Source organism: Pseudomonas saudiphocaensis, assembly GCF_000756775.1.
Lineage (GTDB): Bacteria > Pseudomonadota > Gammaproteobacteria > Pseudomonadales > Pseudomonadaceae > Stutzerimonas > Stutzerimonas saudiphocaensis.
Genome location: NZ_CCSF01000001.1, coordinates 2,273,557 through 2,327,353, shown reverse-complemented (window position 1 = coordinate 2,327,353; position 53,797 = coordinate 2,273,557). Strand labels below are relative to the sequence as shown.

The following is a 53,797-nucleotide window of genomic DNA, read 5'->3' as shown; positions in this document are numbered from 1 at the left end:
TTCGCGCAGCTGATCGGTATACGTGGCGATGCCGACCAGCGGACGGCCAATGACCCCCTGATCGAGCTTCTGCAGCCGCTGCGCGCCAGTGCGGGCAGCCTGTCGCGCTATTGCGGCTACTACTTCGAATACGCCAACTGCTTGTCGGTGCCGGGCTACGTTTTGCAATCGCTGGTGCACCTGCGTGAGGAGCGCGGCAACTTTCTGTTCGAGCGTCAGGAACGCCAGGAAGTCTCTCGAGCCGACAGCGGTCCGGCCGCAGAAGCGGGCGTGCGCTGCCGTTACCTGGGCGCGGCCTTCTATCTGCAGGATCGGCTGTTCCTCACCGACTACGAGTCGCTGACCGGCAACGAGATGAGCCAGACGATCCTGATCCCCAGTTTCAAGAGCCGCATCACTCGGCTCAACGGCATGAAGGCAGGGGTTTCCAGCGGCGATCGGCGCACCCCGGCCTGCACGCGGGTGGTCTGGGAGTACCTGGGCACGGAGATCAACCGGGTCATGGCCTATCGGCAGGTGATGCTCTACGAGCGGGACGACCCGCGCATCGATGACGACATTCGCCAGCGGCTGGCGTCGGCGCGCGTTCGCGACGGCCTGTTCGAGATCGAGTAGCCCTAGGGTCTGTTGTCATTTCGTCCGCTCGCGACGAAACGTCAATAGGCCCTAGAGCAACTTTCGGTACTGGATAAAGCCGGAGCGCTCGGCGATGCGATCGTAGAGCATGCGGCCCGGGTAGTTGGTCTCCTGCGTCAGCCAGTGCACGCGCGCCGCGCCGGCCGCTTCGGCCTGGGCGTAGACGTGCTCGATCAGCGCCCGGCCGATACCGCCGCCGCGAATGCCTTCTGCGACGAAGAGATCCTGCAGGTAGCAGTAATCACCGCTGGTCCAGCAGCTGCGGTGGAAAATCCAGTGCACGAGCCCCACGGCCTGACCATCACGCCAGGCCAGCGCGGCGTGCATCGGTTCGGCGGGATCGAGAAAGCGCTGCCAGGTCAGGGCACTGGTGGCCTCCGGAATCCGGCTGTTATAGAAACTCTGGTAACCCTGCCAGAGCGGTAGCCAGGCGGCGTGGTCGTCAGCGCTCACTGGGCGGATATCGGCCATCTAAGTCATCCCTCTTGGAGTATCTGGGTGGCCACGGCCTGTTCGTGTGGATGGGTCGTGGCAGATAAACCATAGCGTACGAGGGCCTGGTTGGCGGCCGAGCGAATCTGGCTCAGCCTCCATTTGCCGTCTGGGCTGCGGGCCGGCAGTGCAAAGCCGACGATGGCCTTTGTACCGTGTGGCTAGCCCTGCAGCGGCACCAGACGCGGCGCGATCATGTTCTCCGGGCGCAGGATGTCGTCCAGGGTGGCATCGTCCAGCAGCCGTTCCTCGCGCACCAGCTCCAACACGCCGCGACCGCTGAGGAGTGCTTGCCCGGCGATGCGGGTGGCGTTTTCGTAGCCGATATAGGGATTCAAGGCGGTGATCAGGCCGATGGAGCTTTCCATCAGCTGCCGGCAGCGATCCTCGTTCGCCGTGATGCCGGACACGCAATGCTCGCGCAGCATGTCCATCGCCCGTTGCAACAGGCGTATCGAGTCGAACAGCTTGTAGGCGATCAACGGCTCCATGACGTTGAGTTGCAGTTGACCCGCCTCGGCGGCGATGGTCAGCGAGAGGTCGTTGCCGATCACCTCAAAGGCGACCTGGTTTACCGCTTCGGGGATCACCGGGTTGACCTTGCCCGGCATGATCGAGCTGCCCGGCTGGCGCGGCGGCAGGTTGATCTCGTTGATGCCGGTGCGTGGGCCGCTGGAGAGCAGACGCAGGTCGTTGCAGATCTTCGACAGCTTCACCGCCAGGCGCTTGAGCATGCTGGAGAAGGTGACGAAGGCGCCCATGTCCGACGTGGCTTCGATCAGGTCGGCGGCGGGTTTGAGCGGGTGCCCGCTGATGGTCGCCAGGCGTTGCACGGCCAGGGCCTGGTAGCTGGGGTCGGCGTTGATGCCGGTGCCGATGGCCGTGCCGCCGAGGTTCACTTCCACCAGCAGCTGCGGCGCGATCAGGCGCAGGTGTTCGAGGTCTTCGCCCAGGGTGGTGGCGAAGGCGTGAAACTCCTGCCCGAGGGTCATGGGCACGGCGTCCTGCAACTGGGTACGCCCCATCTTCAGTACATGGGCAAACTCGGCACCCTTGTCGGCGAATGCGGCCACCAGGCTTTCGAGGCTGGCCAGCAGCGTGTCGTGACCGAGCAGCAGGCCCAGGCGGATCGCCGTAGGGTAGGCATCGTTGGTGGACTGCGCCATGTTCACGTCGTTGTTGGGGTGCAGGTGGTGATACTCGCCCTTGGCGTGGCCCATGGATTCCAGCGCCAGGTTGGCGATCACCTCGTTGGCGTTCATGTTGGTCGAGGTGCCGGCGCCGCCCTGGATCATGTCCACCACGAACTGGTCGTGGTAATCGCCACGGATCAGCTGCGCGCAGGCCTGGCTGATCGCCCGGTGCTTGGCGTCGCTCAGGTGGCCCAGCTCGCGGTTGGCGTCGGCCGCAGCCTGCTTGACCATGGCCAGTGCGACCACCAGCTTGGGGTAATGCGAGAGCGGCACGCCGGACAGGCGGAAGTTGTTCACCGCACGTAGGGTCTGGATGCCGTAGTAAGCGTCGGCGGGGACTTCAAGGGTGCCCAGCAGGTCTTTTTCGATGCGGAAGGATGCAGCAGAGGACATGATGCTCCATTATCTGGCGAAATGCGGTGATGACCGCGATGTCAGCTACCATAGGCCTTTCACTGCTCTCCAGGCCAATGCCGTTAATTGCAGGCCCATGCAGGATCGGCATAATGCCGCCAGACGCTGAAGCATGAGCGAGCGCTATCGCTGGAGCTGTGATGAACATCGAAACCAAATGGCTAGAAGATTTTGTCGCCCTGGCGGCCACGCGCAGCTTTTCCCAAGCGGCGGAGCGCCGCTTCGTCACCCAGCCAGCCTTCAGTCGGCGCATTCGCAGCCTGGAAAACTCCCTGGGGCTGACCCTGGTAAATCGCTCCCGCGCGCCGGTGGAACTGACCGAAGCGGGTCAGCTGTTCCTTATCACCGCGCGCAGCCTGGTGGAGCAACTGGGCGAGGTGTTGCGGCATCTGCATCATCTGGAAGGGCAGCAGGGCGAGGTGTTGCAGATCGCTGCCGCGCACTCACTGGCGCTAGGCTTCTTCCCACCATGGATCGCAAGCCTGCGGGCGCTCGGCCTGAATCCCAGCACAAGGTTGATCGCCACCAACGTGGGTGACGCAGTGCATGCCCTGCGCGAAGGCGCCTGCGACCTGATGCTGGCCTACCATGACCCCGACGCCGCGCTGCAGCTGGATGCGGATATTTTCCCGTCGCTGCAGCTGGCCGACAGCGAGATGCTGCCGGTCTGTGCTGTGGATGATCAGGGGCGCGCGCTGTTCGACCTGGGCAGCGGGCAAAGCGTGCCGCTGCTGGCCTACAGTGCCGGGGCCTTCCTGGGGCGTTCGGTCAACGCCCTGCTGCGTCAGCGGCGGCTGCGCTATACCTCCGTCTACGAAACGGCCATGGCCGACAGCCTGAAAAGCATGGCCCTGGAGGGGCTCGGGGTGGCCTGGGTGCCGCGGCTGAGCGTCACCGCCGAGTTGCAACGCGGCGAGCTAGTGGAATGCGGTGACGAGACCTGGCGCCTGCCATTGGAGATCCGCCTGTACCGCTGTGCTCTGGTGCGCAAGGCGTCGGTGCGATTGCTATGGCGCAAGTTGGGTGAGAGCGAGGACTAGCAGGCTCACTCCAACGGCTACGGATTGCGTGGTGCCAACATGATGATCGCCATTCCGAACACGACGACGGCTGCGCCCAGCAGGTCCCAGTGCGTCGGGCGGATACCGTCCACCAGCCACAGCCAGAGAATCGCCATCGCTACGTACACCCCGCCATAAGCGGCATACACCCGCCCGGCAGCGGTTGGGTGCAGCGTCAGTAGCCAGGCGAAGATTGCCAGTGAGGCCGCGGCCGGTAACAGAAGCCAGATGCTCTTGCCCTGTTTCAACCACAGGTAGGGCAGGTAACAGCCGATGATTTCGGCCAGGGCTGTTGCCGCGAATAGCGCAAAGGTTTTCAGCATTCGAAATCAACCTGTTTAGGTGGTGGCGCGATAGGCCTGGAAAGCCAGGAAATACATATCAAGCTTCGTTTGCTCAGGCCCGCCACCACCAGCGCCGCTGTGGCGGCGACTCGGGCCAGACTACCGGCTTGTTTTCGCAACGCACGATGCCGCTGGTGCTGAGGCGCAATGTCCAGCGTTGGGCGATGGGAGCTTCTTCCCCTGGCTGTCGGCATACCACTAACAAGTTGTAGTCATGCTGTTTCTCAATGGCATGGGCTTGAACGAAGGGTGGCTGGCCCTCTTCTTCCTTCCATTCGAACAGTTGCTGATGGCTGGCCTGGATCAATGCGCATAGGGGTTCGAAGTCCAGGATCAGGCGTTCCTGGATTTCGTCCTGAGACAGGGCTGCCTTGTCCAACACCAACTTTGAGCGGTAACAGACGATCTGCCGTTCCTCGTTGGTCGCCCATTTGCCGGAATGCTCACGCACTGCTTTGCTCAGCTCGGACAGCTTGCGGTAGTCGAGCCAGACCAGCTGCTGGGCCATCAGCTTGTGGGTATAGGGCATCAGCAGGCGCAGTCGCCAGCGAGGCTTGCCCTTGCGCAGCCAGCGGGTGACGGTGTCGATCAGGTCATCGCGCAGCAGATCGCGTACCGCATAGATCAGCGCGATGCCTACCAGCAGCGCCAGGGACAGTTTCTGGCTGGCGTCGCGTACGTTGAAGAGGAAATAGGTGAACAGCGACATGATCAGCATGGTGGAGCCCGCCTTCACCAGCTTGCGAGTGCCGGCACCCAGCTCGATGATCTTCTGGCGCAACACCACCGGATACTCCAGTAGTCGTTGATACAGGCTCATGCGGTTCCATACGCGGGTTGGCGGGCCTTTGAAGTCGCCGAGGTAGTCGCGATCGGCGCGGTAGCGTCGCTCCTGCTGAAGAAACTCCTGCACGGCCAGCTTCAGTTCGTCATCCAGGTCGTCATAGCCTTCGAGCACCATGCTCTCCAGCAGAAACTGTTCGGCGAGCCAGGAGAAATAGATATCCAGCTGGCGGAAGTAGCGTGACTGATTGCTGCCTTTCGGTTCTGCCTTGCGCAGGCGCTGGGCGAAGTTCTGGCTGAGCCGCAGTGCACGCGCCAATGGCTCGGCGCTGGGCTTGCTCTGATACTGCTGACGCAGACGCTCCAGGGACGCCTGGTACTGGAAGAACCAGGCGCCGTGCAAGATTTCGTAGTGTGGCGAGAGCAGTGAAAAGGAGGTGTCCCGCTTGCTGGCCCGGTCCTGAGTCGGCAAGCCCAGCAGGCGAAAGCGATGAACCAGGGCGCTATGAAAGAACTGCTCTTCGGTCAGAGTGCGAGTGGAGAAGGTGGTCTCATGAGGCGTAAACAAGTACAGCTCGACCGGATGCCGGCCCGGAGTGGTCAGCGTGCGGGTCAATTGCAGGCGAAAATCGCCCTGGCGTTTCAATGAGAACACGGCACCTCCGATAACAGTACGCCGTGAGCATACCAAGCCTGAGTCTGGTTCGGCGCCAGCGCCAAAATCAGCGAAGCTGTCTAGCATCTATCTGCCAGGCTGTAGCGCGACTTTTGTGGCTTTCCGGTATAATGCCGCGCCTTCAAACCAGCGCGCTCGTTGGTTTGCCCTGAATGCGAGCCACGCCCTGGATGCGTGGCTTGTTGGTTTTGTAGCGCTGCGCTGCGCACAACGAAGAGGCACGACGATGACCGCACTGGTAGGCGTGATCATGGGCTCCAAGTCCGACTGGTCCACCCTCAGCCATACTGCCGAGATGCTGGAAAAGCTCGGTATTCCCCATGAAGTCACCGTGGTGTCTGCACACCGCACGCCCGATCTGCTGTTCCAGTACGCCGAGCAGGCGGAAGAACGCGGGCTGCGCGTGATCATCGCCGGAGCCGGCGGCGCAGCGCATCTTCCGGGCATGTGTGCAGCCAAGACCCACCTTCCGGTACTGGGCGTGCCGGTGCAGTCTTCGATGCTCTCGGGCGTGGATTCGCTGCTGTCCATCGTGCAGATGCCGGCCGGCGTGCCGGTGGCCACCCTGGCGATCGGCAAGGCGGGTGCGGTCAACGCCGCGCTGTTGGCGGCGAGCATCATCGGTCACGAATTCCCCGAATATCATGCGGCACTGAAGAAATTCCGCGATGAACAGACGCAAACCGTGCTCGACAACCCGGACCCGAGGAACGCGTAAATGAAGATCGGCGTAATCGGTGGCGGCCAGCTGGGTCGCATGCTGGCTCTGGCGGGTACGCCGCTGGGCATGACCTTCGCGTTTCTCGATCCGGCGCCGGATGCCTGTGCCGCTGCGCTGGGTGAACATCTGCGAGCCGATTACGGCGATCAGGATCACTTGCGCCAGCTGGCAGACGAAGTTGACCTGGTGACCTTCGAATTCGAGAGCGTGCCGGCGGAAACCGTGGCTTTCCTGTCGCAGTTCGTGCCGGTGTTTCCCAGCGCCGAGGCGCTGCGCATCGCCCGTGATCGCTGGTTCGAGAAGTCCATGCTCAAGGAGCTGGGTATACCCACACCCGAGTTCGCCGATGTCCTCTCGCAGGACGACCTGAACGCCGCCGTTGCCAGCATCGGTCTGCCGGCAGTATTGAAGACCCGCACTCTGGGTTACGACGGCAAGGGTCAAAAAGTATTGCGCAAGGCGGAGGACGTGACCGATGCCTTCGCTGAGCTGGGCAGTGTGCCATGCATCCTCGAAGGTTTCGTGCCCTTCACCGGCGAGGTTTCGCTGATTGCAGTGCGTGGTCGCGATGGACAGACCTGCTTCTATCCGCTGGTGCACAACACCCATGAAGCGGGCATCCTGCGGCTCTCGGTCGCCAGCAGCAATCATCCGCTGCAGGCACTGGCCGAAGACTACGCCAGCCGGGTGCTGAGCAAGCTGAACTATGTCGGCGTGCTGGCATTCGAGTTCTTCGAAATCGACGGCGGCCTCAAGGCCAACGAGATTGCGCCGCGGGTGCACAATTCCGGCCACTGGACCATCGAAGGCGCCGAGTGCAGCCAGTTCGAGAACCACCTGCGTGCGGTAACCGGCCTGCCGCTGGGCTCGACAGCCAAGTTGGGCGAGAGCGCCATGCTCAACTTCATTGGTGAAGTGCCGCCGGTAGAAAAGGTCATCGCCGTCCAGGACTGCCACCTGCACCACTACGGCAAGGCGTTCAAGGCCGGACGCAAGGTCGGCCACGCCACCTTGCGCTGCCCAGACCGTGCCACGCTGGACCGACAGATCACCGCCGTCGAGACCCTGATCCAGCGAGACTGAAAACCCCGGTCTTAAGCCGTCGCCGCCGAACTGGCCGGTCCGCTTCAGGTCTGACGAAGGGCGAAAACTTTCTTTGGACTTGAGGGGGACTGCCTATGGGCATCATCGGAACCATCTTCATCGGCCTTATCGTGGGGCTTGTCGCCCGTTTCCTGAAACCCGGCGACGACAGCATGGGCTGGATCATGACCATCCTGCTGGGTATCGGTGGCTCTCTGCTGGCAAGCTATGGCGGCCAGGCGCTGGGCCTCTACGAAGCGGGAGAGGGCGCGGGCTTTATCGGTGCGGTGATCGGCGCAATCATTCTGTTGGTGATCTACGGCATGGTGACCAGCCGCAAGGGCTAGTGCTGCCTGATCAGCCGGTCTTAGAGATTAAATTGGCTACAGCTGATTTCAGGGCGTTGCTTCAAGCCCCTTCTGTCAGCTGTTGCTGATCTGGGGTAACCGTCGACATAGCCTGTGAAGAGAACGTGTTCGGCCTGCCGGATCGAAGGCCGAATGATCCACCGCTACAGATATACTCCGCTCCACCTAATCGACTGGCCTGCCTCCATGCGTTCTTTCTGTCTTTCGCTACTTTTCGCGCTGCCGCTGATGGTTCAGGCCGCACCTGCGGAGCTGGACTGGCTTGAGCTGATGCCGGAAGAGGACCGCCTGGCCCTCGAAAATATGCCGGAGATCGAGCACAACTCGCCGGAGGCCGATGGGTTCAGCGATCAGGGCGGCCTCAAGCAGGGCGAGGGGCTTCCGGATGTGATGTATTCGAGCAAGACCGTCGCCGCGCTCGATGGCAGGAACATCCGCCTCGGCGGCTATCCGGTGCCGCTGGAAACCGACAACCGCGGGCGCAGCATCGAATTCTTCCTGGTGCCTTATCCCGGCGCCTGTATCCACGTGCCGCCGCCCCCGCCGAATCAGATTGTGCTGGTGCGCTATCCGCAGGGCATCGCCCTGGAAGATATCTACGCACCGCTGTGGGTTGATGGTCCGCTGCGTGTCGAGCCGGTCAGCAACGATCTGGCGGATGCCGCCTATGCATTGAACGCCGACAGCGTTCGGTTGGTCGAGGAAGACGAGTTCTAACCACGCCGGGAGCGACCGATGCCCCTCGACGAAGCACAAGCCAAGCTTTTCACCGACTCGCCGCGCAGCTGGATGGCATCGACCTAGAAGTGTACCAGTGCTTCGGCAAGGATCCGCTGGAGCCGATCATTGGGCTGGGTGATGCCGGGCTGCCGATTGCCTTCTTCGGGCGCGATCCGGGCCGCGAGGAGGTTCGTCACAGCGAGCCGTTTGTGGGTAGCGGCGGGCAGATCGTGCGCAAGGTGCTTTATCGCCAGCTTTACGGGGAGCCGATGCCGGATTTCGACGCCGGGCTTGAGGCCGGCAGGCGCTTCTTCTGGATCAACACCGTGCCGTACAAGCCCATCGGCAACAAGGCGTGGTCGATGAAGGTCAAGCGCCGCTTTCACCCGCTAGTGCGCCAGCTGCTGGTCGAGAACTGGCATGGCGAGACGATCATCACCCTGGGCCGCGAGGCCTTCCTCTGGTTCGGAATCGATCAGCCGGCTGCGGTACGGGCGCGGCTTGAGCGGTTCTGGCGACGCGAGGACCGCTTCAGTGCTTCCATTGAGGTGGAGTTGCAGGCCGGCGACGGACCTGCGCGACGCTTTACGCTCTATCCGCTACCTCACTCATCTCCGCTTAATCAGGTCTGGTTCAAGCGCTTTCCGGTATTGCTCGAAGAGCGGTTGCGGCAGCTGGGCGCTTAGGATGCCAGCCCTACGGGCTGTAGTAGTCACCCGAGAGGCAGCGCCCTCGCCGCGAAGCTTTTGGCTCTAAATGCGTTATCCGCAGTCATCAACCGCCACCGAGGGGCTTCGGTTACAGGCTTTCGCTCCCGATGGAGACGCCCAGGGTGTGAGTGGCGCCAGCTTCGAGAAGGATGCGGTCGTCCATGGCGTTGGCGGTTTCGATGCACAGCATGCGTTGCCAGGCATCATCGGCGAACTGTGACAGGCGCTGAGCCTTGTCGATCCAGGGATTCCACAAGATTGCCGAGTGGGAGCCGCTGGTTTCCAGGCTGATGCGGCGCTTCCAGGTCGGATCCAGCAGCTGCAGCACCGGCGGCAGCTCCAGGTAGATACGGTCGGTTTCACCGTTGATCTTCAGATCGCCCTGTTGCTGGCGTTGCTGCCAGTCCTCCAGCGTTTCGATATAGCGCCGCCCATCCAGACCTTGTACCGATACCTGCTGAATGTCGCCGACGGCAAAATAGCTGTGTAGCGCCTGGCTGATGGCTACCGGCCGGTCGCTCAGGTTGTGGCTGGTCAGGCTGATATGCAAACGCTCGTTGAGGCAGACCTGCAGGCTCAACTCCACCCGCTGTGGCCATCCGGGCAGCTCGCCCAGCGCTTGCGGGCAGGTGAACTCCAGCATGCCGCTGTCGCCCTCGCAGCTCTGCTGTGTCAGCTGCCAGTTCAGGTTGCGTACCAGACCGTGGAACGGCGCTTCGGCTTCGCCTTGGTACATCGCCCGCACCTCATCGGGGTTGCGCGACAGGTCGCCGAACCAGGGCCAGCAGATCGGCACGCCGCCGCGTACCGGCTGACCTTGGATGAAGGCCGCTTCTTCGCTGAGCCAGATCACCGGGATTTCGCCCTGGCGATAGCTGAGCACCTGTGCGCCCTGTTCGGCGATCAGCACCTCAGCGTCACCGCGGCGGATGCGCCAGCAGGCAAGCTGGTCCATTACGATGCGTTGGATATCAGCGGGCATTGGGTGATCTCGTCTTGACGTGGAGTATGTCTGACAGCGCTCGCGCCGCAGGATTTCACGTTCGCGCCGTAGGGTGGATGTCGCCTTTTACATCCACCGTGGCTCCGTTCGGTGGCGCAACCCCGTGGTTCGCCACCCGGTGGATCGATAAAGCGTGATCCACCCTACGGTCGGTTTAGCGGCCCTGACAGGCGTCCACCCGCAACCAGCGCTCCAGCAGCTTGAAGCCCTGCATCAGGATAAAGGCGATGACCAGGTAGATCACACCGGCGGTAAGGAACATTTCCTCGTGCAGGTAGGTGCGTGCGGCGATCTTGCGCGCCATGCCGGTCAGCTCCAGCAGGGTGATGGTGCTGGCCAGAGCGCTGGCCTTGAGCATCAGGATCACTTCGTTGCTGTAGGCCGGCAGGCCGATGCGCGTGGCGCGCGGCAGGATGATGTGCCACAGCGTCTGGCTGCGTGACATGCCCAGCGCGCGGGCCGCTTCGACTTCTCCGGCTGGCACGTTCTGGATCGCACCGCGGATGATCTCGGCGATATAGGCGGCCGTGTGCAGGGTCATGGTGAGGATTGCGCACCAGTAGGGGTCGCGCAGGTAGGGCCAGAGGGCGCTCTGGCGTACTGCATCGAATTGCGCCAATCCGTAATAGACCAGGAACAACTGCACCAGCAGCGGTGTGCCGCGGAAGAAGAAAATATAGGCATACGGCAGCGCACGCACCGGAAAGTGGCGCGACGAACGGGCAATGCCCAGCGGGATGGCGAAGATCAGGCCGGCTATGACCGATACCCCGACCAGTTGCAGCGTCAGCCAGGCGCCGTCGAGGAAGCTTGGCAGCCACTTGATGAAAATTTCCCAGGTCATGCGGCGCTCCTGCTGAAGCCGCGGCCGGCGCGTTTTTCAAGGAAGTGCATGCCAATCATGGCGATCACCGTCAGCCCCAGGTAGATGAACGCGGCGACGATGAAGAAGGTGAAGGGCTCCTTGCTGGCGGTCACGGCGATCTGTGAGCGGCGCATGATCTCCTCCAGACCAATCACCGAAACCAGCGCGGTGTCCTTCATCAGAATCATGAACAGGTTGCCCAGCCCCGGCAGGGCCAGGCGCCACATCTGCGGCAGGATCAGGCGCAGGAAGATCCGCCGCTTGCCCAGGCCCAATGCCAGGCCGGCTTCACGGTGCCCCTTGGGAATCGCCAGCAGTGCGCCGCGGAATACTTCCGTGGCGTAGGCCCCAAAGCACAGGCCCAGAGCGATGGTGCCGGCGGCGAAAGGGCTTAGTGCGAGCTCGTCAATGCCCACCAGGGTGCCGAGCCAGCGCACCAGGTTGATGGTGCCGAAGTAGATCAACAGGACCCAGATCAGCTCCGGGACGCCGCGCACGATGGTCGAGTAAGTGCCGCCTACCCAGCGCATGGCCACATAAGGCGAGGTCTTGGCCAGGGCGCCGAGCAGGCCGAGTACCAGCCCCAGCGCCAACGACGCCAGAGCCAGCTGAATAGTCATCCAGGTGCCGGCGATCAGTGCCGGACCGAATCCGTGAAGGTCGGGAATCATAGAAGCTCAAACACCAAAGCCCGGCCCGCCAGTTATGTGGCGGCCGGGCTTCGGTTCGGTCGGATCAGTAAATGCTGAACGGGAAATACTTTTCGTTGATCTGCTTGTAGGTACCGTCAGCGATGATTTCCGCCAGTGCCTTGTTCAGGCGCTCGCGCAGTTCGTCGTTACCCTTGCGCACGGCGATGGCGATCTTGTCATCGTCGAACACCGGCTCGCCCTTGAATTCGAAGTCCTTGCCGGCATCGCTCTTGAGCCATTCCCACTGCACGAAGGTGTCGGCGAGGATGCCGTCAACGCGACCGCTGGCTAGGTCCAGGTAGGCGTTTTCCTGGGTGTCGTAGAGGTTGATGGTAACCACGCCATCCATGTTGTCTTCCAGCCAGGTGCCGGCAATGGTAGCGCGCTGGGCGCCGATCACCTTGCCCCTCAGGTAGCCCTTGTCGGTCTTGAAATCCACCGACTTGGGGGCTACGAACTGCAGCTTGTTGGTGTAGTAGTGGTCGGTGAAGTCGACGGCGTTCTTGCGCTCTTCAGTGATCGACATGGAGGCTGCAAGGAAGTCGAACTTGCGCGCGTTGAGAGCAGGAATGATGCCGTCCCAGTCGGAGGTCACCACTTCGCATTCCACTTCCATCTTGGCGCAGAGGGCGTGCGAGATATCCAGGTCGAAGCCGACTACCTGGCCGCTGGCGTCGATAAGGTTGAAGGGCGGGTAGGCGCCCTCGGTGCCGATGCGCAGTTTCTCCGCAGCGAAAGCCTGGGTACCGATGATCAGGGATGCAGCAGCGGTCAGCAGAATCTTCTTATAGCTTTTCATGCGGGTGTTGCTCCATTAACGATGGCTGGACATGAACTGTTTACAGCGCGCCGAATGCGGGTTGTCAAATACCTGCGCGGGCGTTCCTTGCTCCTCGACCAGACCCTGGTGGAGGAAAACCACTTCGCTGGAGACTTGCTTGGCGAAATTCATCTCATGGGTGACCAGCAGCATGGTGCGCCCCTCTTCGGCGAGCGAGCGAATTACTGCTAGCACTTCTTGTACCATTTCCGGGTCCAGCGCCGAAGTCGGCTCGTCGAAAAGGATCACCTTCGGTTGCATGGCCAGGGTGCGGGCGATGGCCGCACGCTGCTGCTGGCCGCCGGACAGCTGGTTGGGATAGACGTGACGCTTATCAGCGATGCCGACCTTGGCCAGTAGTGCTTCGGCAATTTCCGTGGCTTCTGCCTTGCTCTGGCCAAGCACCCGGCGTGGCGCTTCGATGATGTTGTCGAGCACGCTCATGTGCGGCCAGAGGTTGAAGTTCTGGAACACGAAACCTAGTTTGCTGCGCATTCGGTTGATCTGCTTGGCGTCAGCCGCAACCAGATCACCGTCTTTGGCGCGCTTGAGCTTGAGCTGTTCGCCGGCGACCAGAATCTCGCCTTCGTGGGGGTTTTCCAGCAGGTTGATGCAACGCAGAAAGGTGGATTTTCCCGAACCCGACGAGCCGAGAATGGAAATGACGTCACCGTCGTGCGCCGTCAGCGAAATACCTTTGAGAACCTCCAGCTCGCCGTAGCGCTTGTGCAGGTTGCGGATTTCCAGTGCAGGTATGGCCTCGGCCATTGAACTTCCTCTTGTCAGGCCTGTGCTTCAGCCGGCCTGATTCCGTATTGATGCGCTCCGGCTGACTGCTCGCCATCCTGGCGGGCGCAAACCTAGCATGGGCGAGGGCCGGCGCCAAGCGTGATGCCTTTGTCATGAGCGTGACTGGCTGGTCACTTTACCTGGGCGTCGGATCGGTCGCGGCAGATCGCCTTTACCTATATAGATGAGTTTGCACGGTTTGGCCGCATCAGGTTTCGGTTTTGTCCGAGGGCTCGATCAGCCGTAAGGCTATGGATAAGCGGCTTCTAGCCGATAGCGGCGCAAAATCCTGGGTACGGTGCCGTCGGTAATGGCTCCATCCAGAGCCTGCTCGAACGCCTGGAACTGTTCTTCGCTGACTCGCTTTCGCGAAAGGCCGATACCGTAGTAGACCACCGCCAGCTCGCCTGCCTCGCGTAGACCGTGGAGTTCTTCGTCTTCGATCAGGTGCCAGGCGACGTCCTGATTTACCACCGCGAGCCCTTCCTGACCAAAGCGCTCGGACTGCAACATGTTCAGCAGACGTCGGTTGTTCAAGGTCATGTGGATGCGCACATCTGCGATGGACTTGAGGCGTTCGGACAATAGCCAGGACGTGCCGGATGGCCCGTAAACCCCAACCGTGCGGCCGGCCAGATCATTCGGGCCGGAGAAGACGAAGTTGCTTTCGTCGCGGGCGAAGACGCTGTAACGAGAGGTCACCAGCATTCGGCTGATATGAAATTCGCGTTCGCGGTCGGGGGAGCGGACCACGGTGAATATGCCGTCCGCTTCACCCTGTTCGGCCATCCGTAGTGCCCGCTGCCAGGGGTGCAGCATGATCGTGCATTCCCGGTCGAGACGTGCACAGACACTTTGCACGATCTCCACCAGAGGTCCGCCCGCCATTACGCCGGTCTCAAGGCTGCCGAGGTCTTCGGCGGGGTGAGTGAAGGGTGGGAAATCCTCGGTCACGAATGCCCACTGCTCAGCCATCGCCGGCGCAACAGCCAGCATCGCCCAGATCGAGAGGGTCGAGAATAGTCTCCGCACTGCGTTGCGCTCCCTAGCCAGCTTTATTTTTATTGGAGTAAGACGCTCACATGGCTATTTCATATCAGTCGATCCCGGCCTAGTCCAGAATTGCTGTGTGAAATGCGCGGGTGAAGTGCTGACAGGCAAAAAAACGCAGGCAACAAAAAACCCGCACTAGGCGGGTTTTTGCGAGTTTCGAATGGCTTTTCTGCACCACTCGAAACGAAAGAGTGGTGCCCAGGGACGGAATCGAACCGCCGACACGGGGATTTTCAATCCCCTGCTCTACCGACTGAGCTACCTGGGCAACGGGGCGCTATTAGACGGATTTGGCTTTTGACTGTCAAGCGCGGAATCGAAAATATTTAGCAGGGGCGGGCATTTAGCGCTGTGGGAGTCTTTGCACGGCAAAAAAAACGCCCCGGACGGGGCGTTTGGTGTTCTGCGACTACTCGCTGGGCGGAACGTAGCCCTCGGCCTTGGCGTAGTCCTCGCCGGAGAAGAACTTGTCCATCTCCTCCTGCAGGAACTTGCGGTCCTCGGCGTTCATCATGTTCAGGCGGCGTTCGTTGATCAGCATGGTCTGGTGTTTCTGCCAGTCTTCCCAGGCTTTTTTGGAAACGTTGTTGTAGATGTCTTCGCCTTTTGCGCCCGGATAGGGTGGGCGGTCGAGAGCGGGGAGTTCTTCTTTGTATTTTCGGCAGATCACGGTGCGGGTCATGAAATCTCTCCTGCGTTCAGTTCGGCTGCGGCGCGCTTGAGCAGCGTCTTTACTGGCGCTGCAAGCCCCAGTCGCGGCGGGGTGGCGAGGTTATACCAGAGCCAGTCGGCCTCAGCCACGGCGTCAACGGTCGATTCTACCCTGATCAGCCAGGGCTCGATGGTCAGCTGGAAATGGCTGAAGGTGTGGGTCAGGTCGGGCAGTTCGCGTTGCTCCCGAAGAGTCAGTGCATGGCGCTCGGCCAGGGGGGCGAGGGCGCTCAGATCATCCAGTTCGGGCAGGCTCCAGAGTCCTCCCCAGAGTCCGGTAGGAGGGCGTCGGTAGAGCAGGATGGCGCCTTCGTGGTTGGCCAGTAGCGGCATCAGGGTACGCTTGCGGGGTAGCGCCTTGCGTGGTTTGGGTACCGGGTAGTCGGTTTCGCGGCCGAGCAGATGGGCACGGCAGCCGCCTTTCAGTGGGCACAGCAGGCAGCTGGGCTTGCTGCGGGTGCAGAGCGTGGCGCCGAGGTCCATCATCGCCTGGGTGTAGTGGTTGACCCGCTGCTGCGGCGTGAGGCGCTCGGCGACTTCCCACAGTTGCCTGGCGACTTTCGGCTCGCCCGGATAGCCGTCCTGGGCGACGTAGCGTGCCAGCACGCGCTTGACGTTGCCGTCGAGGATGGGCGCGCGCAGTCCCATGGCCAGGCTGGCGATGGCGCCAGCGGTGGAGCGGCCGATGCCGGGCAGCTCTGCGAGTTTCTCTACGTCCTGCGGAAAGGCGCCACCATACTCTTCGACGACAATTTTTGCGGTCTTGTGCAGATTGCGCGCACGGCTGTAGTAGCCGAGGCCCGTCCACAGATGCAGCACTTCGTCTTCCTGGGCGGCGGCAAGGGCTTCGACGCTGGGCAGGGCGCTCATGAAACGGTCGAAATAACCCAGTACGGTGCTGACCTGGGTCTGCTGCAGCATGATTTCCGAGACCCACACACGGTAGGGCGTGATGCCCTGTTGCCAAGGCAGGTCCTTGCGACCGTGACGGTCGTACCAGTGCAGGACTGCCGCGCCAAATTCGTCGGGACTCATCGCTTGAACAGCCCCTTGATCGCGTCTTTAAGGTCGGGGCTGACCTTGTCGCCAAGCTTCTCTTCGAGCTTTTCGCTGAGCTTTTCACCGGCCAGGCGGGCGGCCACCTTGCCCAAAGCATCGTTGTCGAAGCGGCAGGCCTTGGCCCCCAGTTCCAGCGGGCCGCGGCAACGCAGTGGCCACTCGATGCCTTCGTAGCGCTCGTTGACCTGGCAGGCTTCGTCCGGCATCGCGCCCTTGTCGCCTTCGATGAGAATGCCGATGCGGTAGTCCATGCCGAGTACGCGCAAGTCCAGGTCACCGTTACCGTTGACTGTCAGGCCGGGAATGCTGGCCTTGAGATCGGGGTTGCTGGCTACACCGTTGCGCAGGGTGAGGTTGCCCTTCAGTTCGCGGAACGGCGTGTCCTTGCTGCGCGGTTCGCTGGTCAGTGGCTTGCGGTTGAGGGTGGCGATGGCGCGGCACAGCTGCTGTTCGAGGTTGGCATCGACGAGGATGCCATTGTCGAGGACGAAACCGACCTTGCCGTTGAGGTTGTCGACCCAGGCCTTCTGGCTATTGCCCTGGGTGCGGATGTCGCTGTCCAGGTTGAGCAGGCCCTTGATCGTGACCTGTTCGCCCTGGCTTTGCAGCAGGCGCTCCACCGGTACGCGGGCGATACGTGTCTGCGCGGTTAGCTGAGGAATATCCGGGCGAACATCGAGGCTGCCCGAGGCGTCCACGCGGCCGTTGTAGAGGCCGCCGGTAAGATTTTGCAGAGTTAGTAGGCCGCCGCCGGTGCGTGCCTTGAGGTTGAAGTTGTCCAGCGGCAGCTGCATCGCAGTAAGGCTGCCGATGGCAAGGTTGACCTGTGTGTCCAGGCTGCGCAGGGTCGCGATGGGCAGCACCGAGGCTTCACTCCAGGCTTGCTGGGTCGGCTTTTCCGGCAGTGGTGTGGTGCCGCTGCCGATGGCGGCTGTTTCGCTGGCTTTGACCTCGCTCTTGCGGCTCTGGGTAGCTGCATCCTTGCTCGGCGGCGGTAGATAGCGGTCGAGGTCCAGGCGGTCGCCCTTGAGATCTACCCGCAGAGCCTGCTTGGCGAAGTCGCTGACGCCAAGCTGACCAGTGAAGGTGCTGTCATCCAGCTTGAGGGTGAGATCGTCGAAGCTCAGGCTGTTGGTCGTGGCGTTCAGCCGGGTGATCAGTTCCGCCTTGCTCAGGGTGCTGCCGTCGGCCATGTCCGGGAGGCTCTGGCCGAGGCTGTCGAGGAACTCGCGCAGGTTGAAGGAGGCTATTGTCAGGGTGCCGCTGAGCGTTGGTTGGTCTTGCAGATTGCTGGCCTTGAGTTCGCCAAGCCCGCGCAACTGATTGGCGGTGAACTTGAGGCTGCTCCATTCGGCAACGTCTGCTGCCAGATCCGCCAGCAGCTGGCCCTGAGCGCTGAAGTTGAGGGTCTTGCCTTGCAGGGGCTCGCCGGAGGCTTCGCCGCTCAGGCGCAGGTCTTCGAGCTGGTAGCGCTGCAGCTTGTTGTCGAAGCGCAGGCTGCCCTGCAGTTCGGTGCGCGCGCGCATGACCGGTTTGTTGCTGCCAAAAAAAGCGTTGAGTTTGAGCGGGATCGGCTCTCCCTCGCGGATGGCGCCGGTGGTCAGCTCGATGCCTTCGGCGCTCAGATGCTGGCCGCTCTGGGCATCCTGATAGGTGACGCGCGCATCCTTGACAGTCAGGCTGTCGATGTCGAGTTGCAGCGGGCGGCTGGCCTTGCCAGGTTTGGATTCGGTTTCGGCAGTCGTGGTAGCGGGTTCTGTTGCCGTTTGATCCTGCTGCTGGGGTGGCTGGCCGATGCCTTCCCAGTTGCCCGTGCCGTTTTCATCGCGCGTCAGCGTCAGGTTGAGCCCATTGAGGGTGATATCGCTCATCTGCACTTCGCGGCGTAACAGCGGCATCACGCGTACGGAAAGGCCGAGCATGCGCAGGTCGGCGAGCGGCTGCTGTGGTGTGCTGGCGCTGGCAAGGGTAGTGTCGTGCAGTTCCAGGCCCAGCCAGGGAAAGAGGCTCCAGCCGATGTCGCCGCGGATGTCCAGTTCGAGCCCGGCTTTGCTACGGGCCAGGTCGCGAATCTCATCCTTGTAGTCGTTGGGGTCGAACAGATGAGTCAGGGCAAAGCCCAGCGCGACGATGATCAGAAGCAACCCGAGGATTGCCAGGCCCAGGATTTTGCCGATCGCTTTCATGGACAAGTCCTTGATTTGGCGTGTTAGAGGAGTGGCGTGCTTGAAAGGGCCGAGTATAGCCCCGCAGGTTGCGCTGACCCGGGTTGGAACCCTACTGGAGCGGAACCAGGGTCAGGTGCATGCGTGCTGCCAGCGCCTGGGTTTCGAGCTGTTCGGCCGGGGCCGCCAGTTGCAGATCCTGTCCTGCTTCGGCTGCCATGCGCTGCGCTTCATCGAGGATGCGCCTGCCGACTCCTCGCCTGCGGGTAACCTTGCGTACGCACAGGTGTGACAGCTGCCAGTGCCGAGTGTCGCGTCGCAACAGAGCTGCGCCGAGCAGACGATCATTGAAGCGCCCGGCGATCAGGCTGCCGTCGGCCAGCGCGGCCTGGATCAGCGCCTCGGCATCGGCGTGGGGCGCCAGCAGCCAGGCGGGGGCGTCGGCGAAGATTTTCGCCAGATCGAGAAGGTCCTGCGAGCTGGGTTCGGTGAGGGTTTCTACGAATACGGGCATGCTGACCTGAGGACTTTCTGAAAATTGCCACAAGCATAACCCCGCAAACCTTCCCCCGCACGAAGGCGGCTGCCCTGCAGGCGGCGGGCTGATACCCCCTCGCGGGATTTGGGCCTATAATGATGACCTTTTTTTGCACGATCAGCGGAGCTGTTGATGTCCGAACGTACGGCGTTTGTCGAACGCAACACCCTGGAAACCCAGGTCAAGGCCAGCATCAATCTGGATGGCACTGGCAAGGCCCGCTTTGCCATAGGCGTGCCTTTTCTCGAGCACATGCTCGATCAGATTGCCCGTCATGGTCTGATCGATCTGGATATCGAATGCAACGGCGACACCCACATTGACGATCACCACACCGTGGAAGATGTCGGCATCACCCTTGGGCAAGCGTTCACCAAGGCCGTCGGCGACAAGAAAGGCATGACCCGCTACGGCCATTCCTATGTGCCGCTGGATGAAGCGCTGTCGCGTGTGGTGATCGATTTCTCCGGGCGTCCGGGGCTGACCATGAATGTGCCCTTCACCCGCGCCACCGTTGGTGGCTTCGACGTTGATCTGTTCCAGGAATTCTTCCAGGGCTTCGTCAACCATGCTCAGGTGACCCTGCACATCGATACCCTGCGCGGCACCAACACCCACCACCAGATCGAAACGGTATTCAAGGCCTTCGGTCGCGCCCTGCGTATGGCGCTGACAGTGGATGAGCGCATGGCTGGCCAGATGCCGTCGACCAAGGGCTGCCTGTAATGCAGACCGTTGCCGTTATCGATTACGGCATGGGTAACCTGCATTCGGTTGCCAAGGCGCTGGAGCATGTAGGGGCCGGCAAGGTGCTGGTGACCAGCGATGCGCAGGTCATCCGTGAAGCCGATCGCGTGGTGTTTCCGGGTGTGGGCGCGATCCGCGACTGCATGTCAGAGATTCGCCGCCTGGGCTTCGACGAACTGGTGCGCGAAGTCAGTGTCGACCGCCCGTTCCTTGGCATCTGCGTCGGCATGCAGGCGCTGCTGGAGCGCAGCGAAGAGAACGACGGCGTTGACTGCATCGGCTTGTTCCCTGGCCAGGTACGCTTCTTCGGCAAGGGTCTGGAGGAGGATGGCGAGCGCCTCAAGGTGCCGCACATGGGCTGGAACGAGGTCAGGCACGCGAAAGACCATCCGCTCTGGCACAGCATTCCGGACATGGGGCGCTTCTACTTCGTCCACAGCTACTACGTCGAGGCCGGCAATCCGCGGCATGTGGTAGGTCGCGGCCATTACGGCAAGGACTTCGCCGCAGCGCTGGCCGATGGCTCGCGCTTCGCCGTGCAGTTTCACCCCGAAAAGAGCCACACCCACGGCCTGCAACTGCTGCAGAACTTCGCCGCCTGGGATGGCCGCTGGTAATGGGGCGGGCGAAGCTCAAGGCGCCGGTTCTGACGCTCGATGCTGCCCAGGAGCAGGCCGCACAGCAGATCATCAAGCGCTTTCTGGAAGATCGTTTCGAACTGGAGCTCGGCTCCTTCGAGGCGCAGGAAGTGCTTGATCTGATCGCCCGTGAAATTGCTCCGCTGTATTACAACAAGGCGATCTTCGATGTGCAGACACACCTGAAAGAACGGTTTGAAAGCATCGAAAGCGACTTGTGGGCGCTCGAAAAGAGCTGACCTTTAACCGATACCCGATTTGAACAGGTTCGAGCCATGCTGATTATTCCCGCGATCGATCTCAAGGATGGCGCCTGCGTGCGTCTGCGTCAGGGCCTCATGGATGACGCCACGGTGTTTTCCGACGACCCGGTGGCCATGGCGGCCAAATGGGTCGAGGCCGGTTGCCGCCGTCTGCATCTGGTCGATCTGAATGGCGCCTTTGAGGGCCAGCCGGTCAATGGCGAAGTGGTTACCGCCATCGCCAAACGCTACCCGAACCTGCCTATCCAGATTGGCGGCGGCATTCGTTCGCTGGAGACCATCGAGCATTACGTGCGCGCCGGCGTCAGCTACGTGATCATCGGCACCAAGGCGGTCAAGCAGCCGGAGTTCGTCGGTGAGGCCTGCCGGGCGTTCCCGGGCAAGGTGATCGTTGGCTTGGACGCGAAAGACGGTTTCGTCGCAACCGATGGCTGGGCTGAGGTTTCCACCATGCAGGTCGTGGACCTGGCGCGCCGCTTCGAGGCTGACGGCGTTTCGGCGATCGTCTACACCGACATCGCCAAGGACGGCATGATGCAGGGCTGCAACGTCGAGGCGACGGTAGCTCTGGCCAACGCCAGCAAGATTCCGGTAATCGCGTCCGGCGGTATTCACAACATCGGCGATATCCAGAAGCTGCTCGACACCAACACCCCCGGCATCGTCGGCGCCATCACCGGTCGTGCGATCTATGAGGGCACGCTGGACGTGGCGGAAGCCCAGGCGCTCTGCGACCTCAAGTTCAAAGACGAATAACCAGAGAGATCGGTCATGGCCCTCGCCAAACGCATCATCCCCTGCCTCGACGTGGACAACGGCCGCGTGGTCAAGGGCGTCAAGTTCGAGAATATCCGCGACGCCGGTGATCCGGTGGAGATCGCCAGGCGCTATGACGAGCAGGGGGCCGACGAGATCACCTTCCTCGACATCACCGCCAGCGTCGATAACCGCGACACCACGCTGCACACCGTCGAGCGCATGGCCAGCCAGGTTTTCATCCCGCTGACCGTGGGTGGCGGCGTACGCACCGTGCAGGATATTCGCAATCTACTTAATGCCGGCGCCGACAAAGTCTCGATCAACACGGCTGCGGTATTCAATCCCGAGTTCGTCGGCGAAGCGGCTGCGCGTTTCGGCTCGCAGTGCATCGTCGTCGCCATCGATGCGAAGAAAGTCTCCGCTCCCGGCGAGCCGGGCCGTTGGGAAATCTTCACCCACGGCGGGCGCAAGCCCACCGGGCTGGATGCGGTGGCCTGGGCGAAGAAGATGGAAGACCTTGGCGCTGGCGAGATCCTCCTGACCAGCATGGACCAGGACGGTGTGAAAAGCGGCTATGACCTGGGTGTGACCCGCGCCATCAGCGAAACGCTGAGCATTCCCGTGATCGCCTCCGGCGGGGTCGGCAATCTGCAGCACCTGGCCGACGGCATCCTCGAAGGCAAGGCTGATGCAGTGCTGGCCGCGAGCATCTTTCACTTCGGTGAGTACAGCATTCCCGAGGCCAAGGCCTATATGGCCAGCTGCGGCATCGTGATGCGCTAAGTGGTCGCGCCAGGCCCTCAGCAAATAGGGCCTGCTGCAGGCGAGGCTGTTGATCAATGGTGGCCGCATTGGCCGAGCCGGCTCTACGCGCTCGGTCAGTGCGGCCGCTTTGGTTTTGTGATGTGTGTCTCGTTTGCTGGCCCTGTCTCGGTTCGTTCGCGTTTCAGCTGCTAAGAATTAAACCTTGACCGATGCCTGGTTGGGGGAAGCAAAGATGTTGAAACGAATTCTGATTGCCACGATGTTGCTGTTCAGCACCGCAATGGCACGGGCCGAACTGCCCGACAACTACAAGCTGGTCCTGCTGACCGAGAATTTCCCGCCCTTCAACATGGCCGTGGATCAGAAGAACTATGCGGCTGAAGACAACGTTCAGGGTATCAACGCCGACATCGTCCGCGAGCTGTTCAAGCGCGCCGGAATCGATTACAGCCTGACGTTGCGCTTTCCCTGGGATCGTATTTACAAGCAGGTGCTGGAGCAGCCCAACTGGGGTTTGTTTTCGACCACCTTCACGCCTGAACGAGAGCCACTCTTCAAGTGGGTTGGGCCATTGGCCGAGACCGGCTGGGTCCTCCTGGCTCCGTCTGACAGCTCGCTACGCTTGACCTCGCTGGAGCAGGCGCGGAGCTACCGTGTAGGCGCTTACAAGAATGATGCGGTCAGTCAGCATCTGGAAAGCAACGGCTTCCAGCTGGACAACTCCCTGCGTGATCAGGAAAACGTCGACAAGCTGCTCAAAGGCCAGATCGACCTCTGGGCGACCACGGATCCTGTCGGGCCTTACCTGGCCAAGCAGCAAGGCGTCAGCGGGCTGACTACGGTAATGCGCTTCAATGAAGGCCAGCTGTATCTGGCGCTGAATAAAGGCACGCCAGATGAGGTGGTCAGGCGCCTGCAGGGTGCTCTGAACGAGATGAAAAAGGATGGCTCGATAGCTGCCATCCAGCGCCGCTATCTCTAGCGATAAGTGCCGTCGCACCCATGGGCAGCCATGGCGCGGTTGCCGCGCGTCGCAATCATCTGACCGATGTCCACCCAGTCGATGCCGCTGTTCTGAAGATGCGGCAGCTCGCGCTCCAGCAGCTCCAGCGTACTGCGGTGCGGATGGCCGATGATCACCACCGAACCCTGCTTGCGTGCCAGCGATATGGCCGCCGCGAACCGCTCGGCAACGGCTTCGGGGCTGGGATCGTCATCCAGAAAGATGTCCCGCGACAGGCTTGCCAGGCCGATCTCCTGGGCAGCCGCGGCGGCAACGGTCTTTGGGTTGGTGCGGCTGTCGATAAAGAACAGGTGGCGTTGTTGCAGCGACGCCATGAGGGCTGCCATGGGTTCTCGCTGGTCGGTCATCTGGCTACCCATGTGGTTATTCAGCCCGCTCGCGTGTGGCACCGCGGCAAGCGCGTTGTTCAGCCGGCGTTGCAGCTCTTCGGCAGGCAATTCAGGGCGCCAGGCGTAGGGCCCGCCTGCCGGAGCCATGGGCAGATGCAGCATCACCGTCTTGCCGACGCTATGGGCGCGCTGGGCCAGTGACGCGGCGTGGCGAGTATCCGGCAGAATCGCCAGGGCGACCGGGCCGGGCAAGGCCAGCACCCGTTCATCGCGGGCAGGGTTCTGCCCAAGATCGTCGATGATCAGTGCCAGGCGGGGCTTTTCCCGGGAAACTTCGTCGGCCCCTGGTGCGGCCTGGCACAGCAGCGGCAGCAGGCCGGCCAGCAGCCACAAGGATGCACGCAGCATCCTTATTTTCCGCGGGTGAGAGTCAAACCCTTGAGCAGGTTAAGTGCCTGGCTGAGCTGGTAATCGTCATCCTGGGGGCGCGGCTCGCCGGCGGCCTTGCTGCCGCTGGGGCGATCAGCACCGCCATTGCCGTTGCCCAGGTGGCCGGCCAGATCGGCTTCGCGAAGACCATCGGAAGCCTGCTCGCGGGTCAGCTTGGCGCGGGTCACTTCGATGTCCGGCTCGATGCCCTGGGCTTGGATGGAGCGGCCGTTGGGCGTGTAGTAGAGCGCAGTAGTGAGCTTGAGCGCGCGGTCGTTGTTAAGTGGCAACACGGTTTGTACCGAGCCCTTGCCGAAGCTGTCGGTACCCATCACCACCGCTCGTTTCTGGTCCTGCAGGGCGCCGGCGACAATCTCCGAAGCCGAGGCGCTGCCGCCGTTGATCAGCACGACCATGGATACGCCTTCACTGGCATCCGCCGGATCGGCATTGAAGCGCAGCTCGGAATTGGCGATGCGGCCCTTGGTGTAGACGATCAGACCCTTTTTGAGGAAATGGTCGGAGACCTCTACCGCGGCCTGCAGCACGCCGCCGGGGTTGTTGCGCAGGTCCAGGATCAAGCCGTTGAGTTTCTGGCCGTTTTCCTTGCGCAGTCGTGCCAGTGCCTTGCCCACCTCAGAGCCGGTGTTGACCTGGAACTGGGTGACACGCAGGTAGCCATAGCCTGGTTCGAGCAGCTGGCTCTTGACGCTGGTGACCTTGATGATTGCGCGCGTCAGTTTGACGTCGAAGGGCTTGCCGCCTTCGCGCACCAGCGACAGGTTGATTTCGCTGCCTGGCTTGCCGCGCATCATCCCCACAGCCTCGATCATCGACAGGCCCTTGGTCGGTTTGCCGTCGATCTTGACGATCAGGTCGCCAGCCTCGATGCCGGCTCTGGATGCGGGAGTGTCATCGATGGGAGAAACCACCTTGATAAAGCCGTCCTCGATACCGACTTCGATGCCCAGGCCACCGAACTCCCCGCTGGTGCTTTCCTGCAGCTCGGCGAAGGCTTCCGGCTCAAGATAGGCCGAGTGCGGGTCGAGATTGCTCAGCATGCCCTTGATGGCATTTTCCAGCAGGGTCTTGTCGTCAACCGGCTCGACATAGGCAGCCTTGATCCGGTCCAGCACCTCGGCGAAGGTGCGCAGCTCGTCGAGCGGCAGCGGTGCCCTGCCGGTGGAGGTGCCTTGTACCTCGGGCGCAGGTGCCATCTCAGCAGGTGGATGCTGGGCCCAGGCGCTGCCGTAAATGCCCAGCAGCAGGGCCAGGGTCAGCGTTGAAGGGCGGGCGAAGCGGCGCGGGTGAAGCATTGTCGAACTCCGGTTGTGAGAGTGCACTCGGCGGTTAACCTTGTGCGCGACACCATTGCGCCGGATCGCTGGGGCGACCCTGCTGGCGGATGGCGAAATACAGTGCAGCAGATTCCTGCCCGCCACTGTTTCCTACGGTGGCGATGGGGTCGCCAGCCTTGACGATTTCTCCAGCGTCACGCAACAGGCTTTGATTATGCCCGTATAGGCTCAGATAGCCGTTGCCGTGATCGAGGATAACCAGCAGGCCGGCACCGCGCAGCCAGTCGGCAAACACTACGCGGCCACCGTGTACGGCACGCACCTGCGTGCCGATAGCGGCACCGATCAGTACGCCGTCCCACTTGGTTCGAGCGTCGCCGCCGCGCGGAGTGCCGTAACCGGCGACAAGGCGCCCATCTACAGGCCATGGCAGCTTGCCCTTGGCGTTGGCAAAGGGGCCGCCGAAGCTTTCCCCGCCGCTGGATACGAGCTGGCCTGAAGGGGCTGTCGCTGAGCTGCCGGAGCGTTGCTGGCGGCGCTGTTCTTCGCGCGCTATGGCCAGGGCGCGCTGGCGCTGCTCCTCGGCTTCGCGGGCCTGACGGGCTAAGGTTTCCTCAATGGTCTTGAGCACGCGCTCAAACTGGGCCTGCTCCTGTTGGCGCGCCTTGAGCTTGCTGTCGCGGGTGGATAGATCCTTGTCCAGCTTGGCCAGGGTCTGCTGGCGCTGCTTGCGCACCTCGGCAAGTTCAGCCTGGCGCTGCTTCAGTCCGCTCTGTTGCTCACTTAGCGCTGCCTGTTGCTGCTCGATGCCGGTTTCGACCTTCGCCAGTTGGCGCAGGGTTTCGTTGAAACCTTCGAGCTGCGCGAAGCGCGCCTTGCTCAGGTAGTCGTAATAGGTCAGGGAGCGGCTGAATTTTTCCGGATTCTGCTGGTTGAGCAGCAGCTTGAGATATTCCTGACGACCGCTTTGGTAGGCCGCGCGGGCCTGGATGCCGATCAGGCGCTGTTGTTCGATGCGCGCGCCTTCGAGGGTGGTCTTCTCCTCGTTGAGGCGGTCCAGCTCGGCTTCGCTGCGGTCGATCTCTTGCTGCAGAGCGTCGACCTGCTTTTCCAGCTTGCCCATCTCGCTTTCGGTGGTCTGCAACTGTTTATGAACTGCAGATTTCTCCTGCTCGATCTGCTTGAGCAGCTTCTGCAGTTCGGCTACGTCCTTGCGGGCGGCCTCTATCTGCTTGCGGGCTTCTGCGCGCTCATCAGCCACGGCGGTGCCGAGCAGGCAGGATAATGCTAGGACGAGAAATAAGCGGGGCATGGGCGGGCGCAACCGAGAGATCGACGACCGCCGTAGTATGCCTAAAAAAACCGCCGCAAGCTGTAGGGTGGGTGCAGCCTGTCGATGGTGCGCGACGGCCATAGCGCAGCGGTGTGTTTCACCCACCCTATGACTTCAAGCTTTCAGTTCGACGATTGAGCGCCCGGTCATTTCTGCCGGTACCGGCAGACCCAGCAGGGTCAGCATGGTCGGCGCGACATCGGCAAGTACGCCGCCCTGGCGGATGCTGACCTCGCGCTTGCCAACATAGATGAACGGCACCGGTTCGCAGGTGTGGGCGGTGTGCGCCTGACCGGTCATGACATCTTCCATCTGCTCGACATTGCCGTGGTCGGCAGTAATCAATGCCTCGCCGCCGACCCGCTCCAGCGCTTCGACAATGCGCCCGACGCACTTGTCCAGGCATTCCACCGCTTTGACTGCTGCCTCGAACACGCCGGTGTGGCCGACCATGTCGCCGTTGGCGTAGTTGACGATGATCACGTCGAAGCGCTGATTGTCGATGGCGTCGACGATGCGGTCGGTGACTTCCGGCGCGCTCATCTCCGGCTGCAGGTCATAAGTGGCAACCTGCGGCGACGGGATCAGGATGCGCTCTTCGCCGACGAAGGGTTCTTCGCGGCCGCCGGAGAAGAAGAAGGTGACGTGGGCGTACTTCTCGGTCTCGGCGATGCGCAACTGGGTCTTGCCGTTGTTGGCCAGATACTCGCCGAGCACATTGGTCAGCGCTTCCGGGGCAAAGGCGGCCGGTGCGGGAATGCTCGCGGCGTACTGGGTGAGCATGACAAAGCCGGCCAGCTGCGGGGTGCGGGTGGGCTGGAATTCCTTGAAACCGGGCTCGACGAAGGCGCGGGTCAGCTCGCGCGCGCGGTCGGCGCGGAAATTCATGAATACCACGGCATCGCCATCTTCTACTCGCACTGGCTCGCCAATGCTGGTGGCTTTGACGAACTCATCGCTCTCGCCGCGCTCGTAGGCTGCGATCAAACCGTCCACAGCGTAATCGGACTGGAACTCGGCCTTGCCGTCGACGATCAGCTCATAAGCCTGCTGGACGCGGTCCCAGCGATTATCGCGGTCCATCGCGTAATAGCGACCGATCAGGCTGGCGATGCGGCCCTTGCCCAGGCGGGTGAAGGTGGCCTGCAGCAGTTCGATGGAGCTTTGCGCGCTCTTGGGCGGGGTGTCGCGGCCATCGAGGAAGGCGTGCAGATAGATCTTCTCGGCGCCGCGCTTGGCCGCCAGTTCGGCCATGGCCACCAGGTGATCCTGATGGCTGTGAACGCCGCCATCGGAGAGCAGGCCGAGGATATGCACGGCCTTGCCGTTGCTTGCCGCCTTGTCCACTGCCGCGCAGATGGCCGGGTTGGAGAAAAAGTCGCCGTCACGGATGGATTTGGTCACGCGGGTGAAGTCCTGATACACCACGCGGCCCGCGCCGAGGTTCATGTGGCCGACTTCCGAGTTGCCCATCTGGCCGTCGGGCAGGCCGACATCCATGCCGCTGCCGGAGATCAGCCCATGGGGGCGCGTGGCGCGCAGCTGGTCATAGACCGGCGTACTGGCAGCGTGTATGGCGTTGTACTCGGGGCTGTCGCTGTGTCCGAAGCCATCGAGGATGATCAGTACCAGGGGTTTGGGCGCGGCGGGCATTATCTGGCTCCTTGCACGAGGGGGCGCGAATAAGGGCGGCAATTCTACACGATTGACAGGGTTCAGCCGGCAACAGGGGCTGTGTATACTGCCGGGATTTTACCCTCCGGGAACCTTGTAGATGGTCGCTAACCTGATTGAATTTGCTTCTAACAACTTTGTACTGGTCAGTATCTTCCTGGCTCTGCTGGTTCTGCTGGCAATTACCGAAATGCAGAAGGGCGGCAAGAGCCTGGCCACTCGCGAGCTGACGGCACTGGTCAACCGCGACGAAGGCGTGGTCTTGGACGTGCGGGCCAAGAAGGAGTTCGACGCTGGCCATATCGTCGATTCATTGAACATTCCCCATGAAAAACTGGTCAGCCGACTGGGTGAGCTGGAAAAGTACAAGGCCAAGACGATCATCGTCGTCGACGCCATCGGCCAGCACTCCGGAGCGGCCTGCCGTGAGCTTAAAAAGGCGGGCTTTACCGCCGTTAAGCTGTCTGGAGGGATGTCCAGCTGGCGCGGCGACAATCTGCCAGTGGTCAAGTAAGCATGCCCGAAGTCGTCATCTATACCACCGCCTGGTGCCCCTATTGCGTGCGGGCCAAGAGCCTGCTGAAAAGCAAGGGCGTCACCTTTCAAGAGATCTCCGTGGACGGCAAGCCCGCCTTGCGCGCGGAAATGGCCCGCAAGGCTGGGCGCACTTCTGTTCCGCAGATCTGGATCGGAGACAGGCACGTCGGTGGCTGTGATGAGCTGCATGCACTGGAGCGTGCAGCAAAGCTGGATGCGATGCTAAAGGGCTGATCGGTCGAACCAGGCGTTCAACGATCTGCCAGGGGTGCCCGAACGCTGGGTTCGGGCGTGGAATCATTACAACAACGCACACAGCGAGAAGGCTTTCACATGACTGAACAAGCAAACACCGGCGCAGCTGCCGCTGAGCAGGAGCAGGGCGCACAGTTTTCCCTGCAGCGCATCTATGTTCGCGACCTGTCCTTCGAGGCGCCGAAGAGCCCCGAGATCTTCCGTCAGGAGTGGAACCCCAGCGTAGGGCTGGATCTGAACACCCGCCAGAAGTCGTTGGAAGGTGATTTCCATGAAGTGGTGTTGACCCTGTCGGTCACCGTGAAAACTGGTGAGGAAGTCGCCTTTATCGCCGAAGTCCAGCAGGCGGGGATTTTCCTGATCAAGGGCCTTGAGCCTCAGGCGATGAGCCATACGCTGGGGGCTTTCTGCCCGAACATCCTCTTTCCCTACGCTCGCGAAGCGCTGGACAGCCTGGTTACCCGCGGCTCCTTCCCGGCCCTGATGTTGGCGCCGGTGAACTTCGATGCACTCTACGCTCAGGAAATGGAGCGCATGCAGCAGGCTGCCCAGGCGCCCGCTACTCACTGATAACGCAATGCTGTGGCAGGGTGGAGCTTCGTAGCTGCCACCCTCTATCAGCCTGCAGCCTGTCAGCGCACCTTCACCACGAGTTTCCCCACGGCCTTGCGCTGCCCCAGCGTCTCGATTGCCCGGCCGGCCTGTTTCAGCTCAAAAGTCTGTGAAACCAACGGCTTGACCTTGCCTTCGGCATGCCAGGCGAACAGCTGCCTGAAGTTGGCGGCATTGTCGTGGGGCTGGCGCTGGGCGAAGGCGCCCCAGAACACGCCGATCAGTGCGGCGCCCTTGAGCAGGGGCAGGTTGGCCGGCAGTGCCGGGATCTCGCCGCCGGCGGCAAATCCCACCACCAGCATGCGCCCGTTCCAGGCAATGCTGCGAAACGCCTCCTCGAACAGCCCGCCACCGACCGGATCGTAGATCACATCCACGCCCTGTCCTTGGGTAAGTTCTTTCAGGCGTTCGCGCAGGCTGCACTCGCTGTAATTGACGAGCTCATCGGCTCCGGCATTTTTCGCGACCTCCAGCTTCTCGTCGGTCGAGGCGGCTGCGATCACTCGGGCGCCCATGGCCTTGCCGATCTCCACCGCCGCCAGGCCAACGCCGCCGGAAGCGCCGAGAACCAGCAGGGTTTCACCGGGCTGTAGATTGGCGCGCTGCTTGAGGGCGTGCATCGAGGTGCCGTAGGTCATGCCGAAGGCAGCGGCAGTGGTGAAGTCCATGGTGGCAGGAATCGGCAGCGTGTTCTGGCCGGCTACGGCAACCTGTTCGGCAAAGCTGCCCCAGCCGGTCAGGGCCATGACCCGGTCGCCGACCTTCAGGTGGGTAATGCTCTCGCCAACTGCGGTCACCACCCCGGCCGCTTCGCCGCCCGGGGAAAAGGGGAAGGGCGGTTTGAACTGGTACTTGCCCTCAATGATCAGCGTGTCCGGAAAGTTGACCCCGGCTGCATGCACGTCAAGCAGTACCTCGCCTTTCTTGATCGTGGGGCTATCGATTTCCTCGATAACGAGGTTTTCGGCGGGACCAAACGCTTTGCAGAGGACGGCTTTCATGGGGCTTCCTTATCGGTAGGGTTCGTTCGCCAGTCTAGAAGGGTGCTCCGCAGGCGCAACGAGCATGGTCTGCCGTGATGTACATACATAACAGGGCGGGCTTGGGTCTGCGTCTGGCTCTGGTTATGCTGGCGGTCGTTCTTTCCTGGAGTCTTCCCGTGACGCGCATTCTTGCTTTCTGTCTGGCCCTTGGGCTGTCAGTCCCGGCCCTGGCCGAAAAGGCCGCAGAGGATACGGTAGCGAAAACCATCTACTACACCCTAACGCCGGCGTTGGTAGGCAACTACGGTTCGGATGGGCGGTTGAAATACTACAAGGCCGACGTCGCTCTGCGCATTGGCAGCAGTGAGGCCGAAGCCAGGGTCAAGCATCATGAGCCGCTGATACGCAATCAGTTGGTGATGCTGTTTTCTCAGCAGACAGAGGCTAGCCTGAGCAGCGTCGAGGCCAAGGAGGCCTTGCGCAACGAAGCCCTTCAGCAGGTGCAGGCGGTGCTTACCCAGGAGGAGGGGCGTCCGCTGGTGGATGATCTTCTGTTTAACAACCTGATCATCCAGTAAGGGCTGATTGCCTCTTTAGCGCATGGCCAAGATGGCCAGCCACTGCGCCTCGCTGACGGGCATTACCGAAAGTCGATTGCCTTTTTGCACCAGTGGCATCTGCTCTAGCGCCGGTTCGGCCTTGAGCTGGGGGAGCGTCAGGAGCTGCTCGAAGCGCTCCACGAACTCAACGTCAACCGCGCTCCAGGGATTTTTCTGCTCACAGGCTTTGGCATCGCGGTAAGGGCTGTCCGGATCGAGGGCAGTTGGGTCTGCATAGGCCGTCCGCACGATGCTGCCGATTCCGGCGATGCCGGGCGTTGCACAGCTGGAGTGATAGAAGAAAAATCGGTCTCCCTCGTTCATCGCCCGCAGGAAATTGCGGGCCTGATAATTGCGCACCCCGTCCCAGCGTGCTCGGCCCATTTGTTCGAGATTTCGAATGGAAAATTCGTCAGGTTCGGACTTCATCAACCAGTACGGCATGCTACTTGCTTCCTGTTACTCGCTTGGAAGGTTCTCAAACGCAAAATTCCCCGACAATCGGTCCTAATGCGTGTTTGCACTGCATGGATGCATAGCGGAGAATGCCGCGCTTGAGGTGGTGGTGTCAGGCTTAAAACTAGAACGATACGGCCTGGCAGGGACTATTCGCCTTGAAGGGGGAGGCGAACAAATCATGAAACGCAAACCGGATATTCTTTGGGTTCTGGTGCTGGTGTTTGGCCTGGGCGTGGTTACCACGGGCTATACCCAGGGTCTGTGGGAGCGCTCTGACGACTCGGCGCAGGTCCCTATCAATCATTCCCAGCAACTCCATCAGCGCTGATCCGCTGTGCCGCATGGATGCGGCGTGCTACCTCTCTTCGGACGTTCTGTCCCGTTTCACGTACCAGCTTCTGTCAGTCACCGTCGCTTGCAGTTCGACATCCCAGCTGGCCAGCGGCAGGCGATCTACCTTCTGGCATTCATGGGCAAGGCCTAAAAGTGTCGGTTTGTGACTTTTTTTGCGCCTTGAGCGATACGCCAGGCTGCGATCATAAAAGCCCCCGCCCATACCCAGGCGTCCGCCGTGCTCGTCGAAGCCCACCAGCGGCATGAGCAGTATATCCAGCGTCCATACCGGTCGTTGCCGTGCAGGGCAAAACAGCGGCTCGGCAATGCCGAAGCGATTGGGCTTCAGGGTTTCGCCCGGAAGGATGCGCTGAAAGGCCATGCGGGTCCTCGGCCAGGCATTCAATACCGGAAGATAGGTGGCCTTGCCCATTCTCTGAGCGGCATGTAGCAAAGGCCGAGGGTCGATTTCGCCATCGTTGGGCAGGTACAGAGCGATATGTCGTGCGCGACGAAACAGCGGATGCTGTGCCAGCTGGCGATAAAGTCCTTGTGCGGCAATGCGCTGTTGAAGGGGGGAAAGATTACGGCGCTTCTGTCGCAACAGTCTGCGCAGTGCCGGGCGCGAAAGGCCTTCGGCGATGTTCATGAAAAAAGACTCCCCAGCATGCCGCTGCCCGCGTAGGCCCTTGAACCCGAGAGTTCAAGGTGGCGACTACAGGATACCTTAAGGCTTTCCGTCAGGCGGACATGCACACCGGCACCACATGTAGCCTCCAGGTTGTTGCTTATCGGGAGAGGGTCTTCGCCGACTGGCAAACATGCCAGGGAGGTGCGGGGATTATAGCGCAATATGTGAACCGTTCGTCAGTTGCCTGAGCTGTTCTGGTCGGCCAATGCGCTGTCGACGCGCTCAAGCAGCGTGCGCACATGCTCGCGGGCGCTGTTGGCCTCGGCGTCCAGGCGGTCATGCTTGTGCAGCAGTTCGTGAGTGATGTTCAGCGCAGCCATTACCGCAATGCGGTCGGCGCCTATGACTTTTCCGCTGCTGCGAATTTCCCGCATCTTGCGGTCAAGGTAGCTCGCGGCACCTTCCAGGTTGCTGCGCTCCTCTGGCGGACAGGAGATGCAGTACTCCTTGTCGAGGATATGCACGGTAACGGTGTTCGGCTGGTTCATGAGTCCTGCTCCAGAGCTTTCAGGCGCGAAATCATGGATTCGACCTTCACGCGGGCCATTTCGTTCTTTTCAATCAGTTGAGCGCGTTCCTCGCGCCACGCCTGTTCACTGTGCAGCAGCAGGCGATTCTGTACTTTCAACTGCTCGAGGTGCTGAATCAGCTGCTCCAGCCGGGTGCTCAGCAATTGCAGATCGGCGTCTTCCATGGGATATCCAGATGATTGAGGCGAATGCCGGCGGGACTCGCTTCGATGGTCTTGGCTCGTTCGCCGGTGCTAGGATACTAGGCCTTCATTCTAGACATTAGCGCCGCGGTGCGCCTAGCTGCCAATGCCCATTCAGAACTCGCCTTATGCTGCCTTCGCCACATTGTTGGCCAACACTCCACTGGCTGTTACCCCCGCCGAACTGCATGGTTTGCTGCTTGGCCGCAGCTGTGCCGGAGCCGGTTTCGACATCGACGCCTGGCTGCACGATGCCGGCGAACTGCTCGGTGGCGAGCCTGAGGAGTCGGTGCGCCAAGCCCTGATCGGCTTGCAGGAAATGGTCAAGGGAGAGCTGGCCGGCGACGATATCGCCATCGTCATGCTGTTGCCTTCCGACGATGCGCCGCTGGCCGAGCGCGCACTGGCGCTGGGGCAGTGGTGCCAGAGCTTTCTCGCCGGTTTCGGGCTGATCGCCGGTGACCGGGCGCTGAGCGCCGAAGCCATGGAAGTGCTGCAGGACATGGCCGCCATTGCTCAGGTGCAGGGTGGGCTGGAAGAGTCCGAGGATGGTGAAAGTGATTACATGGAGGTGATGGAGTACCTGCGTGTCGCGCCGCTGCTGCTGTTCGCCGAATGTGCCAAGCCGCTGGCGCCGACGGCCAAACCTTCCCTGCATTAAGGACCGCACTCGCCTATGACTCGCATCCCGAAATCGGAATACGCCCGCCGTCGCAAGGCGCTGATGGAGCAGATGGAACCCGACAGTATTGCCATCCTGCCGGCGGCGCCGGTGTATATCCGCAATCGCGACGTCGAGCATGTCTACCGTCAGGACAGTGACTTCCAGTACCTCTCCGGCTTCCCCGAGCCGGAAGCCGTAATTGCACTGATTCCGGGGCGTGAGCACGGCGAGTATGTGCTGTTCTGCCGCGAGCGCGATCCTGAGCGCGAACTCTGGGATGGCCTACGTGCCGGGCAAGACGGTGCAATTAGCGAATACGGCGCGGACGACGCCTTCCCCATCGGCGACATCGACGACATTTTGCCAGGCCTGATCGAGGGCCGTTCGCGTGTCTACTACGCCATCGGCACCAACGAAGCTTTTGATCACCGCCTGATGGAGTGGATCAAGACCATCCGTGCCAAGGTTCGCCAGGGCGCGCAGCCGCCCAATGAATTTGTCGCCCTCGACCACCTGCTGCACGACATGCGTCTGTACAAGTCGGGCAGCGAGGTGAAGGTGATGAAGCACGCGGCGGAGATTTCCGCCCGTGCGCATATCCGCGCCATGCAGGCCAGTCGCGCCGGGCTGTTCGAATATCATTTGGAAGCCGAGCTGGACTACGAATTCCGCAAGGGCGGGGCGAAGATGCCGGCCTATGGTTCCATTGTCGCGGCGGGCCGCAATGCCTGCATTTTGCACTACCGCGAGAATGATGCACCGCTCAAGGACGGTGATCTGGTCTTGATCGATGCCGGCTGCGAGATCGACTGCTACGCCAGCGACATCACCCGCACCTTTCCGGTCAACGGCAAGTTTTCGCCGGAACAGAAGGCGATCTATGAGCTGGTGCTGGCCGCCAATGAAGAAGCCTTCAAGTTCATTGCCCCTGGTCGCCACTGGAACGAGGCGCACGAGGCTACCGTGCGAGTCATCACCGCCGGCCTGGTAAGGCTGGGTCTGCTGCAGGGCGAGGTGGACGAGCTGATCGCCAGCGAGGCCTACAAACCCTTTTATATGCACCGGGCCGGTCACTGGCTGGGAATGGATGTGCATGACGTCGGCGACTACAAGGTTGGCGGCGAATGGCGTGTGCTCGAGCCCGGCATGGCGATGACCGTCGAGCCGGGCATCTATATCGCGGCGGACAATCTGCTGGTGGCGAAAAAATGGCGCGGCATCGGCGTGCGCATCGAGGATGATGTGGTGGTCACCAAGACCGGCTGTGAAATCCTCACCGGCGGTGTGCCCAAGAGCGTCGCCGAAATCGAGGCGCTGATGGCTGCCGCGCACGAGGAAGCCTGAGTCATGAGCGTACTGGCGATCATCGGCGGCGGGCTGGTTGGCGCCAGTCTGGCTCAGGCATTGCAACAGGGCGCCAAACAGCGCGGTTGGAGCATCCTGCTGATCGAGCCATTTGCTCCGGGTAACGAGTATCAGCCCAGCTACGACGCACGCTCCACGGCGCTGTCCTACGGCACCCGGCTGATCTATCAGCGCCTGGGCGTCTGGGAGCAGATTGCCGAGCGTGCTGAACCTATCACCCATATTCAGGTTTCCGACCGTGGTCGCGCGGGCGCCACCCGCCTGGATGCGCAAACCGAGCAGGTGCCGGCGCTGGGTTATGTGGTGGAAAACGCCTGGATCGGCCATTGCCTGTGGCAGGCGCTGGACGACGAGGTGGTGCAGCGCCATTGTCCTGCGGAAGTGGCGCGTATGCAGCCCACCGTTGATGGCTGGCAACTGACTCTGACTGATGGCAGTCAGCTTGAATGCGATCTGGCGGTGCTTGCAGACGGCGGTCGCTCGGCATTGCGCGAGCAGCTCGGCGTCGCCGTCAAGCACACGCCTTACGGACAAACCGCGCTGATCGCCAATGTGACGCCCGGCAAGCCTCACGGCGGTCACGCATTCGAGCGCTTCACCGACGACGGCCCGATGGCACTGCTGCCGGTGCGTGATAACCGCTGCGCACTGATCTGGAGTCGTTCGCACGCGGATGCGGCACGGCTGGTAGCCCTGAACGAAGCGCAGTTTCTCGATGAGCTACAGCAGGCCTTTGGCTATCGCCTGGGTGGCTTTCAGCAGGTAGGCGCGCGGCATCTCTACCCACTGGCGCTGGTTGAAGCGGCCGAGCAGGTGCGCAGTGGACTGGTGGTGCTGGGCAACGCCGCCCATAGCCTCCACCCGATCGCGGGCCAGGGTTACAACCTGTCGCTACGCGATGCCGACGTGCTGGCCGCGACCCTGCTGGGTAGCGGCGCGGCACCGGGGGATTTGGCCGTGCTTCAGGAATATCAGCGCCGCCAGCATCTTGATCAGCACCTGACCGTGGGTTTTTCCGATCGTTTGACGCGCCTGTTCGGTGAGCCCAGCTCGCTGATCAGGGCAGGGCGCAATTTGGGTCTGCTGGCGCTGGACCTGCTGCCTCCGGCCAAGGGCTGGTTTGCCCGCCAGGCCATGGGGCTGGGCGCGCGGGAAAGCTGAACTCGCTGTTCAAGATGCACCGTGATATGAGGAGCCGCTGTTCGGCTTTTGTAGGAGCGGACTTGTCCGCAGCTGTTATGTGGCGATGCTGAAAGCTCGCGAATGAATTCGCTCCCACGGGGTGCGATGCGCCTGTCAGGCCTTCGAGGGCTGCCCGCGCGCTTTCATATAAAGACAGGGTCGTGCCATCACATAACTGGAACTGGCCTTTTCGCAGATCGTTGAAAACTCGCAGGAGAGAATGATGCAAGCGGACCTCATCATCGTGGGCGCGGGGATGGTCGGCAGCACGCTGGCACTGGCGCTGCAGGAGTGCGGGCTGAACATTCGCCTGATTGATGCCGGGCCGCTTGAACCGCAAGCCTTCGCTCCATCCGACCCTTTCGAACCCCGCGTAAGCGCACTGTCCGCTGCCAGCCAGCGCATACTCGAACGCGTCGGTGCCTGGTCGGGTATCGTTCGCCGCCGCGCAAGTCCCTACAGCGAAATGCGTGTGTGGGATGGCTCCGGTACTGGGCAGATCCATTTTTCCGCTGCTTCGGTACATGCCGAAGTGCTCGGCCATATCGTCGAGAACCGGGTGGTGCAGGATGCGCTGCTGGAGGCGCTCAAGGCCCGCGGCTCGGTAGAGCTGATCGCTGGAGCGCGTCTGGAACAGCTGCATCGGGACGACGCCGGCTGGCACCTGACCCTTGCTGGCGGCCAGCAGCTGAGTACCGGGCTGCTGGTTGCAGCCGACGGCGCGAATTCGGCGGTACGGCGCTTGGCCGGCTGTGACACTCGTGAGTGGGATTACCTGCACCACGCTATTGTCACCAGCGTGCGTTGCGCCGAGCCCCATCAGCGCACGGCCTGGCAGCGCTTCACAGACGATGGCCCGCTGGCCTTCCTACCCCTGCAGCGCGACGCTGACGAACACTGGTGCTCCATTGTCTGGTCCACCACCGAGCCCGAGGCGCAGCGGCTGATGGCGCTGGGCGACGAGGACTTCCGTCAGGCGCTTGGGCGTGCCTTTGAGGAGCGGCTGGGCGAGGTGCTGGAGGTCGATCCACGGCTGTGCATTCCGCTACGCCAGCGCCACGCCAAGCGTTACGTGGAACCCGGGCTGGCGCTGATCGGCGATGCCGCGCACACCATCCACCCGTTGGCCGGGCAGGGGGTCAACCTCGGCCTGCTGGATGCTGCGGTACTGGCCGAGGTGCTGCTCGCGGCGCTGCAGCGAGGCATGAGCCCCGGCGATCCGCGTGTGCTGGCGCGCTTCGAGCGTCGGCGAATGCCGCACAACCTGGCGATGATGGCCGCCATGGAGAGTTTCGAGCGACTGTTCCAGGCCGATGCCCTGCCGTTGCGCTGGCTACGCAACGCCGGGCTGAAAGGCGTCGAGGCGCTGCCGCAGGCGAAGGCGCTGTTCGTGCGCCAGGCGCTGGGCCTTTCGGGGGACCTGCCCGAACTGGCGAGGCCCTGAATTCAGATTTTTGGCCTGGACTTGATTTGGCACAAAATGTCGCGTTGAGAAGCGAAATGAAAACTACTACTATTTGGCCTCTTCAATCGAGCCATAAAAGAGAGGCTGATTCATGCAGGCACGCAAAGCTCTACTCGCCGCCGCTGTAGCGCTCACAACGGCGCTGTCCGGCGCCGTACAGGCCGCCGAGGAAGTAGTGGTCTACTCCTCGCGTATCGACGAGTTGATCAAGCCCGTATTCGATGCCTACACCGAAAAGACCGGTGTGAAGGTCAAGTTCATCACTGACAAGGAAGCGCCGCTGATGGCGCGGATCAAGGCCGAAGGCGCCAATACCCCCGCCGACCTGCTGCTGACCGTCGATGGCGGCAACCTCTGGCAGGCCGAGCAGATGGGCATCCTGCAGCCGATGAACTCCCAGCAGGTAAAAGACAGTATTCCCGCCCAGTATCGTTCCTCCAACGATGCCTGGACCGGCCTGTCGCTGCGTGCACGTACCATCGTCTATTCCCCCGAGCGCGTCGAAGACGGCGAGCTGACCACTTATGAAGCCCTGGCCGACGAGCGCTGGGATGGTCGTCTGTGCCTGCGGACCAGCAAGAAGGTCTACAACCAATCGCTGACTGCCACCATGATTGAAACCCATGGCGCGGAGAAGACCGAGGAAATCATCCAAAGCTGGGTAGGCAACCTGGCCACTGACGTTTTTGCCGATGACACCGCCCTGATCCAGGCCGTCGACGCCGGGCAGTGCGATGTCGGCATCGTCAATACCTATTACTTTGGGCGTCTGCACAAGCAGAAGCCGGATCTGAAAGCCAAGCTGTTCTGGCCGAATCAGGAAGACCGTGGCGTTCACGTCAACCTGTCCGGTATTGGCTTGACCAAACATGCACCGAACCCTGATGCGGCGCGCAAGCTGGTGGAGTGGATGACCACGCCCGAAGCGCAAAGCATTTTTGCCGATGCCAATATGGAATTCCCCGCCAATCCGAACGTGAAGCCGTCTGCGGAAGTGGCTTCCTGGGGCGAGTTCAAGGCTGACACCATTCCGGTTGAAGTCGCCGGCAAGCGCCAGGCTGAAGCCATTCGGCTGATGGACCGCGCCGGCTGGAGGTAAACCGCCCGCAGTCGTCTTTGCGATGCGGTTATACTCGCCGCCCCCGCCTGGTCGGGGGCGTTTTCATTCCTGCTTACGAGGCCTGCGTGTCCCACCCCGTCGAGCGACGCTGGTACCCCCTCACGTTCACAGTGGCTGCACTGGTGTTGCTGCCGCTGAGTGTTCTGTTGTTCAGCTGGGGCGACATCGATGTAGCAATCTGGTCGCACCTTTGGGACACCCAGATCCCGCGCCTGCTGGGTAACACCCTGACACTGGTGCTGGGTGTCGGCGTCGGCGTGGTGGTGCTGGGTACCAGCCTCGCCTGGTTGACGGCGCTCTGCGAGTTTCCCGGCCGGCGCTGGCTGGACTGGGCGCTGATGCTCCCATTTGCAATTCCCGCCTACGTGCTGGCGTTCGTCTTTATCGGCTTGCTGGATTTCGCCGGGCCGGTGCAGACGCTGGCGCGCGAATGGTTTGGCAGCGGTGTGCGTTTTCCCAGGGTGCGCTCCACTGGCGGGGTAATCATCGTTCTGGTGCTGGTGTTCTACCCATACGTCTATCTGCTCGCGCGTTCGGCCTTTATTGCCCAGGGCAAAGGCTTGATGGAGGCGGCGCGGGTGCTTGGGCAGTCACCCTGGAAGGCTTTCTGGAGCGTGGCGCTACCCATGGCGCGACCGGCCATCGGGGCCGGCATGGCGCTGGCGCTGATGGAGACTCTGGCGGACTTTGGCGCAGTGTCGGTGTTCAATTTCGACACCTTTACCACTGCCATCTACAAGACCTGGTACGGCTTTTTCAGCCTCAGCAGCGCCACCCAGCTGGCTAGCCTGCTGTTGCTGGCGGTGATGCTGGTGCTCTACGGCGAGCGGCGTGCCCGCGGCGTGGCCAGGCCGGCCAACGACCGGGCACGCTCGACAGCGCTTTACCACCTGCGCGGCGCCAAGGCGCTGGCAGCCACCACCTGGTGCGGGCTGGTGTTTCTCTGCGCCTTTGTGATCCCGATGTTGCAACTGCTGGTCTGGCTCTGGCAGCGCGGGCGCTTCGACTTCGACGAACGTTACGCCGGGCTGATCCTGCATACGCTCTATCTGGGCGCGCTGGCCGCGCTGATCACCGTGGCGGTGGCGTTGCTGCTGGCCTTCGCCCGGCGACAGGCGCCGGTGCGCCCGATCCGCGCGGCAGTGGGCTTGGCGAATCTCGGCTATGCGCTGCCAGGCTCGGTGCTCGCGGTGTCGATCATGCTTGCCTTCAGCTACCTGGACCGCGAGCTGGTCATCCCGCTTTCCGCCTGGCTTGGCGGTGCTGGCAAGCCGATCCTGCTGGGCAGTCTCGGTGCCTTGCTGCTGGCCTATCTGGTCCGCTTTATGGCGGTGGCTTTCGGCCCGCTGGAAAATGCCCTGGCGCGGATTCGTCCGTCGCTGCCCCAGGCATCGCGAAGCCTTGGGGTCGGCGGTCCGGCACTGTTTTTCAAGGTCTATCTGCCGCTGCTGCTGCCCGGCACCCTGAGCGCAGCATTGCTGGTGTTCGTCGATGTACTAAAGGAGATGCCGGCCACGCTGCTGATGCGCCCCTTCGGTTGGGACACCCTGGCGGTGCGCATCTTCGAGATGACCAGCGAAGGTGAATGGGCGCGTGCCGCACTGCCGGCATTGACGCTAGTGCTGGTCGGTCTGCTGCCGGTCATCCTGCTGATCCGGCGTTCAGCGAAAGCTTAAGGGTGTGCTGCCGTTTCGGCGATGGCCGCCTGCCGGATGCGCCGTGACCTGTCACAACCTTGCGGCTACAATGCGCGCCATTCAAAAGTCGCATGTCTTTGTCGAAGCGGCTTTATATAGGCTTCACCTTTGCCACTTCGGCGACCTGCCCAGAAGGAGAAACCCATGGGTCAGCGCACTCCCCTTTATGACCAGCATGTGGCACTCGGCGCGAAAATGGTTGATTTCGGCGGCTGGGACATGCCGCTGCATTACGGCTCGCAGGTGGAAGAACACCATCAAGTCCGACGTGATTGCGGTGTATTCGATGTCTCCCACATGACCATCGTCGACGTGGCCGGTGCCCATGCCAAGGCTTACCTGCAGCGCCTGTTGGCCAACGACGTGGCGCGCCTGAGAGAAGTCGGCAAGGCACTCTACAGCGCGATGCTCAACGAGGCCGGCGGGGTGATCGACGACCTGATCGTCTACCTGACCGAGCTGGGCTATCGCCTGGTGCTCAATGCTGGCACACGTGACAAGGACATGGCCTGGCTTAAGGCCCAGGCCGAAAACTTCGAGGTCGAGCTGCAGGAGCGCACCGACCTGGCGATGCTGGCCATCCAGGGGCCGCAGGCGCGGACGCGGATGATGGATATCGTCGCCCAGAGCCGTGCTGCCCTGATCCAGGAACTCAAGCCCTTCTACGGCCTTACCGCGGGCGACTGGTTTATCGGGCGCACCGGCTATACCGGTGAAGACGGCCTGGAAATCATGCTGCCGGCTGACGAGGCGGCCGACTTCTTCAGCGAGCTGGTCGGCGCCGGTATCGCGCCCATCGGCCTCGGCGCCCGTGACACATTGCGCCTGGAGGCCGGGCTGAACCTCTACGGCCAGGACATGCATGAAGATGTCTCGCCGCTGGCGGCGAACATGGGCTGGTCCATTGCCTGGGAGCCGGCCGAGCGTGACTTCATCGGTCGTGCGGCTCTGGAGGCGCAGCGTGAGCTGGACGGGCAGCCGCGCCTGGTCGGTCTGGTGCTGGAGGAGCGCGGCGTGCTCCGCGCACATCAGGTGGTGCGGGTCAGCGGCATCGGCGAAGGCGAGATCACCAGTGGCAGCTTCTCCCCGACGCTGGGCAAGTCCATCGCCCTGGCGCGCGTGCCGGCCAATACCGCCGAGCGCGCCGAGGTGGAGATCCGCAACAAGTGGTACCCCGTGCGTGTGGTGCGGCCAACCTTTGTGCGTAACGGAAAAGTGCTGGTATAACTTAAAACGACACCTTCGCGCCTGTGCCTGCGCGAGCGCATCGACATCCATGAGGACAGATGAATGAGCGACATACCCAGCGATCTGCGTTACGCCGCCAGCCATGAATGGGCCCGTCAGGAGGCCGATGGCAGCGTCAGCGTGGGAATTTCCGATCATGCCCAGGAAGCCTTGGGCGATGTGGTCTATGTCGAGCTTCCGCAAGTCGGCCAACAGTTCCAGGCCGGTCAGCAGGTAGGTGTGGTGGAATCGGTGAAAGCCGCCTCGGACATCTATGCGCCGGTCTCCGGCGTCGTCACCGCCGTCAACGAGCAGCTTGTCGATGCGCCCGAGCAGGTCAACAGCGATCCTTATGGCAGCTGGTTCTATCGTTTGCAGCCCGATACCCCGGCGGAGCTGGAGGCGCTGCTCAGTGCTGATGCCTACAAGGCCTCCTGCGACGCCTGATTGTTAGATTGCCAAGCCCCGCTCTGTCGGGGCTTTCTTTTTCCGGGAGTAGCTGCAATGCCGTCCATGCCATCCAGTTCCCAGCTTCAGCAGCCTGATACCTTTCTACAGCGTCATATCGGCCCCGATGCGTCCGAGCAGCAGGCCATGCTCGAAGTGCTCGGGCTGGACAGCCGCGAGCAGCTGATCAATGAAAGCGTGCCGCCGACGATCCGCCTGCAGGGCGAGCTGGCATTGCCGCCGGCGCTGGATGAACAGGGTGCTTTGGCGCGACTGCGCGGCTATGCCGAGCGCAACCAGCTGTGGACCAGCCTGATCGGCATGGGCTACCACGGGACCATCACGCCGCCGGTAATCCAGCGCAATCTGCTGGAAAACCCCGGCTGGTACACCGCCTATACGCCCTATCAGCCGGAGATTTCCCAGGGGCGCCTCGAAGCACTGCTGAATTTCCAGCAATTGACCATGGACCTGACCGGCCTCGATCTGGCCAACGCCTCGCTACTGGACGAGGCGACCGCAGCTGGCGAAGCCATGGCCTTGGCGCGACGTGTGGCGAAGAGCACCAGCAACCGTTTCTTCGTTGATGAGAATTGCCATCCGCAGACGCTTTCGGTGCTGCGTACCCGTGCCGAGGGCTTCGGTTTCGAGCTGCTGGTTGGGCCTGTCGAGGCCATCAAGGGTGAGTCGCTGTTCGGTGCGCTGCTGCAGTATCCCGACACCCATGGCGAGATTCGCGACCTGCGCCCGGTCATCGAACAGTTGCATGCGGCCCAAGCGCTGGCCTGCGTGGCGGCCGACCTGCTCAGCCTGGTGCTGCTGACCCCGCCTGGCGAGCAGGGCGCCGATGTGGTGCTCGGTTCGACTCAGCGTTTCGGTGTGCCCATGGGCTATGGCGGCCCGCACGCCGCCTATTTCGCCACGCGCGATGCTTTCCGGCGCGCCATGCCTGGGCGGCTGATCGGCGTCTCCCGCGACAGTCGTGGCAATACCGCGCTGCGCATGGCGTTGCAGACCCGCGAGCAGCACATCCGCCGCGAGAAGGCCAACTCCAATATCTGTACCGCACAGGTACTGCTGGCCAATATCGCCAGCAGTTACGCCGTCTACCACGGCCCGCAAGGAATCAAGCGCATCGCCCAGCGCGTGCACCGGCTGACGGCCTTGCTGGCCGCCGGTCTGGAGCGCAAGGGCGTGGTCCGGCTCAACCAAAACTTCTTCGATACCCTCACGCTCGACGTGGGCGGTGCGCAGATGGCCATCCTCGAAAGCGCGGCAGCAGCCCGGATTAATCTGCGTATCCTCGGGCGCGGCAGGCTTGGTGTGAGCCTCGATGAAACCTGCAACGAATCCACCGTCGAGCAGTTGCTGAGTATTTTTCTCGGCGCCGATCACGGGCTGAGCGTTGCCGCACTGGATGCCGGCGAAATCGCCAGCGGCATTCCGCAACAGCTGCAGCGCCAGAGCCCTTACCTGACTCATCCGGTATTCAACACGCATCACAGCGAAACCGAGATGCTGCGTTACCTCAAACAGCTGGAAAACAAGGACCTGGCGCTTGATCAGGCGATGATCCCGCTGGGCTCCTGCACCATGAAGCTCAATGCCACCAGCGAGATGATCCCCATCACCTGGCCGGAGTTCGCCAGCCTGCACCCCTTCGCGCCGCGGGAGCAGGCCGAGGGGTACCGGCTGATGATCGAGGAGCTGCAGCAATGGCTCTGCGCGATCACCGGGTTCGATGCGATTTCGATGCAGCCCAACTCCGGTGCGCAAGGCGAATACGCCGGCCTGGTCGCCATTCGCAAATACCACGCAAGCCAGGGACAGGCGCAGCGCGATATCTGCCTGATTCCGTCCTCGGCCCACGGCACCAATCCGGCCACGGCGCAAATGGTCGGCATGCAGGTGGTCATCGTCGAATGCGACCGGGCCGGCAACGTCGATCTGCAGGATCTGCAACGCAAGGCGGCCGAGGCGGGCGAGCGGCTGGCCTGTCTGATGATTACCTATCCCTCGACCCATGGTGTGTATGAGGAAGATGTGCGGCAGATCTGCGCGGCCATTCACGCCCAGGGTGGGCAGGTCTACATGGACGGCGCCAATCTCAATGCCATGGTCGGCCTGTCGCGACCGGCCGATATCGGCGCCGATGTTTCGCACATGAACCTGCACAAGACCTTTTGCATTCCCCATGGTGGCGGCGGGCCGGGCATGGGGCCGATCGGCGTCAAGGCGCATCTGGCGCCCTTCGTTGCCAATCATCCGGTGGTGGAACTGCAGGGGCCCGAGGTCCGCAATGACGCGGTCAGCGCCGCGCCCTGGGGCAGTGCCAGCATTCTGCCGATCAGCTGGATGTATATCGCCATGATGGGCCCGCAGCTGCGCGAAGCCACGGAGGTGGCGATCCTCAGCGCCAACTATCTGGCCAAGCGGCTCGGTGAGGCCTTCCCGGTGCTTTATAGCGGGCGCAACGGGCGGGTGGCGCATGAGTGCATCATCGATCTGCGGCCGCTCAAGGCGCAGACCGGGATCAGCGAGGAAGACGTGGCCAAGCGTCTGATGGACTACGGCTTTCATGCGCCGACGATGTCCTTCCCCGTGCCGGGCACGCTGATGATCGAGCCCACCGAGAGTGAATCGAAGGCCGAGCTGGATCGCTTTATCGAGGCGATGCTGAGCATCCGCAGCGAAATTGCTCGTGTGCAAGCTGGTGACTGGCCAGCGGACAACAATCCGCTGGTAAATGCGCCGCATACCCTGGCCGATGTGATCGCTAGCTGGGAGCGCCCGTACAGCATCGCCGAAGCCGTGACCCCGAGCGCCCACGCACTGGCGCATAAATACTGGCCGGCAGTGAATCGGGTCGACAACGTGTTCGGTGACAGGAATCTGTTTTGCGCCTGCGCGCCGGTGGATGAGTACCGTTAAGACTGGCGATCTGGCGTTAAGGCTGATATCGCGCGTTGCCTCCACCGTCCCTCTCGTCCAGGGATCGGTGGAGCATCCCACCCCGCGGTTCAATTCCGGCGGGGCGTAGGGTCCAGGCCTCTACACGCTCACGCGCGGGGTGCCGTCACTCGCTGGTCTGTTCTTCTTCGAGCATCCCCAGCAACTCCGCAAGCTTGAGCTGCGCTTCTTCCACGCCCAGGCGTTTGGGCGCGGAGAACAGCTGCACACTGACGCCATCACCCCAGCCGTTCTGGATGTCACGCTGGATCTTCAACAGAGCGTTCTTCGCTGCACCGAAAGCCAGCTTGTCAGACTTGGTCAAGAGGATATGCAGCGGCATTTCGCTGGCCTGGGACCAGTCCAGCATCATCCGGTCGAACTCGGTCAGCGGATGGCGGATATCCATCATCAGGAACACTCCGGCCAGGCTTTCGCGGCTGCCCAGGTAGGCTTCCAGATGCCGTTGCCAGTGCTGCTTGAGCGGAATCGGCACCTTGGCGTAGCCGTAGCCAGGCAGGTCGACCAGGCGACGCTCATCATCCAGCCGGAAGAAGTTCAGCAGCTGGGTGCGGCCAGGGGTTTTCGAGGTGCGCGCCAGGCTGGCGTGGGTCAGGGTGTTCAGCGCACTGGACTTGCCCGCATTGGAGCGGCCGGCGAAAGCGACTTCCAGTCCCTGGTCAGCCGGGCACTGGTCGACCTTGGCGGCGCTGATCATGAATGTGGCTTGCTGGCAGAGGCCAAGAATCGGGTTTTTCGGGAGCATGATGGTTCCGATGGGGCGCTGGGCTACAGCATGTGGTCAGGGCGACGAAACGTCACACGGGGCTCGACGGGGCAATGGTTCATTTCCGTTTCACGGTGGCCAGTATATAATGCCGCAGATTTTGTGTGCGCTTTGGCCTGAAATGAACACCCGGACTCCAGTGTTTTGCTCCCAAGGAGCAGTAGCAGGGTGCGATCGTCAGTCAACGACGCCATGCAAGCATAACGAGCGTGCCGTAGCCTTTTGCTGCCGGTGGCCGACAAGTTTTCCTTTAAACCCTTAGCCGTAGTTGGATGAGCTGATGAACAAAGTACTCGTGAGTCTGCTGTTGACCCTTGGCATCACCGGTATGGCCCACGCGGCTGGAGACGCTGAAGCCGGTTCGAGCAAAGTTGCTGTTTGTGGTGCCTGCCATGGTGCTGACGGCAATAGCCCGGCGCCAAACTTCCCGAAACTTGCTGGTCAGGGCGAGGCTTACCTGCTCAAGCAGCTGAAGGACATCAAGGCCGGCAGCACCCCCGGTGCTCCCGAGGGTGAGGGTCGCAAGGTGCTGGAAATGACCGGCATGCTTGATCCCTACAGTGACCAGGACCTGGAAGATATCGCAGCTTACTTCGCCAGCCAGAAAGGCACCGTCGGTATGGCCGATCCGGCGCTGGTCGAGCTGGGTGAGAAGCTCTTCCGTGGCGGCAAGCTGGAGCTGGGCATGCCGTCCTGCACCGGTTGCCATTCGCCGAACGGCGCGGGTAACGATCTGGCAGGCTTCCCGCAACTGGGTGGTCAGCATGCCGCTTACACCGCCAAGCAGCTGACTGATTTCCGCGAAGGCAACCGCACCAACGATGGCGAAGCCATGATCATGCGTAGCATCGCTGCCAAGCTCAGCAACAAGGACATCGAAGCCCTGTCCAGCTACATCCAGGGCCTGCACTGACAGCGCTTGCGTTCTGTCACTGAAAAAAGGGCGTTCAGGCTTCGGCCGAACGCCCTTTTTTTATTTTTGCTGTCTACCGTAAGCGTCAAGAGATTGAAAAGACATCAAAAGACGCTGGCGAGCAGAGCCTCTTTGAGGCAGCCTGTTGCGCTGTTGCACAGTCGTTCATAGCCAAGGAGTCATCATGCGCACACTCATGCTCAGCGCCATCATTGCTGCTGTCGGTCTGTTCGGTCTCACTGCCCACGCCCAGGAGTTCCGTGCCGGCAAGGAGTACGTCGAACTGGCGGCACCAGTGCCGGTGTCCGAGCCGGGCAAGATCGAAGTCGTCGAGCTGTTCTGGTACGGCTGCCCCCATTGCTATCAGTTCGAGCCGGTCATCAACCCTTGGGTAGAGCAGCTCCCTGAGGATGTGGACTTCAAGCGAGTCCCTGCCATGTTCGGTGGGATCTGGAACCTGCACGGCCAGCTGTTCCTCGCGCTCGAGTCGATGAATGTCGAGCAGAGCGTGCATGATGCGGTGTTCAGCGCCTACCACAATGAAGGCAACAAGCTGGATACCCCTGAAAAAATGGCCGACCTGCTGGCCAAGAACGGCGTTGATCGCGAGGCCTTCCTTAAAGCTTTCAATTCCTTCGGCGTAAAAGGCCGGGCGGAGCAGGCCAAGAAACTCGGAATGGCCTATCAGATCACCGGTGTGCCGGTGTTGGTGGTCAATGGCAAATACCGCTTTGACCTCGGGTCGGCCGGCGGCCCTCAGCGTACGCTGGAAGTTGCTGACTTCCTGATCGAAAAAGAACGCGCAGCCCGGTAAGAGCAATTATGTTGCGTCGTTGGAGTTCACCGCGTTTGGCCGGCCCCGGACAGACGCGGGTCAATTCCCAGTGCCTGGATGCTAGCGGGCTACCTTGCGATGGACGGCTGCGGCTGCTCAGTTTCAACATCCAGGTGGGGATCAGTACCGAGCGTTACCACCACTACCTGACCCGCAGCTGGCAGCATCTTTTGCCCCATGCCGGGCGTGCCAACAATCTGCAGCGTATCGGTGAGCTGCTCGGCAATTACGATCTGGTGGCCCTGCAGGAAGCCGATGGTGGCAGCCTGCGCTCGGGTTATGTCAATCAGGTAGAGCATCTGGCGCAGCTGGGTGCCTTTCCGTACTGGTATCAGCAGCTCAACCGCAACCTTGGCCGCTTCGCCCAACACAGCAACGGCGTACTCAGCCGCCTGGAGCCGCAAGGGCTTGAGGACCATCCTCTGCCGGGCCCATCGGGGCGTGGCGCAATTCTGCTCAAGTTCGGCGAGGGCGAAGATGCCCTGGTGGTGGTGGTCATGCATCTCGCGCTGGGCGGTGGTACCCGGAGCCGTCAGTTGGCCTATATCAGAGAGCTGATTGGCGGCTACCGTCACCAGGTGCTGATGGGCGACATGAACACCCATGCCACCGATCTGTTGGAAAACTCGCCCCTGCGAGACCTTGGCCTGCAGGCACCGCAGATCGCCGCAACCTTTCCCAGCTGGCGCCCGCAGCGCTGCCTGGACCATATCCTGTTGAGCCCGAGCCTGACGCTCGAGCGTGTCGATGTGCTGTCCCATGCGATATCCGATCACCTGCCGGTGGCAGTGGAGATTCGCCTGCCCGACTCGCTGCGCGGCGATACCTTCCCGGTCCCTCTGGACAAGGCGCAATGAACGAAGAAGCGTCGCGCTGGCGGGAAAAGTACCTGCAATCGCTGGAACAGCAGGAACAACAGGAAGCCCTTTGGAACACCCGTCTCGATCTGTTGCGTCGCAGCTTGGTGCGCAGCAGTTTTGCGGTCGAGGGCGCCGACCCTGTGGTCGAAAAGTGCATGCGCGACTTGCGCGATGTGCTGCGCGACGAGGATCTGGATCACGGCCTGGCGGAGCTGGTGCCGCGCCTTGAGCGTGCCGTACTGGATACCGAGCGCAACAAGCAGGAACGCATTGAGCGTCTGGCGCTTGGCTTGCAGCGGCTGACCACGCAGTTGCTGGCCCTGCCATTGCCCAGCGAAGTGCGTAAACCACTGAAGATCTATGCACGCAAGATCCGCAAAGGTGCGTTGCAACCGCGCGATCTGCCGGCCCTTTTGGGCGAGCTGGCCGGATTGCAGGACCGCGCGCTGACCCTGCAACTGGCGGATCAGCCGCGCAATTTGAGCCTGTTCAGCCGGCTCTTTGGCCAGCGTGATATGGCCGCTGCCAGCGTCGTGGCCGAACAGGGGGCGGCCGTTGCACCCGAGGCAGTAGCTGCCGATGCCCAGCTTGAACCGGAAGCAACGGAAGCAGTGGAATTTGCTGCGCCGCAGCCTGTGGCGCAGCTCGTCGGAGAAGCACCTTCGGACGCTCCCGAGGCGCTCGATCGCTACGAACCCATTGCCTTGCCGATGGTTGCTGACCCTGACGAGCTGCCGGAGCCCACGGAAGAGGTGAGCTCGGAAGCGGATGGGTTGGTCGGCACCGGCGAGGCGCAAGGTTATGTTTTGCCCGCCACACCGGAGCAGGCCTACAGCGCCATCGCCGAACGTGTGGAGGCGATGCTGTTCGGTCTGCTCGACGATCTGCAGCAGTGCGAGGCGCAGCGGGAACAGGCGCAAGCCCTGCGCGAGCGAATCCAGCGAGGTCTGAACTGGTACGAGCTGGTACCGCTGCTGGACGACCTGGCGCAGCTGATGATCGCCGTGGCCAACCAGAGCCAACGCGAGTTTGAAAACTATCTGCAATTGCTCAACGAGCGCCTGGCGGGCATGCAGGAAAGTCTCGGGGCGACGCATGACGGCCATGCACGCAGCCGGGAGGCTGCACAGGCGCTGGATGAAGAGTTGCGCCAGCAGGTCGGGGGGTTGCAGAGCAGCGTGCTTCAGGCTGAGGATCTGCCCAGCCTCAAGCAGGGCGTACAGGCGCGGCTGGACGCTTTGCTGGCAACCGTCGACGTCTATGAGCGCCAGCGCAGTGTGCATGAAAAGCAGCTGGCTGAGCGCCTCAATACTCTGGTCGAGCGGGTCGCGAATCTTGAACAGGCTGCCACTGGCTTGCGCCTTCACCTCGCCGAGCAGCGCAAGAAAGCCCTGCATGATCCGCTCACCGACCTGCCCAATCGTGCGGCCTGGGATGAGCGCCTGGAAATGGAAGTCGCCCGCCAGCAGCGCTACGGCGGGCAACTGCTGTTGGCAGTCCTGGATGTCGATCATTTCAAGCGCATCAATGACAGCTTCGGCCATCTGGCTGGTGATCGGGTGCTGAAGATCATCGCCAACGAGCTGCGCAAGCGCTTGCGCAAGACCGATTTCATCGCCCGTTTCGGCGGCGAGGAGTTCGCCTTGCTGCTGCCCGAAACGCCGCTTGAGGCTGGTCAGCAACTGCTCGAAAGCCTGCGCCAGGGCATTCAGAACTGCCCGTTTCACTTCAAGGGCGAACGCATTGACGTGACCCTGTCTGGCGGCCTTGCCGCCTTCGCCGAGGCGGAGCGTGCGGAGCATGTGTTCGAGCGTGCCGACCGCGCGCTCTACCGGGCCAAGGGTGCCGGGCGTAACCGTATCGAGATAGCTTGATAATGATGAAAAGAGTCTTGGCCTTGGGCCTGTGCATGTTGCTGGCCGGCTGCGCCAGTGGCCCTCGAATCGACACGCGACATACCTCTGTGGGCCATGACAGCCGTGTGCAGTTCATTGTGCTGCACTACACCTCGAGTGACCTGGAGCGCTCGCTGGATATCCTCAAGGGCGATGGCGTCAGCAGCCACTATCTGATCGGCGAGTCGCCGGCGACCATCTACCAGCTGGTGGACGAGAACCGCCGGGCCTGGCATGCCGGCGACAGCCAGTGGCGGGGCCGGACCTGGCTCAATTCCAGTTCGATTGGTATCGAGCTGGTCAATCGAGGCTATATCGAGGGGGAGCAGGGCCGGCTCTGGTATCCCTATTCCGATGCGCAGATCGATGCGCTGATCGTGCTGCTCAAGGACATCATGCAGCGCCACGGGCTAAAGCCCGGCGCCATCATCGGGCACAGCGACATCGCTCCGCAGCGCAAGGTCGATCCTGGTCCCCTGTTTCCCTGGAAGCGTCTGGCCGACGCGGGGCTGTTGCCCTGGCCGGATGCCGCCGTAGTTGCTCGGCAGCGGAGCCTGTATGCGCTGCAATTGCCGGATATAGCCTGGTTCCAGGCGCAGCTTGCGGAGCAGGGCTACAAGGTGCCGGAGCATGGTCAGCTGGATTCTGAGACGCGCAATGTCATCGCGGCTTTTCAGATGAAGTACCGGCCGACCCGCTTCGATGGTGAGCCCGATGCCGAAACGGCAGCGATTCTGGCGGCGCTGAGCGCAAACCCTGACTAATGAATGTTCGCGGGACATACCCTTTTAGGAGCGGGCCTGCGAGCTTTTACTAGGCCGTACAGGCATTCAAAAGCAGGGCTCGCGGACAGGTCCATTGCCCCGGAAATGTCTGCAGAGCCGGGTAGCTCGGCGTTGCGTCAGACCGGCAGAGCCATGTAGAAGATCGTCCCGTGGCCGATCCGTGAATGCACGCCGATGCGGCCCCCATGCAATTGGACGATCTCCTTGCACAGCGCCAGCCCCAGCCCGGCGCCGCCGCGCCGGCGACCGATCTGCACGAAGGGTTCGAAGATCCGTGTCTGCTGGCTGTAGGGAATGCCTTCGCCATTGTCCTCGACGCTGAGAATCACCCGCTCTCCATGGTGCCGGGCGAGCAGGCGAATCTCGCCGCCTTCCGGAGTGTGGCGTAGAGCATTGCTGAGCAGGTTGTCGAAGACCCGCTCCATCTGCTGCTGATCGAGCAGCAGGGTGGGCAGCGGCGACTGCAGTTCCAGGGTGATCTCGATGTTGCTCTGCGCTGCGGTGGCGAGGAAGCGTTGCCGAGCTTCGCTGAGCAGCCGGCCGGCATCGCAAGGGGTGGGTTCAAGCTTCTGCTGGCCGCTCTGGTAACGCGAGAAATTCAGCAGATCATTGATCAGGGTGACCAGGCGCTGCATCTCTTCGCGCACGGTCTCGAACAGCTCGGCCTCGCGGCTGCCGGCCGGCTGGCGGATGCGTTCGTGCAGCAGGCTGAAGGCCATTTGCATACCGGTTACCGGGGTGCGCAACTCGTGGGAGGCGCGCAATACGAATTCGTTGCGCACCCGCTCGAAGGTGCGCTGGTCGGTGACGTCGTGCAGCACCATCACCGCTCCGCTGATGCGACCGTTGTGGTGGTTCACCGGGCTGATGCGCCAGGCCAGCAGCCGGCGTTCACCGTCGGCCTCTATGATCAGGTCCTGCGGTGGGCCGGACAGTGGTTTGTCGGCCAGCACCTGCTGCGCCGTCACGTCCAGTTCGGGGTGACCCAGGGCCTGGCCCAGCGTCGAGCCGATGTGCTCGTCTTCCCAGGCCAGCTGTCGCTGTGCGACCGGGTTGGCATGTTCCAGGCGCCCCTGACGGTCGATGATCAGCAGGCCGTCATCGATGCTGTCGAGCAGCGCCTGCAGGCGCTGCTGGCCGTTGATCAGGGCTTCGACGTTGGTCTGCTTGAACTGGTGCAGGGCCTGCGACATCAGGCCGAAGCGCCGGATCAGCGTGGACAGTTCGGCGATGGGGGTGGCCGGCAGGCTGATATTGAAGTCGCCGCGCCCGATCTGGTCGGCGACCCTGGACAACTGCTCGATGGGATCGCCGAGGCGGCGCGCGAAGCCGTGCGCGGTGACGAAACCGATCAGCAGCACCGCCACGCCGGTCAGGCCCAGCAGCCCGGCCAGCAGCTGCGAGCGCTCGCGGCTGCGCATTTCGGTATCGCGGATCTGGTCGTAGGCGTTCTGCTGCATGGCGACCATCAGCTCGCGCACCTGATTGAAGGACTGGCTCAGGGTGTTGTCTTCGAGCAGTGTCAGCTCCGCAGCGGGGGCGGAGCGCACTTCGGCGAGGAAGCTGGCGTAGGCGTTGCCGATGTTCTGGTAGCTCTGGTAGTCGCTGTCCTGCGTCGCCTCGGCCAGGCCCTTGGCCAGTGCGTTCTGGAAGATCCGGCTGGATTCGTCGAGCGCCTCGCTGTCGTACTGCTCGCGCACCAGGATGAGCAGGTGGTTGCCGAGCGCCTGGCGCAGCTGCTGGTTGATTTCAATGACGCTGAAGTTGTCGCGGATCAGTTTTTCCTGGCTCTGCGCCATCTGCACCACGCTGACCAGCGCCAGCACCAGGCCCAGCAGCGCGACGGTCATCAGCGCCGAGAAACCCAGAAACAGCCGGGTTCTCAGCTTCATCTGGAGTTTCATAGGCCGTATTGCTTGCGCTTGCGGTACAGGGTGGAGGCATCGATACCCAGCGTCCGGGCTGCCTGGTCGAGGGTGTCGGCGGTGCTCAGTACGCCAGCGATATGCGCTCTTTCCAGCGCTTCAAGGCTGAGTGCCTCACCAATTCTTGGTGCGCTGCCGGTGGTCTGTTCGGCCAGACCCAGGTGGCTGACCTCGATCATTTCCTTCGGGCAGATGATGCTGGCGCGCTCGACCACGTTACGCAGTTCGCGCACGTTGCCAGGCCAGCGATAGCTTTTCAGTGCAGCGATGGCGGCGTCACTGAAGCCGCGCGCCGGTCGCCCATAGTTCTTGACGAAGAAGGCCAGGAACCGTTCGGCCAGTGCC

At 62.1% G+C, this 53,797-nt stretch carries 58 protein-coding genes, 1 tRNA gene and 1 other RNA gene (2 of these 60 running past the window's edge); 32 read left to right on the top strand and 28 right to left on the bottom strand.

Translation table 11 applies throughout. The features are described 5' to 3' along the window. Positions 1 to 615 carry the 3' portion of a helix-turn-helix domain-containing protein gene (locus BN1079_RS10720; protein WP_037026790.1) on the top strand. 204 nt of this gene lie to the left of the window's left edge, so the window shows 615 of its 819 coding nt (coding positions 205–819); the start codon falls outside the window, past its left edge; its stop codon occupies positions 613 to 615. Between the two features lie 51 nt (positions 616 to 666). Here the strand turns inward: BN1079_RS10720 and BN1079_RS10715 are convergent, their stop codons facing one another. Next, the gene (locus BN1079_RS10715) at positions 667 to 1,107 is read right to left on the bottom strand and encodes a GNAT family N-acetyltransferase (protein ID WP_037024274.1); all 441 of its coding nucleotides are present in this window, start codon (positions 1,105 to 1,107) and stop codon (positions 667 to 669) included. A gap of 182 nt (positions 1,108 to 1,289) precedes the next feature. Continuing rightward, positions 1,290 to 2,714, bottom strand: a complete 1,425-nt coding sequence (aspA, locus tag BN1079_RS10710; RefSeq protein WP_037024273.1) for an aspartate ammonia-lyase — start codon at positions 2,712 to 2,714, stop codon at positions 1,290 to 1,292. 161 nt (positions 2,715 to 2,875) lie between these two features. Between aspA and BN1079_RS10705 the strand changes: the two genes are divergently transcribed. Next, entirely contained in the window at positions 2,876 to 3,775 is a 900-nt protein-coding gene (locus BN1079_RS10705; RefSeq protein WP_037024272.1) for a LysR substrate-binding domain-containing protein, read from the top strand. A 17-nt stretch (positions 3,776 to 3,792) separates the two neighbouring features. Here BN1079_RS10705 and BN1079_RS10700 read toward each other — a convergent pair whose 3' ends face one another. Both BN1079_RS10700 and BN1079_RS10695 read right to left on the bottom strand, forming a co-directional pair. Next, positions 3,793 to 4,119, bottom strand: coding sequence for a YnfA family protein (locus BN1079_RS10700; protein ID WP_037024271.1), 327 nt, complete (start codon positions 4,117 to 4,119; stop codon positions 3,793 to 3,795). Positions 4,120 to 4,192: 73 nt separating this feature from the next. Then, positions 4,193 to 5,578, bottom strand: coding sequence for a hypothetical protein (locus BN1079_RS10695; protein WP_037024269.1), 1,386 nt, complete (start codon positions 5,576 to 5,578; stop codon positions 4,193 to 4,195). Positions 5,579 to 5,825: 247 nt separating this feature from the next. Between BN1079_RS10695 and purE the strand changes: the two genes are divergently transcribed. From purE to BN1079_RS10670, 5 genes are all read left to right on the top strand, one after another. Then, positions 5,826 to 6,317, top strand: coding sequence for a 5-(carboxyamino)imidazole ribonucleotide mutase (gene purE / locus BN1079_RS10690; protein ID WP_037024267.1), 492 nt, complete (start codon positions 5,826 to 5,828; stop codon positions 6,315 to 6,317). Continuing rightward, complete coding sequence (locus BN1079_RS10685; protein WP_037024266.1) at positions 6,318 to 7,403, top strand: 5-(carboxyamino)imidazole ribonucleotide synthase; 1,086 nt, start codon at positions 6,318 to 6,320, stop codon at positions 7,401 to 7,403. A gap of 95 nt (positions 7,404 to 7,498) precedes the next feature. Continuing rightward, complete coding sequence (locus tag BN1079_RS10680; RefSeq protein ID WP_037024264.1) at positions 7,499 to 7,750, top strand: GlsB/YeaQ/YmgE family stress response membrane protein; 252 nt, start codon at positions 7,499 to 7,501, stop codon at positions 7,748 to 7,750. Between the two features lie 207 nt (positions 7,751 to 7,957). After that, positions 7,958 to 8,488 (top strand): DUF3299 domain-containing protein, encoded by a 531-nt coding sequence (locus tag BN1079_RS10675; RefSeq protein WP_037026788.1) that lies wholly within the window; start codon positions 7,958 to 7,960, stop codon positions 8,486 to 8,488. Positions 8,489 to 8,577: 89 nt separating this feature from the next. After that, complete coding sequence (locus BN1079_RS10670; RefSeq protein WP_231850776.1) at positions 8,578 to 9,177, top strand: uracil-DNA glycosylase family protein; 600 nt, start codon at positions 8,578 to 8,580, stop codon at positions 9,175 to 9,177. Between the two features lie 112 nt (positions 9,178 to 9,289). Here the strand turns inward: BN1079_RS10670 and BN1079_RS10665 are convergent, their stop codons facing one another. From BN1079_RS10665 to panM, 11 genes are all read right to left on the bottom strand, one after another. Beyond that, on the bottom strand, positions 9,290 to 10,183 hold the full coding sequence (locus BN1079_RS10665; RefSeq protein WP_037024262.1) for a D-hexose-6-phosphate mutarotase: 894 nt from the start codon (positions 10,181 to 10,183) through the stop codon (positions 9,290 to 9,292). 175 nt (positions 10,184 to 10,358) lie between these two features. Continuing rightward, positions 10,359 to 11,048 carry an ABC transporter permease gene (locus BN1079_RS10660; protein ID WP_037024260.1) on the bottom strand — a complete coding sequence of 230 codons (690 nt, stop codon included), beginning with the start codon at positions 11,046 to 11,048 and terminating at the stop codon, positions 10,359 to 10,361. Next, the gene (locus BN1079_RS10655) at positions 11,045 to 11,740 is read right to left on the bottom strand and encodes an ABC transporter permease (protein ID WP_037024257.1); all 696 of its coding nucleotides are present in this window, start codon (positions 11,738 to 11,740) and stop codon (positions 11,045 to 11,047) included. Before BN1079_RS10655 ends, BN1079_RS10660 begins: the two co-directional genes overlap by 4 nt. A gap of 64 nt (positions 11,741 to 11,804) precedes the next feature. After that, entirely contained in the window at positions 11,805 to 12,560 is a 756-nt protein-coding gene (locus BN1079_RS10650) for an ABC transporter substrate-binding protein (RefSeq protein ID WP_037024255.1), read from the bottom strand. 15 nt (positions 12,561 to 12,575) lie between these two features. After that, positions 12,576 to 13,349, bottom strand: coding sequence for an ABC transporter ATP-binding protein (locus BN1079_RS10645; RefSeq protein ID WP_037024253.1), 774 nt, complete (start codon positions 13,347 to 13,349; stop codon positions 12,576 to 12,578). Positions 13,350 to 13,619: 270 nt separating this feature from the next. After that, the gene (locus tag BN1079_RS10640; RefSeq protein ID WP_037024251.1) at positions 13,620 to 14,366 is read right to left on the bottom strand and encodes a substrate-binding periplasmic protein; all 747 of its coding nucleotides are present in this window, start codon (positions 14,364 to 14,366) and stop codon (positions 13,620 to 13,622) included. Positions 14,367 to 14,615: 249 nt separating this feature from the next. Next, positions 14,616 to 14,691, bottom strand: a tRNA-Phe gene (locus BN1079_RS10635). Positions 14,692 to 14,832: 141 nt separating this feature from the next. After that, positions 14,833 to 15,105 carry an oxidative damage protection protein gene (locus BN1079_RS10630; RefSeq protein ID WP_037024249.1) on the bottom strand — a complete coding sequence of 91 codons (273 nt, stop codon included), beginning with the start codon at positions 15,103 to 15,105 and terminating at the stop codon, positions 14,833 to 14,835. Next, complete coding sequence (gene mutY, locus BN1079_RS10625) at positions 15,102 to 16,169, bottom strand: A/G-specific adenine glycosylase (protein ID WP_037024247.1); 1,068 nt, start codon at positions 16,167 to 16,169, stop codon at positions 15,102 to 15,104. Before mutY ends, BN1079_RS10630 begins: the two co-directional genes overlap by 4 nt. Next, on the bottom strand, positions 16,166 to 18,379 hold the full coding sequence (locus BN1079_RS10620; RefSeq protein WP_037024245.1) for an AsmA family protein: 2,214 nt from the start codon (positions 18,377 to 18,379) through the stop codon (positions 16,166 to 16,168). The genes mutY and BN1079_RS10620 overlap by 4 nt, the downstream gene beginning before the upstream one ends. A 91-nt stretch (positions 18,380 to 18,470) precedes the next feature. Continuing rightward, positions 18,471 to 18,872 carry an aspartate 1-decarboxylase autocleavage activator PanM gene (panM, locus tag BN1079_RS10615; RefSeq protein WP_037024243.1) on the bottom strand — a complete coding sequence of 134 codons (402 nt, stop codon included), beginning with the start codon at positions 18,870 to 18,872 and terminating at the stop codon, positions 18,471 to 18,473. A 156-nt stretch (positions 18,873 to 19,028) separates the two neighbouring features. On the opposite strand from panM, the gene hisB reads away from it, so the two are divergent. The 6 genes from hisB to BN1079_RS10585 all read left to right on the top strand — a co-directional run bounded on the left by hisB (position 19,029) and on the right by BN1079_RS10585 (position 23,050). Further along, entirely contained in the window at positions 19,029 to 19,622 is a 594-nt protein-coding gene (hisB, locus tag BN1079_RS10610; protein WP_037024241.1) for an imidazoleglycerol-phosphate dehydratase HisB, read from the top strand. Then, complete coding sequence (gene hisH / locus BN1079_RS10605) at positions 19,622 to 20,260, top strand: imidazole glycerol phosphate synthase subunit HisH (RefSeq protein WP_037024239.1); 639 nt, start codon at positions 19,622 to 19,624, stop codon at positions 20,258 to 20,260. Before hisB ends, hisH begins: the two co-directional genes overlap by 1 nt. Continuing rightward, positions 20,260 to 20,520: a DUF2164 domain-containing protein gene (locus BN1079_RS10600; RefSeq protein ID WP_037024238.1), complete on the top strand. Its 261-nt coding sequence runs from the start codon at positions 20,260 to 20,262 to the stop codon at positions 20,518 to 20,520. Before hisH ends, BN1079_RS10600 begins: the two co-directional genes overlap by 1 nt. A 36-nt stretch (positions 20,521 to 20,556) precedes the next feature. After that, positions 20,557 to 21,300: a 1-(5-phosphoribosyl)-5-[(5-phosphoribosylamino)methylideneamino]imidazole-4-carboxamide isomerase gene (hisA, locus tag BN1079_RS10595; RefSeq protein WP_037024236.1), complete on the top strand. Its 744-nt coding sequence runs from the start codon at positions 20,557 to 20,559 to the stop codon at positions 21,298 to 21,300. A 15-nt stretch (positions 21,301 to 21,315) separates the two neighbouring features. After that, entirely contained in the window at positions 21,316 to 22,086 is a 771-nt protein-coding gene (hisF, locus tag BN1079_RS10590) for an imidazole glycerol phosphate synthase subunit HisF (protein WP_037024234.1), read from the top strand. A gap of 214 nt (positions 22,087 to 22,300) precedes the next feature. Then, positions 22,301 to 23,050: a substrate-binding periplasmic protein gene (locus BN1079_RS10585; protein WP_037026783.1), complete on the top strand. Its 750-nt coding sequence runs from the start codon at positions 22,301 to 22,303 to the stop codon at positions 23,048 to 23,050. Here the strand turns inward: BN1079_RS10585 and BN1079_RS10580 are convergent. The 4 genes from BN1079_RS10580 to gpmI all read right to left on the bottom strand — a co-directional run bounded on the left by BN1079_RS10580 (position 23,047) and on the right by gpmI (position 28,134). Next, positions 23,047 to 23,829 carry a divergent polysaccharide deacetylase family protein gene (locus tag BN1079_RS10580; RefSeq protein ID WP_037024233.1) on the bottom strand — a complete coding sequence of 261 codons (783 nt, stop codon included), beginning with the start codon at positions 23,827 to 23,829 and terminating at the stop codon, positions 23,047 to 23,049. The genes BN1079_RS10585 and BN1079_RS10580 overlap by 4 nt on opposite strands. Before the next feature lie 2 nt (positions 23,830 to 23,831). Beyond that, entirely contained in the window at positions 23,832 to 25,166 is a 1,335-nt protein-coding gene (locus tag BN1079_RS10575; RefSeq protein WP_037024231.1) for a S41 family peptidase, read from the bottom strand. 34 nt (positions 25,167 to 25,200) lie between these two features. Beyond that, positions 25,201 to 26,460, bottom strand: a complete 1,260-nt coding sequence (locus BN1079_RS10570) for a murein hydrolase activator EnvC family protein (RefSeq protein ID WP_037024229.1) — start codon at positions 26,458 to 26,460, stop codon at positions 25,201 to 25,203. Positions 26,461 to 26,595: 135 nt separating this feature from the next. After that, positions 26,596 to 28,134, bottom strand: coding sequence for a 2,3-bisphosphoglycerate-independent phosphoglycerate mutase (gpmI, locus tag BN1079_RS10565; RefSeq protein ID WP_037024228.1), 1,539 nt, complete (start codon positions 28,132 to 28,134; stop codon positions 26,596 to 26,598). Positions 28,135 to 28,255: 121 nt separating this feature from the next. On the opposite strand from gpmI, the gene BN1079_RS10560 reads away from it, so the two are divergent. From BN1079_RS10560 to secB, 3 genes are all read left to right on the top strand, one after another. Beyond that, entirely contained in the window at positions 28,256 to 28,669 is a 414-nt protein-coding gene (locus BN1079_RS10560) for a rhodanese-like domain-containing protein (protein WP_037024226.1), read from the top strand. A gap of 2 nt (positions 28,670 to 28,671) precedes the next feature. Then, on the top strand, positions 28,672 to 28,926 hold the full coding sequence (gene grxC / locus BN1079_RS10555) for a glutaredoxin 3 (protein WP_037024218.1): 255 nt from the start codon (positions 28,672 to 28,674) through the stop codon (positions 28,924 to 28,926). A gap of 99 nt (positions 28,927 to 29,025) precedes the next feature. Beyond that, positions 29,026 to 29,517 carry a protein-export chaperone SecB gene (secB, locus tag BN1079_RS10550; protein ID WP_037024217.1) on the top strand — a complete coding sequence of 164 codons (492 nt, stop codon included), beginning with the start codon at positions 29,026 to 29,028 and terminating at the stop codon, positions 29,515 to 29,517. A gap of 62 nt (positions 29,518 to 29,579) precedes the next feature. Here the strand turns inward: secB and BN1079_RS10545 are convergent, their stop codons facing one another. Continuing rightward, positions 29,580 to 30,560, bottom strand: coding sequence for an NADPH:quinone oxidoreductase family protein (locus tag BN1079_RS10545; RefSeq protein WP_037024215.1), 981 nt, complete (start codon positions 30,558 to 30,560; stop codon positions 29,580 to 29,582). Between the two features lie 125 nt (positions 30,561 to 30,685). Here BN1079_RS10545 and BN1079_RS10540 point away from each other — a divergent pair, with 125 nt between their 5' ends. After that, entirely contained in the window at positions 30,686 to 31,120 is a 435-nt protein-coding gene (locus BN1079_RS10540; protein ID WP_171819333.1) for a flagellar basal body-associated protein FliL, read from the top strand. 15 nt (positions 31,121 to 31,135) lie between these two features. Here the strand turns inward: BN1079_RS10540 and BN1079_RS10535 are convergent, their stop codons facing one another. After that, positions 31,136 to 31,585: an EVE domain-containing protein gene (locus tag BN1079_RS10535; protein WP_037024214.1), complete on the bottom strand. Its 450-nt coding sequence runs from the start codon at positions 31,583 to 31,585 to the stop codon at positions 31,136 to 31,138. A gap of 193 nt (positions 31,586 to 31,778) precedes the next feature. On the opposite strand from BN1079_RS10535, the gene BN1079_RS17720 reads away from it, so the two are divergent. Continuing rightward, positions 31,779 to 31,928, top strand: coding sequence for a hypothetical protein (locus BN1079_RS17720; RefSeq protein WP_171819299.1), 150 nt, complete (start codon positions 31,779 to 31,781; stop codon positions 31,926 to 31,928). Between the two features lie 27 nt (positions 31,929 to 31,955). Here BN1079_RS17720 and BN1079_RS10530 read toward each other — a convergent pair whose 3' ends face one another. The 4 genes from BN1079_RS10530 to BN1079_RS10520 all read right to left on the bottom strand — a co-directional run bounded on the left by BN1079_RS10530 (position 31,956) and on the right by BN1079_RS10520 (position 33,318). Then, complete coding sequence (locus BN1079_RS10530; RefSeq protein WP_037024213.1) at positions 31,956 to 32,582, bottom strand: 5-formyltetrahydrofolate cyclo-ligase; 627 nt, start codon at positions 32,580 to 32,582, stop codon at positions 31,956 to 31,958. A gap of 6 nt (positions 32,583 to 32,588) precedes the next feature. Continuing rightward, a non-coding RNA gene (ssrS, locus tag BN1079_RS17375) (6S RNA) lies at positions 32,589 to 32,767 on the bottom strand. A gap of 33 nt (positions 32,768 to 32,800) precedes the next feature. Further along, complete coding sequence (locus BN1079_RS10525) at positions 32,801 to 33,112, bottom strand: cell division protein ZapA (RefSeq protein ID WP_037024212.1); 312 nt, start codon at positions 33,110 to 33,112, stop codon at positions 32,801 to 32,803. Then, positions 33,109 to 33,318 carry a TIGR02449 family protein gene (locus BN1079_RS10520; RefSeq protein ID WP_037024211.1) on the bottom strand — a complete coding sequence of 70 codons (210 nt, stop codon included), beginning with the start codon at positions 33,316 to 33,318 and terminating at the stop codon, positions 33,109 to 33,111. Before BN1079_RS10520 ends, BN1079_RS10525 begins: the two co-directional genes overlap by 4 nt. Before the next feature lie 124 nt (positions 33,319 to 33,442). On the opposite strand from BN1079_RS10520, the gene BN1079_RS10515 reads away from it, so the two are divergent. The 9 genes from BN1079_RS10515 (at position 33,443) to gcvP (ending at position 45,434) form a co-directional block, all read left to right on the top strand. Then, a complete protein-coding gene (locus BN1079_RS10515; RefSeq protein ID WP_037024210.1) occupies positions 33,443 to 33,997 on the top strand; it encodes a YecA/YgfB family protein in 555 nt (184 codons plus the stop codon). A 15-nt stretch (positions 33,998 to 34,012) separates the two neighbouring features. Continuing rightward, positions 34,013 to 35,344, top strand: a complete 1,332-nt coding sequence (pepP, locus tag BN1079_RS10510; protein ID WP_037024209.1) for a Xaa-Pro aminopeptidase — start codon at positions 34,013 to 34,015, stop codon at positions 35,342 to 35,344. 3 nt (positions 35,345 to 35,347) lie between these two features. Next, entirely contained in the window at positions 35,348 to 36,526 is a 1,179-nt protein-coding gene (gene ubiH / locus BN1079_RS10505; RefSeq protein ID WP_037024208.1) for a 2-octaprenyl-6-methoxyphenyl hydroxylase, read from the top strand. A gap of 244 nt (positions 36,527 to 36,770) precedes the next feature. Then, positions 36,771 to 37,991 (top strand): 2-octaprenyl-3-methyl-6-methoxy-1,4-benzoquinol hydroxylase, encoded by a 1,221-nt coding sequence (locus BN1079_RS10500; protein WP_037024207.1) that lies wholly within the window; start codon positions 36,771 to 36,773, stop codon positions 37,989 to 37,991. 112 nt (positions 37,992 to 38,103) lie between these two features. Then, positions 38,104 to 39,111, top strand: a complete 1,008-nt coding sequence (locus tag BN1079_RS10495) for an extracellular solute-binding protein (RefSeq protein WP_037024206.1) — start codon at positions 38,104 to 38,106, stop codon at positions 39,109 to 39,111. Between the two features lie 86 nt (positions 39,112 to 39,197). After that, complete coding sequence (locus BN1079_RS10490; RefSeq protein WP_037024205.1) at positions 39,198 to 40,808, top strand: ABC transporter permease; 1,611 nt, start codon at positions 39,198 to 39,200, stop codon at positions 40,806 to 40,808. 165 nt (positions 40,809 to 40,973) lie between these two features. After that, on the top strand, positions 40,974 to 42,056 hold the full coding sequence (gcvT, locus tag BN1079_RS10485; RefSeq protein ID WP_037024204.1) for a glycine cleavage system aminomethyltransferase GcvT: 1,083 nt from the start codon (positions 40,974 to 40,976) through the stop codon (positions 42,054 to 42,056). A gap of 63 nt (positions 42,057 to 42,119) precedes the next feature. Next, on the top strand, positions 42,120 to 42,503 hold the full coding sequence (gene gcvH / locus BN1079_RS10480) for a glycine cleavage system protein GcvH (protein WP_037024203.1): 384 nt from the start codon (positions 42,120 to 42,122) through the stop codon (positions 42,501 to 42,503). Between the two features lie 57 nt (positions 42,504 to 42,560). Beyond that, positions 42,561 to 45,434 (top strand): aminomethyl-transferring glycine dehydrogenase, encoded by a 2,874-nt coding sequence (gene gcvP, locus BN1079_RS10475; RefSeq protein ID WP_037024201.1) that lies wholly within the window; start codon positions 42,561 to 42,563, stop codon positions 45,432 to 45,434. Between the two features lie 145 nt (positions 45,435 to 45,579). On the opposite strand, the gene yihA is transcribed toward gcvP, so the two are convergent. Next, complete coding sequence (gene yihA, locus BN1079_RS10470) at positions 45,580 to 46,218, bottom strand: ribosome biogenesis GTP-binding protein YihA/YsxC (RefSeq protein WP_037024199.1); 639 nt, start codon at positions 46,216 to 46,218, stop codon at positions 45,580 to 45,582. 301 nt (positions 46,219 to 46,519) lie between these two features. Between yihA and BN1079_RS10465 the strand changes: the two genes are divergently transcribed. From BN1079_RS10465 to BN1079_RS10445, 5 genes are all read left to right on the top strand, one after another. Continuing rightward, positions 46,520 to 47,152, top strand: coding sequence for a c-type cytochrome (locus BN1079_RS10465; RefSeq protein WP_037024197.1), 633 nt, complete (start codon positions 46,520 to 46,522; stop codon positions 47,150 to 47,152). 184 nt (positions 47,153 to 47,336) lie between these two features. After that, positions 47,337 to 47,966 (top strand): thiol:disulfide interchange protein DsbA/DsbL, encoded by a 630-nt coding sequence (locus tag BN1079_RS10460; RefSeq protein WP_037024195.1) that lies wholly within the window; start codon positions 47,337 to 47,339, stop codon positions 47,964 to 47,966. 8 nt (positions 47,967 to 47,974) lie between these two features. Next, complete coding sequence (locus tag BN1079_RS10455) at positions 47,975 to 48,844, top strand: endonuclease/exonuclease/phosphatase family protein (RefSeq protein WP_037024194.1); 870 nt, start codon at positions 47,975 to 47,977, stop codon at positions 48,842 to 48,844. Then, positions 48,841 to 50,721 (top strand): GGDEF domain-containing protein, encoded by a 1,881-nt coding sequence (locus tag BN1079_RS10450; protein WP_037024192.1) that lies wholly within the window; start codon positions 48,841 to 48,843, stop codon positions 50,719 to 50,721. The genes BN1079_RS10455 and BN1079_RS10450 overlap by 4 nt, the downstream gene beginning before the upstream one ends. A gap of 5 nt (positions 50,722 to 50,726) precedes the next feature. Beyond that, positions 50,727 to 51,506 (top strand): N-acetylmuramoyl-L-alanine amidase, encoded by a 780-nt coding sequence (locus tag BN1079_RS10445; RefSeq protein WP_037026778.1) that lies wholly within the window; start codon positions 50,727 to 50,729, stop codon positions 51,504 to 51,506. A gap of 137 nt (positions 51,507 to 51,643) precedes the next feature. Here BN1079_RS10445 and BN1079_RS10440 read toward each other — a convergent pair whose 3' ends face one another. Further along, positions 51,644 to 53,431, bottom strand: coding sequence for a KinB sensor domain-containing domain (locus BN1079_RS10440; RefSeq protein WP_037024191.1), 1,788 nt, complete (start codon positions 53,429 to 53,431; stop codon positions 51,644 to 51,646). Beyond that, on the bottom strand, positions 53,428 to 53,797 hold the 3' end of the coding sequence (gene algB / locus BN1079_RS10435; RefSeq protein WP_037024189.1) for a sigma-54-dependent response regulator transcription factor AlgB. The gene runs 977 nt beyond the window's last position; the window shows 370 of its 1,347 coding nt (coding positions 978–1,347); the start codon falls outside the window, past its right edge — the gene reads right to left on this strand; the stop codon is at positions 53,428 to 53,430. Before algB ends, BN1079_RS10440 begins: the two co-directional genes overlap by 4 nt.

What these genes read in the sequence shown, in the direction of transcription:
- BN1079_RS10715 (WP_037024274.1), bottom strand. Translation starts at nt 1,107, where the DNA reads ATGGCCGATATCCGCCCAGTGAGCGCTGACGACCACGCCGCCTGGCTA.
- aspA (WP_037024273.1), bottom strand. Translation starts at nt 2,714, where the DNA reads ATGTCCTCTGCTGCATCCTTCCGCATCGAAAAAGACCTGCTGGGCACC.
- BN1079_RS10705 (WP_037024272.1), top strand. Translation starts at nt 2,876, where the DNA reads ATGAACATCGAAACCAAATGGCTAGAAGATTTTGTCGCCCTGGCGGCC.
- BN1079_RS10700 (WP_037024271.1), bottom strand. Translation starts at nt 4,119, where the DNA reads ATGCTGAAAACCTTTGCGCTATTCGCGGCAACAGCCCTGGCCGAAATC.
- purE (WP_037024267.1), top strand. Translation starts at nt 5,826, where the DNA reads ATGACCGCACTGGTAGGCGTGATCATGGGCTCCAAGTCCGACTGGTCC.
- BN1079_RS10685 (WP_037024266.1), top strand. Translation starts at nt 6,318, where the DNA reads ATGAAGATCGGCGTAATCGGTGGCGGCCAGCTGGGTCGCATGCTGGCT.
- BN1079_RS10680 (WP_037024264.1), top strand. Translation starts at nt 7,499, where the DNA reads ATGGGCATCATCGGAACCATCTTCATCGGCCTTATCGTGGGGCTTGTC.
- BN1079_RS10675 (WP_037026788.1), top strand. Translation starts at nt 7,958, where the DNA reads ATGCGTTCTTTCTGTCTTTCGCTACTTTTCGCGCTGCCGCTGATGGTT.
- BN1079_RS10665 (WP_037024262.1), bottom strand. Translation starts at nt 10,183, where the DNA reads ATGCCCGCTGATATCCAACGCATCGTAATGGACCAGCTTGCCTGCTGG.
- BN1079_RS10660 (WP_037024260.1), bottom strand. Translation starts at nt 11,048, where the DNA reads ATGACCTGGGAAATTTTCATCAAGTGGCTGCCAAGCTTCCTCGACGGC.
- BN1079_RS10655 (WP_037024257.1), bottom strand. Translation starts at nt 11,740, where the DNA reads ATGATTCCCGACCTTCACGGATTCGGTCCGGCACTGATCGCCGGCACC.
- BN1079_RS10650 (WP_037024255.1), bottom strand. Translation starts at nt 12,560, where the DNA reads ATGAAAAGCTATAAGAAGATTCTGCTGACCGCTGCTGCATCCCTGATC.
- BN1079_RS10645 (WP_037024253.1), bottom strand. Translation starts at nt 13,349, where the DNA reads ATGGCCGAGGCCATACCTGCACTGGAAATCCGCAACCTGCACAAGCGC.
- BN1079_RS10640 (WP_037024251.1), bottom strand. Translation starts at nt 14,366, where the DNA reads ATGCTGGCTGTTGCGCCGGCGATGGCTGAGCAGTGGGCATTCGTGACC.
- BN1079_RS10630 (WP_037024249.1), bottom strand. Translation starts at nt 15,105, where the DNA reads ATGACCCGCACCGTGATCTGCCGAAAATACAAAGAAGAACTCCCCGCT.
- mutY (WP_037024247.1), bottom strand. Translation starts at nt 16,169, where the DNA reads ATGAGTCCCGACGAATTTGGCGCGGCAGTCCTGCACTGGTACGACCGT.
- BN1079_RS10620 (WP_037024245.1), bottom strand. Translation starts at nt 18,379, where the DNA reads ATGAAAGCGATCGGCAAAATCCTGGGCCTGGCAATCCTCGGGTTGCTT.
- panM (WP_037024243.1), bottom strand. Translation starts at nt 18,872, where the DNA reads ATGCCCGTATTCGTAGAAACCCTCACCGAACCCAGCTCGCAGGACCTT.
- hisB (WP_037024241.1), top strand. Translation starts at nt 19,029, where the DNA reads ATGTCCGAACGTACGGCGTTTGTCGAACGCAACACCCTGGAAACCCAG.
- hisH (WP_037024239.1), top strand. Translation starts at nt 19,622, where the DNA reads ATGCAGACCGTTGCCGTTATCGATTACGGCATGGGTAACCTGCATTCG.
- BN1079_RS10600 (WP_037024238.1), top strand. Translation starts at nt 20,260, where the DNA reads ATGGGGCGGGCGAAGCTCAAGGCGCCGGTTCTGACGCTCGATGCTGCC.
- hisA (WP_037024236.1), top strand. Translation starts at nt 20,557, where the DNA reads ATGCTGATTATTCCCGCGATCGATCTCAAGGATGGCGCCTGCGTGCGT.
- hisF (WP_037024234.1), top strand. Translation starts at nt 21,316, where the DNA reads ATGGCCCTCGCCAAACGCATCATCCCCTGCCTCGACGTGGACAACGGC.
- BN1079_RS10585 (WP_037026783.1), top strand. Translation starts at nt 22,301, where the DNA reads ATGTTGAAACGAATTCTGATTGCCACGATGTTGCTGTTCAGCACCGCA.
- BN1079_RS10580 (WP_037024233.1), bottom strand. Translation starts at nt 23,829, where the DNA reads ATGCTGCGTGCATCCTTGTGGCTGCTGGCCGGCCTGCTGCCGCTGCTG.
- BN1079_RS10575 (WP_037024231.1), bottom strand. Translation starts at nt 25,166, where the DNA reads ATGCTTCACCCGCGCCGCTTCGCCCGCCCTTCAACGCTGACCCTGGCC.
- BN1079_RS10570 (WP_037024229.1), bottom strand. Translation starts at nt 26,460, where the DNA reads ATGCCCCGCTTATTTCTCGTCCTAGCATTATCCTGCCTGCTCGGCACC.
- gpmI (WP_037024228.1), bottom strand. Translation starts at nt 28,134, where the DNA reads ATGCCCGCCGCGCCCAAACCCCTGGTACTGATCATCCTCGATGGCTTC.
- BN1079_RS10560 (WP_037024226.1), top strand. Translation starts at nt 28,256, where the DNA reads ATGGTCGCTAACCTGATTGAATTTGCTTCTAACAACTTTGTACTGGTC.
- grxC (WP_037024218.1), top strand. Translation starts at nt 28,672, where the DNA reads ATGCCCGAAGTCGTCATCTATACCACCGCCTGGTGCCCCTATTGCGTG.
- secB (WP_037024217.1), top strand. Translation starts at nt 29,026, where the DNA reads ATGACTGAACAAGCAAACACCGGCGCAGCTGCCGCTGAGCAGGAGCAG.
- BN1079_RS10545 (WP_037024215.1), bottom strand. Translation starts at nt 30,560, where the DNA reads ATGAAAGCCGTCCTCTGCAAAGCGTTTGGTCCCGCCGAAAACCTCGTT.
- BN1079_RS10540 (WP_171819333.1), top strand. Translation starts at nt 30,686, where the DNA reads ATGCTGGCGGTCGTTCTTTCCTGGAGTCTTCCCGTGACGCGCATTCTT.
- BN1079_RS10535 (WP_037024214.1), bottom strand. Translation starts at nt 31,585, where the DNA reads ATGCCGTACTGGTTGATGAAGTCCGAACCTGACGAATTTTCCATTCGA.
- BN1079_RS17720 (WP_171819299.1), top strand. Translation starts at nt 31,779, where the DNA reads ATGAAACGCAAACCGGATATTCTTTGGGTTCTGGTGCTGGTGTTTGGC.
- BN1079_RS10530 (WP_037024213.1), bottom strand. Translation starts at nt 32,582, where the DNA reads ATGAACATCGCCGAAGGCCTTTCGCGCCCGGCACTGCGCAGACTGTTG.
- BN1079_RS10525 (WP_037024212.1), bottom strand. Translation starts at nt 33,112, where the DNA reads ATGAACCAGCCGAACACCGTTACCGTGCATATCCTCGACAAGGAGTAC.
- BN1079_RS10520 (WP_037024211.1), bottom strand. Translation starts at nt 33,318, where the DNA reads ATGGAAGACGCCGATCTGCAATTGCTGAGCACCCGGCTGGAGCAGCTG.
- BN1079_RS10515 (WP_037024210.1), top strand. Translation starts at nt 33,443, where the DNA reads ATGCCCATTCAGAACTCGCCTTATGCTGCCTTCGCCACATTGTTGGCC.
- pepP (WP_037024209.1), top strand. Translation starts at nt 34,013, where the DNA reads ATGACTCGCATCCCGAAATCGGAATACGCCCGCCGTCGCAAGGCGCTG.
- ubiH (WP_037024208.1), top strand. Translation starts at nt 35,348, where the DNA reads ATGAGCGTACTGGCGATCATCGGCGGCGGGCTGGTTGGCGCCAGTCTG.
- BN1079_RS10500 (WP_037024207.1), top strand. Translation starts at nt 36,771, where the DNA reads ATGCAAGCGGACCTCATCATCGTGGGCGCGGGGATGGTCGGCAGCACG.
- BN1079_RS10495 (WP_037024206.1), top strand. Translation starts at nt 38,104, where the DNA reads ATGCAGGCACGCAAAGCTCTACTCGCCGCCGCTGTAGCGCTCACAACG.
- gcvT (WP_037024204.1), top strand. Translation starts at nt 40,974, where the DNA reads ATGGGTCAGCGCACTCCCCTTTATGACCAGCATGTGGCACTCGGCGCG.
- gcvH (WP_037024203.1), top strand. Translation starts at nt 42,120, where the DNA reads ATGAGCGACATACCCAGCGATCTGCGTTACGCCGCCAGCCATGAATGG.
- gcvP (WP_037024201.1), top strand. Translation starts at nt 42,561, where the DNA reads ATGCCGTCCATGCCATCCAGTTCCCAGCTTCAGCAGCCTGATACCTTT.
- yihA (WP_037024199.1), bottom strand. Translation starts at nt 46,218, where the DNA reads ATGCTCCCGAAAAACCCGATTCTTGGCCTCTGCCAGCAAGCCACATTC.
- BN1079_RS10465 (WP_037024197.1), top strand. Translation starts at nt 46,520, where the DNA reads ATGAACAAAGTACTCGTGAGTCTGCTGTTGACCCTTGGCATCACCGGT.
- BN1079_RS10460 (WP_037024195.1), top strand. Translation starts at nt 47,337, where the DNA reads ATGCGCACACTCATGCTCAGCGCCATCATTGCTGCTGTCGGTCTGTTC.
- BN1079_RS10455 (WP_037024194.1), top strand. Translation starts at nt 47,975, where the DNA reads ATGTTGCGTCGTTGGAGTTCACCGCGTTTGGCCGGCCCCGGACAGACG.
- BN1079_RS10450 (WP_037024192.1), top strand. Translation starts at nt 48,841, where the DNA reads ATGAACGAAGAAGCGTCGCGCTGGCGGGAAAAGTACCTGCAATCGCTG.
- BN1079_RS10445 (WP_037026778.1), top strand. Translation starts at nt 50,727, where the DNA reads ATGAAAAGAGTCTTGGCCTTGGGCCTGTGCATGTTGCTGGCCGGCTGC.
- BN1079_RS10440 (WP_037024191.1), bottom strand. Translation starts at nt 53,431, where the DNA reads ATGAAACTCCAGATGAAGCTGAGAACCCGGCTGTTTCTGGGTTTCTCG.